Genomic DNA, 55,789 nt, shown 5'->3' with positions numbered 1-55,789 from the left:
GGTGCCGCCGGTGGAGTTCGAGCGGGGCATGGTCGCGGCGGTTGAGACGGTCGGGGGCGAGCAGGAAACGTCACTCACGCACGCCGCGTGAGGTGGCTCACGTGTCTACAGCTTGCGGGTAACCCCAGGACACGCTCTGGGTTACGCTCGCGGTGCGGCACTGAAAGCGACTGACCGGTAGTACTTCGCCCCGGTAGAGTCGCAACCATGACCGAAATCGGCGTCCAGGCGTCCACCTCCGCCCTCGGAGGCCCCTTCCGCAGCTGGTCGGAACCGCGCAGCATCGACGATCACGTGAGTGCCCTCGTCGCAGCGCTGAGCGTGCGCACGATCGGCGCGGAGACCGTGCCCGTCGCGGAGGCGCTCGACCGCGTGCTCGTCGATGACCTGCGGGCGCCCTTCGATCTGCCCCGCTTTGACAATTCGCAGATGGACGGGTTCGCGCTCGATGCGGCGGCGACTCCCGGGTCCTTCGCCGTCGCCGGTATGATCGCCGCCGGCCAGACGGGAGACGCGGTGGAACCGGGCACGGCCGTGCCCATCATGACCGGCGCACCCGTGCCGCCCGGCACCAGCGCGATCATCCCCGTCGAGGAGTCTGACGGCTACGACTCGCCGAGCATCAGCGTCCCCGGGACGCCGGCGGGCCGGTTCGTCCGCCCCCGGGGCAGCGACATCGCCGCCGGGGACGTCGCACTCCCGGCCGGAGCGGTCCTGGGCTCTGCGTCCCTGGGAGTGCTCGCAGCGTTCGGCCTGACGACGATCAGCGTCCGCGCCCGCCCCCGCGTCCTCGTCGTCACCGGCGGGGACGAGGTCGCAGCACCCGGCACGCAGCTGCGCGACGACCAGGTCTTCGACGCGAACGCTGCTCTGCTGGGCGCCGTCATGCGCCGCTGCGGGGCCGACGTCGTCGAGTCGCTCGTCGTCGACGACACGGTCGAGGACTTCCGCGCGTCGCTCGCCGCCCGCGTCCGCGCGATCGAACCGGACCTCGTCATCACGAGCGGCGGCATCAGCGCAGGCCGATTCGAAGTGGTCCAGCAGGGGCTCGGTGGGCAGGAGGGCTCGGGTGCGCAGGGTGCCGGCGTGGACCTCGGCGGCCTGACTGCGCGCGTGGAGTTCGGCTCCGTCGCGATGCAGCCCGGCGGTCCGCAGGGAGTGGGCGTTCTGGACAGCGGCTCCGGCGAACACATCCCGATCGTCTGCTTCCCCGGCAACCCGGTGAGCACCTGGATCAGCGCCCACGTCCTGCTGCGCGACGCCATGGACCGCGCCTGGTCCACCGGGCGGCCCTCGCGCAGAGTGACCGCTGCGCTCGCCGCCCCGGTCAGTCCGCTCCCCGCCAAGACCCAGCTGCGACGATCCGAGATGGACGTGGGCACGATCCGCGACGGGCCCACCGACCCGGACTCCACACGACTGCGCGTGCGCGCGATCCCCGGCACGAGTTCGCACCTGCTGGCCACCGCGGCCCCTGCAGACTCCCTCATCGTGGTCCCGCCGGGGAACGCAGAGCTGCCGGTGGGAGCCGTCGTCGAGGTGGTGGTCCTGTGAGCGCCCACGACGACCCCCACGAGGACGCCCGTGTCTCCGGCCGCCTCACGCATGTGCGCGCTGACGGCACAGCCCACATGGTCGACGTGTCCGCGAAGGCGGTGACGAGTCGGGTCGCTGTCGCGTCCTCACGGCTGACGACCACCGCCGAGGTCGTCGACCAGATGGTCGAGGGCACCCTGCCGAAGGGTGATGCGCTCGCCGTCGCCCGCGTCGCCGGGATCATGGCGGCGAAGCGGACCCCGGACCTCGTGCCGCTGTGCCATCCGCTGCCGCTCACCGGTGTCTCCGTCGACCTGGATCGCGCCGCGGATGACCCCGGCGCGATCGCTGTCCGCGCCCGCGTGAAGACGAAGGGCGTGACGGGGGTGGAGATGGAGGCGCTGACCGCTGCGTCCGTTGCGGCACTCACGCTCTACGACATGGTGAAGGCGCTCGACCGGGACGCCGTCATCGGCCCCACCCGCGTCGAGCAGAAGTCCGGAGGCGCCTCCGGCGACTGGGGCAGGGGACCGGCGGGCAGCCTCGGCGACGGGGGGCCCGGAGACAGCAGTGCCGGGGACTGCAGTGCCGGGGACGGCGGCCCGGATGATGGGCGCCTCGGCGAGTGGAAGGACCACGGATGACACGACACACGCGACCGGATGCGGACAGGCGTCCGCGCAGGGCGACGCGCGGCGGCGACCGGTCGGCGACGTTCGGTGCGGGCAGGCGCGCGGTGGTGCTGGTCGTGTCGACGTCCGGCTACGCGGGCGAGGCCGAGGACGCGACCGGACCGCTGCTGGCCGGCTGGCTGGGCGAGCGCGGTTACCGCGTGGACGCGCCGCAGATCGTCCCGGACGGTCCTGCCGTCGGGAACGCCCTCCGACGGCACGTGCTGGACGGGCCCGAGGAGGAGCGTCCGCGCGTGATCGTCACGACGGGCGGAACGGGTCTGGCACCCGAGGACACGACCCCGGAGGAGACCCGCAGCATCCTCGACAAGGAGGCGACGGGGATCGTCCAGGCACTCGTGGACCACGGGCTGGCGAAGCTGCCGGAGGCGGCGATGAGCCGGGGGACCGCAGGCGCGTGCGACCGCACCTTCGTCGTGAATCTGCCCGGGTCCGTCGGGGGAGTGAAGGACGGGATCACGATCCTCGACCCGATCCTGCACCATATCCAGGCGCAGCTCGAGAACGTCGGCGACGGGGTCCATGCCCCGCGCGGGCGCGCTGCGGAGGCAGACGCGGCGCTGCCGGCGACGGAACCGTTCTCCGTACTGCCGTCGCCTGAACCGGTGGGGGGATCGCCGGCCGCAGTGGAACCGGTGGGGGGATCGCCAGCCGCGGTGGAACCGATGCCGGAGCCGTTCGCCTGGGGACGCGTCACGAACGAGCCCCTGGACCTCACCGCCGCCGAGGCCCGCGTGAAGACTCCGCAGACCGGTGCGCTCGCGGTGTTCCACGGGGTCGTGCGCGACCACGACTCGGGCCGGGACGACGTCGTGGGGCTGGCGTACACAGCGCATCCGCAGGCCCAGTCGGTGCTCGACGAGGTGCTGGCCGAAGCGGTCGCGGACCACCCCGGCGTGCGCATGAGCGTCGAGCACCGGATCGGTGAGCTGCGCGTGGGCGAGGATGCCCTGCTGGTGACGGTGGCATCGGCGCATCGCAGAGAGGCGTTCACCGCCTGCGCGGAGCTCGTCGATCGCGTCAAGGCGCGCGTGCCGATCTGGAAGCGCCAGGACTACTCCGACGGCGGTCACGACTGGGTGGGCGTGGAATGAGCCCTGGAGCGGGCTCTGGAGTGGGCTCTGGAGTGAGCCCGGGAGCGGAACCTGGAGGGGACCTCGCCGGTCGCTATGCCCGGCAGGTCCGCGTCCCCGGCGTGGGGGAGTCGGGCCAGGAGAAGCTCGCGCAGGCACGCGTGCTGCTCGTGGGCGCCGGCGGATTGGGCAGCCCGGCCGGTCAGTACCTCGCGGCGGCCGGGATCGGGACGATCGGGATCGTCGATGACGACCGCGTGGAGGTCAGCAATCTGCATCGGCAGATCGTGCATCGGACGGCGGACATCGGCAGGCCCAAGGTCGACTCCGCCGCAGACGCGCTGCGGGCCCTGAACCCCGAGGTGACGGTTGTGACGCACGCCCTCCGCCTCACTCCCGACACGGTCATGGAGGTCGTGGAGGGGTACGACGTGGTCGTCGACGGGGCGGACTCGTTCGCCGCCCGCTACGTGGTGTCGGATGCCTGCACGCTCCTGGACATCCCGCACGTGTGGGCAGCGGTGCTCACCGATGGCGGTCAGCTGAGCGTCTTCCACGCATCCCACGGGCCGGTCTACCGCGACCTGCTGCCCGTCATGCCGCCCGCCGGCGCGGTGCCCAGCTGCGCGGCGGCCGGTGTGCTGGGAACGGTGCCGGGGGTGCTCGGCACCGCGATGGCCGGTGAGGTGCTGAAGCTCGTGCTGGGGATCGGCCGCCCCGCGATCGGTCGCGTGCTCGTGTACGACATGCTCACCGCGGAGTGGGAGACGGTGCCGCTCGTGCGCTCGCCCCGTGTGACCCGGCCGCAGACCGCAGCGGACGTGGGGCGCGGCGTGCCGCGTCAGGTGAGCGCGACGCAGCTGGGCGCCGCGCCGGCGGACGTGGTGGGGTCGGTGGGCGCGTCCGAGAGTCCTCCGAATCCGCGAGGGACGGGTGAGCGGTTCGAGGGACGGGCGCGTTCACGTGTCCGTCGAACCAGCCACGCGTCCCCCGCGGAGTATGTGGGGCGCGAGCCGGAGGGTCCGGGAACCGGCGGCGCGGTCGGTCCACCGACGCTGATCTCGGACGGTCCACGGACACTGATCGTCGACGTGCGGACCCCCGCCGAGGCCGCGGACGGGATGATCCCCGGAGCTCGCCTGCTGCCGCTGGACCGGATCGCATCGGACCCCGGCGCCGCAGCCGCTCAGATGCGCGCGTGGGCGGTGCAGATCGACGCGGAGTCACTCACCGACACGGTCGACGTCTACATCCACTGCCACGCCGGTGCGCGGTCCGCCCGTGCCCTCGACATGCTGGGCCCCTACGCGGAGGTGGACGACTCGCAGCCCCCGGCGCTGCGACTCCATGACGTGGTGGGCGGTTACGAAGCGTGGGTGCGGGCGTTCCCGGACCAGTGCGCGCGGCCGGAGGGTGGCGCTGGGCCGGAGTGATCGCCCGCCGGGTTGGAGTGATCGCCCGCCGGGCGGACGAGGCGAGACGAACGCGTGTCTCGAGGGGCAGTCACGACGTGGCGCCGTGAATGGGAGACACTGGAGAGGCAGCCGCAGGGCGGAGTGCAGGAGGCTACGATGCGCAGGACAGTGCGGACGCGGGTGCGTCGATTCGATGAGACGGGCCTGATCGACGCCCGGGCGGATTCCCTGGCGGGCGAAGAGCCGCTGGAGGTGCGACTCGACGGCGAGCAGTTCACCGTCACGATGCGGACACCGGGCGACGATGTCGAACTCATCGCGGGGTTCCTGCTGAGCGAAGGCATCGTCACGGACTGGAAGCAGATCCTGCGCGTGGACTTCTCGACGGGCATCGACCCGGACGGGACGCGGAACCTCAACGTCGCGCGGGTCAGCCTGGAGCCGGGGACCTGGGACCGGGAGCGCTACCAGGCGCGGCAGATCTACACCTCGTCCGCGTGCGGCATCTGCGGCACTGCCTCGATCGAGGCCGTCCAGCGCACGTCCACCTACCCGATCGTCCTCGATGCGATGAGTGACGACGGTCCGGTCGCGTCCCCGGCCGTCACCTCACGTGCGGTCCTCACCCTGCCGGACGCCATGCGCGCTGAGCAGAAGCTGTTCGGGTCCACCGGCGGAGTCCATGCTGCCGGTCTCTTCCGGCTGGAGCGGGACGACGCCGGTGGCATCGCGGACACCGCGGAGCTGGTGGCCGTGCGTGAGGACGTCGGGCGCCACAACGCCGTGGACAAGGTCATCGGCTGGGCGCTGCAGGAGGGGATGCTCCCGCTGTCGGACACGATCCTGCAGGTGTCGGGCCGCGCAAGCTTCGAGCTCGTGCAGAAGGCCGCGATGGCGGGGATCCCCGTCCTGTCCGCCGTGAGCGCACCGTCGGGCCTGGCCGTCGACCTGGGGCGCGAGCAGGGCATCACCGTGATCGGCTTCAATCGCGGGACACGACTCAACGCCTACTCCCACCACGAACGCATCGTGTAGTACCCGCGAACGGTCGACGGCACGCGGGCCTGACCGCTGATCGACGGCACTCCGACCGACGGTCCTCTGGCCCACGGCACTCCGACCGACGACACTTCGACCTACGGCACATCAACGTCCGGCCGACCAGCCGACGACCGACCACACAGCAGTGAAGAGGAGAGACATGGATCTGGGAATCGCAGGCAGGCGCGCGGTCGTCTGCGCATCGAGCGCGGGGCTCGGCCGCGCGTGTGCGACGGAGCTCGCACGGGCGGGTGCCATCGTCATCCTCAACGGACGACGAGCAGACGCACTGGAGGCCACGGCGCGGGACATCCGCGACGAGACGGGTGCGGACGTCCGCACCGTCGTGGGCAGCGTCGCGGATCTCGACGTGCAGGAGGCGCTCGTCGCCGCGGCTGACGGCGCCGTCGACATCCTCGTCAACAACAACGGTGGGCCGCCGTTCCGCGCCTTCACCGATGTGGACGACGACGACATCCGCGCCGGCGTGGAGAACAACATGGTCACCCCGATCGCGCTCGCCCGCCGCGTGCTCGGCGGCATGGTGGAGCGCCGCTTCGGCCGCATCGTGAACATCACCTCGGCCTCGGTCAAGATGCCGATCGCCGGGCTCGACGTCTCCTCCGGTGCGCGCGCGGGCCTCACGGGCTTCCTCGCCGGGGTCGCGCGCGACGTCGCCCACGCCAACGTGACGATCAACTTCCTGCTGCCGGGTTCGTTCGACACCGACCGGCTGCAGTCGGGGCAGTCGCTCACCGCCGAGGCCTCGGGCCGGTCGATCGACGAGGTCCGCGGGACCGCCGCCGCCTCCATCCCCACCAAGAGGTTCGGAGAGCCGGATGAGTTCGGCGCGGCGTGCGCCTTCCTCGCCTCCGATCGGGCCGGGTACATCACCGGCCAGAGCCTGCTCATCGACGGCGGCGCCTATCGCGGCATCCTCTGAGGCGGACCACCCGGCGGCCGACTGCTCCCACCCCGGCGCGACCCGGGACTGTCGTTCCGACGGGCCCCCTTCCCCACCTCATCGAACGAACGATAGGTTGGTGTGGCCAGCCGGCTTTCAACGAGGAGAGTGGACATGACCGCTGCTGACCAGCAGGCATCCGACCGCGAGTACACGACGCTCGACTACGAGGTCACCGACCGCATCGCGGTCATCACGATCGACAATCCGCCCAGCAGGAACGGCTTCAACGGCACGATGCGGGACGACCTCATCGCCGCCGCTCAGCGTGCGGACAACGATGACGGCGTCCGGGCGGTGATCCTCACGGGTCGGGGCAAGTTCTTCTGCCCGGGTGCCGACCTGAGCGGTGGGGGGTCGACGTTCGACTTCACGTCAGCCACGCACGCGGAGAGCGACGAGGCCGGTGGCTTTCCGACCGTCGACGGGCACCGTCGCGATGGCGGCGGGCAGGTGACGCTCGCGTTCGCATCGATGCGCAAGCCGATCATCACCGCTGTCAACGGCGCCGCAGTGGGGATCGGCGCCACGATGACGCTTCCGACCGACATCAGGATCGCCTCGACCGAGGCCCGGTTCGGCTTCGTGTTCGCCCACCGCGGGCTGGTGCCCGAGGCGGCCTCCAGCTGGTTCCTGCCGCGCATCGTCGGCATCACCCAGGCACTCGACTGGGTCTACACGGGACGGGTCTTCGACGCCGAGGAGGCGCGCTCGGCGGGCCTCGTGTCCCGCGTCGTCGCACCGGACGAGCTGTTCGAGACCGCGATGGACATGGCGCGGGCGATCGTCGACCGCGCGTCGGCCGTGTCGCTGGGCGCCAGCCGCCAGCTGCTGTGGAGCATGCTCGGGGCCTCATCGCCGTGGGAGGCGCACCGCCGCGATTCGCGGCTCATCTACGAGATGGGCCAGGAGGCCGATGCGCGGGAGGGCGTCCAGTCGTTCCTCGACAAGCGGGCGCCGGAGTTCGCGATGACGGTGCCGAAGGACTTTCCGCAGTACCTGCCGTCGTTCCCCGACGCAGACCGCATCGACTGAGGCGCCGCACCGGGTGGCGCGCGGCGAGGGACAGTTGCGGCTCGCATGGAGGCAAGGGTAGGCTGACCTTACCTGATCGACGGTGCGCTTGATCCGAGGACTGTGAGACGACGTCGGAGAGTGTCGATCGGGGCCGACCCGTGACGGATGACCGGTCGACGTGTCGGCGGCCTCTGTGCCGCTGGCCGGTCGCTGGCGGGTTCGCGACGGATGCGCCTGGGATGCAGCAGGTGCTCCCGTCAGGGCGAAGAGGCGGCGGAGACGATGAGGGAGTCTCCGCCGCCTCGTTCTGTGCTCTGCCGGCGCGCAGTCAGCCGGCGGGCAGCCAGTCTCCGTACAGCCAGCCCCTGCACTGTCAGCGGACGAAGAGTCAGCCGACGAAGAGTGCGGCGGCACGGACGGCGGTCTCGCCCAGGCCGTAGAGCAGGCTGCCGCCCACGAGCACCGCGAGGACGATGGCCACCGTTCTGTGCACGGTGCCGGCGTCTCCGGCGGCGGTCTGCTGGTGGGTGTCAGCGGCCTCGGACGCGGCCTCGCGGTCCTCTTCGTTCTTGGCGGCGACCATCTGGCGGTCGGAGAAGTGCTTCTCCGCCACCGGGCGGATGAGGAGGTTCCCGACCAGGCCCACCACGAGGATCCCGGCCATGATGAAGAGGGACAGGCGGTAGAGCTCGAAGCCCTCTCCGCCGCCGGAGCGAGAGCTCTCCACGATCGAGTTCACCAGCAGCGGCCCTGCGATGCCCGCCGCAGACCACGCGGTGAGCAGACGCCCGTGGATGGCGCCCACCTGGTACACGCCGAAGAGGTCCTTGAGGTAGGCGGGCACCGTGGCGAAGCCGCCGCCGTAGAACGACAGGATGACGAGCGTCGAGACGACGAACAGCGCGAGCGACTGGGAGCCGAAGCTGGCCAGCACGAAGTACAGGCCGGCCCCCACCCCCAGGTAGACGACGTAGATGTTCTTCCGGCCGATGTAGTCCGACACCGTCGACCAGATGAACCGGCCGCCCATGTTCGTGAGCGACAGCAGGCCGACGTACCCGCCCGCTGCCACGGCGGTGATCCCGAACGACGACTGGATCATCGGCGAGGCGCTCTCGAGGATGCCGATGCCGGCCGTCACATTCGTGAACAGCGCGACCCAGAGGAACCAGAACTGCGGGGTCTTCAGCGCCTGGTTCGCAGACACGGAGCCGGTCGTCTGCATGGGCTTCGACGCCGCCGTGTCCGGGTCGTAGCCCTGCGGCTTCCAGTCCGGGTGCGGCAGCCGGATGACGTAGGCGCCCATGGCGATCACGATGAGGTAGAGCACGGCCAGCGTGAGGAACGTCTGCATGATCCCGTCCGCCATGGCGTCCGGGCTGCCGCCGAAGAACACCATGAGCGCGTTCGAGGCCGGGCTCGCGATGAGCGCGCCGCCGCCGAAGCCCATGATGGCCAGGCCCGTCGCCAGGCCGGGGCGGTCGGGGAACCACTTCATGAGGGTGGACACGGGAGAGATGTAGCCGATGCCCAGGCCGATCCCGCCGATCACGCCGTAGCCCAGATAGACGAGCCACAGCTGGTCCATCGCGATGCCCGCGGTGGACACGAAGAAGCCGACGACCCAGAAGGCTCCCGCGACTACCATGGACTTCCGGGGCCCGGCCCGTTCCACCCAGGTGCCGCCGATCGCCGACGAGATGCCGAGCATCGCGATCGCCAGGGAGAAGATCTAGCCGATCGCGACGTCGCCGCCCTCGCCCATGCCGAAGTGCTCGGCCAGCGGATTCTTGAAGACCGAGAAGGCGTACGCCTGGCCGATGCTCAGGTGGATGGCGAGTGCCGCCGGCGGGATGAGCCAGCGGTTGAAGGTCACGGGCGCGATGATCGCCTCGCGGTCGAGGATGGACATGGGAGCTCCTTCGCTCTGCGTGATCGGGATGTGCCCGGTCGAGTGCTGTGTCGGATGTCCCGGACTCGTGCACATCTTTCCCGGCGCCGGCTCCTGTGTCGATGGGTGCGCGGTGATTCTGCCGAGAGAACCCCGGAGAACCCTCCGAAGAACCCCCTGGAGAACCTCGTGTTCGCTGGTATCGTGACCGCATGGCGAGGTTCAGTCCGCTCGAATGGCCGGTCCTGAGGCAGTTCCGATCCGGTGACGTCTCCGGTCGCGGCCCCTCCGTGACGTCGGGCAAGACCCGTGCGACGAAGCCCCGCACGGCCACCTCCGATGCGGTCGTGAAGTCCGTCTGCCCCTACTGCGCCGTGGGCTGCGGGCAGAACGTGTTCGTCCGCGACAACAAGGTCGTCCAGATCGAGGGCGATCCGGACTCACCGATCTCCCGCGGGCGCCTCTGCCCCAAGGGCGCCGCCAGCGAACAGCTCGTCAACTCAGCGGGCCGCGTCACCGACGTCCTCTACCGGGCGCCGCGGGCGAAGGACTGGCAGACGCTCGACCTCGAGACCGCGACGGACATGATCGCCGACCGCTTGCTGGAGGCCCGGCGGAAGCACTGGCAGGACACGGACGAGAACGGCAGCCCGCTGCGGCGGACGATGGGCATCGCCAGCCTGGGCGGCGCGACCATCGACAATGAGGAGAACTACCTCATCAAGAAGCTGTTCACGGCGGCCGGCGCGATACAGATCGAGAACCAGGCGCGCATTTGACACTCCGCCACGGTTCCCAGTCTGGGATCCTCTTTCGGCAGGGGCGGCGCCACTCAGCCCATCCAGGACATGGCGAATGCGGACTGCATCGTCATCCAGGGGTCGAACATGGCCGAATGCCATCCGGTCGGCTACCAGTGGGTCGTCGAAGCGCGCATGCGCGGGGCGAAGGTCATCCACGTCGACCCCCGGTTCACCCGCACGACCGCGAACGCGGACAAGCACGTCCCGATCCGGGCGGGCTCGGACATCGTGCTCCTGGGTGCGCTCATCCGCGGCGTCCTCGAACAGGACCTGTTCTTCGACGAGTACGTCCGTCACTACACCAACGCAGCGAACCTCATCAGTGAGGACTACCAGGGTCCCGAGGACCTCGAGGGGCTGTTCTCCGGCTACGACCCGACGACGCACACGTACGACAGCGCGACGTGGCAGTACGCGCAGGACGAGGACGGCGAACCGCTCGTCGACCCGACGCTCGAGGACCCTCGGACGGTCTTCCAGATCCTCAAGCGGCACTACGCCCGCTACACGCCCGAGGCGGTGGAGACGACCTGCGGCATCTCGCCGGAGGACTTCGGCTACCTCCTGCGCGCCGTCACGGAGAACTCCGGACGCGACCGCACGACGTGCTTCGCCTACGCCGTGGGCTGGACCCAGCACTCGCTGGGGGCCCAGTTCATCCGCACCGCGTCGATCCTCCAGCTGCTGCTGGGCAATATGGGCAGGCCCGGCGGCGGTGTGATGGCGCTGCGCGGGCACGCGACGATCCAGGGATCGACCGACATCCCGACGCTCTTCAACCTGCTGCCCGGCTACCTGCCGATGCCGTCGGCTGCGATCCACGACCGCTTCGACGACTACGTCACGGGGGTCGGCAGGCCGGAGACCCAGAAGGGCTTCTGGTCGAACGGGAACGCCTATGCCGTGAGTCTGCTCAAGGCGTGGTGGGGAGATGCGGCGACGAAGGACAACGACTTCGCGTTCGAGTACCTGCCCCGCATCAACGGTGCCCACGGCACGTACCAGACTGCGGTGCGGATGCTCGAGGACGGCGTGGACGGATTCTTCATCCTCGGCCAGAACCCCGCAGTGGGATCTGCGAACGGTCGCATGCAGCGCATGGCGATGAGCCACCTCAAGTGGCTGGTCGTGCGCGACTTCTCGCTCATCGAATCCGCGACCTGGTGGAAGAACGGCCCGGAGATCGAGTCCGGGGAACTCGCCCCGGAGGACATCGACACGGAGGTCTTCTTCCTGCCTGCGGCCAATCACACGGAGAAGGCCGGCAGCTTCACCCAGACCCAGCGTCTGGTGCAGTGGCGCTTCAAGGCCGTCGACCCGCCGGGCCAGGCGCAGAGCGAGCTCGACTTCTTCCACGCGCTGGGCGTGAAGATCCGCGAGCGGCTCCAGGACTCCGACGACCCGCGCGACCGTCCCCTGCTCGACCTCACGTGGGACTACCCCCTCGATGAGCACGGCGACGTCGACGTGGATGCGGTGATCCGCGAGATCAATGGCTTCCACATCGGCGGGGAGGACGACGGCCGGGCGGTCGACGGCTTCAACGAGCTGCGCGCGGACGGGTCGACGGCCAGTGGCTGCTGGATCTACGCGGGAGTCTTCGCCGGCGACGAGAACCGAGCAGCGCGCAAGAAGCCGCGCTCGGAGCAGGACGAGACCGCGCTGGACTGGGGCTGGGCGTGGCCGGCGAACCGGCGCATCCTCTACAACCGTGCGTCGGCGGACCCGCAGGGCCTTCCCTGGTCGGAGCGCAAGCGGCACGTGTGGTGGGACGCCGATGCGGGCCGCTGGACGGGCAGCGATGTGCCGGACTTCCCCGCGGACCGCGCGCCGGACGCGACCTTCGAATCCGCCTACGGGGGCACCGGCTCCCTGCGCGGCGATGATCCGTTCATCATGCAGGCCGACGGGAAGGGCTGGCTGTTCGCGCCGTCGGGGATGATCGACGGTCCGCTGCCCACGCACTTCGAACCGCAGGAGTCGACCGTCCGCAACCCGCTCTACCGGCAGCAGAACAACCCCACTCGGGTGACCATGCCGCGCGAGGACAACCTGTCCGCACCCGGCGCCGGACTGCCGGGCTCCGAGGTCTACCCGTACGTCTTCACGACCTACCGGCTCACCGAGCACCACACGGCCGGCGGCATGTCGCGGTGGCTGCCGTACCTGTCGGAGCTGCAGCCGGAGATGTTCTGCGAGGTGTCCCCGGAGCTCGCCGCGGAGGTGGGATTGGAGCCCTACGGCTGGGCGACCATCGTGTCGCCGCGCGCGGCGATCGAGACGCGCGTGCTCGTCACCAAGCGCATGCGGCCGCTCACCATCGCCGGGCAGACGATCCACCAGATCGGTCTGCCGTACCACTGGGGCTCCGGCGGCGACGGGGCTGTGGTCGAAGGAGACTCTGCGAACGATCTTCTGGGCGTCACGATGGATCCGAACGTCTTCATCCAGGCGTCGAAGTCGCTGGCGGGTGCGATTCTGCCGGGCCGCCGCCCGCGCGGCCCGGAGCGGCAGGACCTCGTCGAGAAGTTCCGCAGCGAGGCGGGCCTCACCCAGGAGTCCGGCAATCAGCACCTGAGCGTGCCCGTCGAGGACGTCGCGGCATCCGCCGGGGCCGGCCGCCTCACGGAGCCGCTGTCGCAGGAGGACCTCGAGGTCGCCTACGGTCCGCACGGCACCGGCTGCACGTGCGACACTCCGATGGTGGAGGGTGCGGACTTCCGCAGGGCCGAGCAGCCGTCGCCCACGACTCACCGCCGCACGGACGACCGCACCGGACGGGTCGACATCCTGCCCGGCGCCGAAGCCGTGGCCGAAGGCCCGTCCGGCGAATCCGCGGAGGGTCCGGCGGGCGAGACGGACGACGGCGGCCGCGACGAGGCCGCGGACGGTTCGGCGGACGAATCGGGCGAGGAGGCCCCGGCGGAGACCCCGAATGATGAGCCCGACCCGACGAAGGGCGAGCACAGCGGGCCGGGACAGCAGGCGCACGGCACTGACCAGCAGCGACGCAGCGAGGAGGACGACTGATGACGACGCAGGTCCGACGCGAGACCCTCGCAGAGGGGTCCGCGGTGGGCGAGGCCTCGATGGAGGAGTCCCTCACCACGGATCGTCTGGGCGAGCCCACCGAGCACCGCAGCTGGGGCGCGCAGGCGCACGAGCGCAAGGGCTTCTTCACGGACACCTCGATCTGCATCGGCTGCAAGGCGTGCGAGGTCGCGTGCAAGGAGTGGAACAGCAACCCGCAGGACGGGACCTACGAGCTGCTCGAGTCCTCCTACGACAACACCGGCGGACTGGGTGCCAACACCTGGCGCCACGTCGCGTTCATCGAGCAGGACGGCGACCGCATCGAGAAGGCGCGCGAATCGGGCCGGAAGCTCGTGGGTCTGGGGATGCCGACGGTGGGTCCGCCCACAGGGGCGGCGACGACCCCGGGCGCGGCGGCATCGAACGAGGACGCGGCGGCCTCGGGCGGGGGCTGCTCCGGCTGCGGACCGTCGGGATGCGGACCCTCCGGCGGCGGCTGCGGGTCCGGTGGGGGCGCACAGGCCGGCACGACCATCGAGGCCGACCTGCTGAGCGGTCTGCTCGACGGCGACGGAACCACCGCGGATCTGTCGAACGTGGACACCACTCCGCCGGACACCGCCGATTTCCGCTGGCTCATGTCCTCCGACGTCTGCAAGCACTGCACGCACGCCGGCTGCCTCGACGTGTGTCCCACGGGTGCGCTGTTCCGCACGGAGTTCGGCACCGTCGTCGTGCAGAACGACGTGTGCAACGGGTGCGGCACGTGCGTGGCCGGCTGCCCGTTCGGGGTGATCGAGCGCCGCGACGACGGCACGATCAACACACCCACGGACCGCGATGACCGCAGTGCGTCGGAGATGGACGTCCACGACGAGGGCACCGCGAACAAGTGCACACTCTGCTACGACCGGCTGCTCGAGGGACAGGAGCCGGCCTGCTCGCAGACCTGCCCCACGCAGTCCATCAAGTTCGGCGACCGTGAGGACATGGTCGAGCAGGCGGAGGTCCGCGTGCGTGACCTGCATGCGAAGGGTCTGACGGAGGCTCGGCTGTACGGCGCCAACCCCCATGACGGCGTGGGCGGCACCGGGTCGGTGTTCCTCCTCCTCGACGAGCCCGAGGTCTACGGCCTGCCGCCGGACCCCCGCGTCCCGACGAAGGACCTGCCGGGCATGTGGGCCAGCGCCGGGGCCGCAGCGCTGGGCATGATCGGGGTCGCTGCCCTGTCGTTCCTGGGAGGTCGCCGATGACGACCTCGCCCTACGATTCGTACCGTCCCCCGGACGGAGACCGGAAGCGCCGCCGCCGAGGCGGTGGTCGGGGCCCCGCCGGCGGTCGGGGCGGTCGTGGTGGACCGGGCGCTCGTGGTGGATCGGGCGGCCGCGGCTGGCTGAACCGCGGCGCCGACGGCGGGCGCGAGATGCCCATGGTCGAGGACGTCGAGTTCACCTCCTATTACGGTCGTCCCATCGTGAAGGCCCCGCCGTGGGGCGACGAGATCAGCCTCTACCTCTTCCTGGGCGGACTGGCCGGCGGATCCGCACTGCTGGGGCTGGGCGCACAGATCACCGGCCGGCCCGCGCTGCGATCGACGACGCGTCTCGTGTCCCTGGGCGCCCTGGGCGCGGGTGCGCTCGCACTCGTCGAGGATCTGGGGCGTCCCGAGCGCTTCCTCAACATGATGCGCACCGTGAAGATCACATCGCCCATGAGCCTGGGCTCGTGGATCCTGGGCGGGTTCGGATCGGGCGCCGGGGTGGTCGCCGTGATCGAGGTCGATCGGCTGACGGGTGAGCGGATCCCCCTGGGACCGCTGAAGCCGCTGCGGCACGTCCTCCACGCGCTGGAGACCCCCGCGGCGATCGCATCGGTCCTGCTCGCCGCCCCGCTGGCCTCCTACACCGGCGTGCTGCTGGGTGCCACGGCCGTGCCGACCTGGAACGCCGCGGGGCGGAACGGTCTGCCGGTGGTGTTCGCGGCCTCGGCGAGTGCGGCGGCAGGCGGCACCGCGATGGTGACGACCCCGCTCGACCAGGCCGGGCCCGCGCGGATCTTCGCGCTCGCCGGCACGGCGGCGGAGCTCGTCGCGATGAAGGTCATGAAGGACCGGATGCACCCGGTCGAGGTCGAGCCCATGGAGACCGGCGAGCCCGGCGCCAAACTGCACCGCGCTGAGATGCTCGCGGTCGCGGGCGGCGTCGCCACGGCCGCACTCGAGGTCGGGGTGCGACTGCTGGACCGGCGGGCGGCGCGCGCGTCCGGCGGGTCCGCGACGGTGCGCGGCGGCCGCACTGCTCTGCGTGTGGGTCTGCAGGTCGCGTCGGCGGCGGCGGGAGCGGCACTGGCCGGGGCCTCGGCGTACACGCGGTTCGGGATGCTGGAGGCCGGCATCGCATCCACGAAGGACCCGCGCCACGTGGTGGAGCCCCAGCGGGACCGGCTCGAGGCCCGCCAGGCCGCCGGCATCACGCACGACTCGATCACGACGATCGGATGAGCCCCCGCGGCGCAGGCTGACCCTCGACCCACGACGAAGGAGACGGACGATGTCGACATGGCTGATCACGGGATGCTCCACGGGGCTGGGGCGGGCGCTCGCCATCGCAGTCCTCGAGGCGGGACACGACGCGGTGATCACGGCGCGCGATCCGCAGGTGCTCGCGGAGCTCGGTGATTCGTACCCGGAGACTGCGGCCGTCGTGCCGCTGGACGTGCGCGACCACGAGCAGGTCGTCGCGGCGGTGGAGGTCGCGAAGGACCGGTTCGGCGGGATCGACGTGCTCGTGAACAATGCGGGCTACGGCTACCGGTCCGCGCTCGAGGAGGGCGATCCCGCAGAGGTCGAGCAGCTCTTCGCGACGAACTTCTTCGGTGCCGTCGACGTCATGAAGCAGGTGCTGCCGGGCATGCGGGAGAGCGGCGCGGGCACGATCGTGAACGTCTCCTCCATCGCCGGACGGACCTCGCAGCCGGGATCGGGCTACTACTCGGCGACGAAGTTCGCGCTCGAGGGCGCCTCCGATGCGCTGTCGAAGGAGGTCCGACCGCTGGGCGTGCGGGTGGTCATCGTGGAGCCCGGCGGGTTCCGGACGGACTTCGCCGGGCGGTCGCTCACGCAGTCCGCTGAGCCGATCGGGGACTACGCGGACACCGCTGGGCTGCGGCGCAAGGAGAACGCCACGACCGATGGCCGGCAGCCGGGCGATCCGGCGCGTGCTGCACAGGCGATCCTGCAGGTGGTGGCCTCAGACGATCCGCCGCTGCGCCTGCTCCTGGGGTCGGACGCACTGCGACGGGCGGAGGGCGAGCTCGTCGGGCAGCGTGCGGACATCGACGCGTGGGTCGACGTCACGCGCAGCACGGAGTTCTCGGACTGACGGCCGCAGCGCACTCAGTCGTCATGCCTGCACGTTTTCCGGCCGATCTGCGTGCTGGAGTGACGGGTCAGCGCGGAATCGTGCGGGAGTGACCGGTCGACGAGAAAGGGTGGTGGATCGGCGTCCTCACCGCACGTCGATGCCTTCTCCGGCGACCGTTTCGCCGATGACGGGATAGCCCGGGACCTCGCCGACGACCAGCAGTCCTCCCGACGTCTGCGCGTCCGCGAGCACCAGCAGGTCGTCCTCCGTGATGCCGGCACCGGCGCGCACGTGGGATCGCACCCAGTCGAGGTTCCGCCGGCTGCCGCCGGACACGAACCCGTCCCGCAGCGCCTCCGCGGCACCCTCGATGAGCGGCACGGACTTCCGGTCGATCACCGCGCCCACGCCCGAGGCCCGCACCATCTTGTGCAGATGCCCCAGCAGTCCGAAGCCGGTGACGTCCGTGGCGGCCCTCGCCCCGGACTCGAGCGCTGCGGTCGCCGCATCGCGGTTGAGCTCCGTCATCGATGCGATCGCCGCATCGAACACCTCGCCGGTCGCCTTGTGGCGGTTGTTGAGCAGGCCCACGCCGATCGGCTTCGTGAGGGTCAGCGGCAGTCCCGCGACGGCGGCGTCGTTGCGGAGCAGGCGATCCGGGTGCGCGGTGCCGGTGACCGCCATGCCGTACTTGGGCTCCGGATCGTCGACCGAATGGCCGCCGATCACCGGAGTGCCCGCAGCGTTCGCGACTGCGAGCCCGCCGCGCAGCACCTCACTCATGAGCTCCATCGGGAGGACCTCGCGCGGCCAGCCGACCAGGTTGATTGCGACGACCGGAGTGCCGCCCATCGCATAGATGTCCGACAGGGCGTTCGCTGCGGCGATGCGCCCCCAGTCGTAGGCGTCGTCGACGACCGGGGTGAAGAAGTCCGCGGTGGACAGGACCGCCAGCCCGTCCTGGACGCGGACGGCCGCGGCATCGTCTCCGTCGTCCAGACCGACGAGCACGTGCTCGAACTCCTGGCCGGAGAGCGACGCGAGGGCCGTTTCGAGTTCGCCGGGTGGGATCTTGCAGGCGCAGCCCCCGCCGTGCGCCAGGGACGTGAGTCGGATCGGGGGTGTCTGGATCTGTGGTGTCTGCCGGTCAGCGTCCTCGGTGCCCATACCCGCGAGTGTACGGACGATCCAGGCTCCGCGCGCGGGTGACGGGGACCGCGGATGCTTCGAGCTCACCTGCGCTCATCCTCACTCCCACCGGAACAGCGCGGCTGCGACGGCGGTGCCCAGGACGGAGGTCGCGGCAAGGCTCAGCAGGTTCTCCGCAGGGACGTCCGCCCCGACCCATACCGCTCCCAGCGCTTCGACGGAGGCACCGAACGGCAGCCACGGGGCGATGCCGGAGAGGAAGTCGGGCAGCGCCGCCATGCCCCCGAACAGTCCGCCCAGCGCTCCGAGCGCGAAGAAGAGGACGAGCCCGATCGCGACGGCGGAATTGGGGGTGGGGGCGATGGACGCGACGACCATGCCCAGCGCGTACATCGCCAGGGTCGCGAGGAGGAAGACTCCGATGGCGGCAGCGATGCGCTCGGGTGGATTCGCCCCGAAGAAGACCAGCGCGACGGTGAGCGCGAGGACGAGGCCCAGCAGGGCCTGCAGAACGCTCACGACCCCCTGCGCGACGAGCACCATGCTCGGTGATGCGGGCGTGACGGCCAGCCGGCGGAGGATGCCCGAGCGTCTGTAGTAGGCGAGGAAGCTGGGCATGTTCACGATGCCGATGGTGGCGATGACGAGAGTGATGACGAGGGGCAGGACGAAGACCTCGAGTGCCGTGTGCGTCCCGACCAGGACCTCGGATCCCGCGGCGGCGGCGCTCATGATGAGGATGAGCAGCGGCAGGCCCAGGGGGACGATGAGTCCTGCGGTGTCGCGGGAGACCATCTTGGCCTCGCTCACCGTGAGGGTCAGCCACGCATCGGGGCCGGGCCTGTGCTGGGGTGCGGGGGAGCGGGTTGCGGTGGTCATCCGTCGATCTCCAGTTCTCGTCCGGTGAGGGTGACGAAGGCGTCCTCGAGGGAGTCGGCTCCGCCCTGTGCGGCCAGTCCTGCGGGGGTGTCCAGTGCGACGACCCTGCCCGCGTCGATGAGGGCGACGCGGTCGCAGAGGCGCTCCACCTCGTCCATCGCGTGGCTCACGAGGACGATGGTGACGTCCTCCTTGCGGAGGCCCTCCAGCGTCGACCACATGCGGCGGCGAGCGTGCGGGTCGAGGCCCGTGGTGAGTTCGTCGAGGATGACCAGCCGCGGGCGGCCGACGAGTGCCAGAGCGATGGACAATCGCTGCTGCTGACCTCCCGACAGCTTCTCGAACCTCACCCTGCGCTGGTCCTCCAGACCGACCAGCGCGCGCAGGTCCGCAGCGGGCCGCGGATCCGGATAGAAGCTGCGGTAGAGATCGATGAGCTCGTCGACGCTGAGAGCGTGGTGCATGTACGCCTGCTGCAGCTGTACGCCCAGGATCTGCCGGACCGCTCCGCGGTCCCGGTGCGGGTCGAGTCCGAAGATCCGCACCTCCCCGCTGTCGGGCCTCCGCAGGCCGGCGATCATCTCCACCGTGGTGGTCTTCCCCGCGCCGTTCGTGCCGAGGATTCCGAACACCTCTCCGGGCTCGATCCGCAGTGTGATGCCGTCGACCGCGGTCCCGCCGCGATAGGCCTTCGTGAGGCTGTCGGCCATGACGGCCGCTGTCGTCGTAGTCATGACGGCAACGTTAGGAACGGGGGAGTCTCCGGCACAGGTGCCGATAGTCGGGCCTTCGACCCATGACTTCCGGCACCCCCGGTGCGGTGCACCGCACCTCTAGAATCGGAGCATGCGACGCATCGGGACCGATCAGTGGGCCGGGCTGGCGATGCTCGTGCTGGCCGTCGCGGTCGGAGCGCCCGTCGTGCTGGGGATCGCGGATCCCTCCATCGCACGTGCGTGGTGGGTCGTGCTGTACTGCGTCTTCCTCGCCGCGCTGGTCGTCGTGAGCTCCACGGAATCGCAGGGGTGGCGCAGCCGGGCGGCCTTCGGGGTCGCCCTCCTCGCGTCATGGGCGGTGGTGCTCACGTCGCCGGGCCTGGGACTCGTCCAGATCGTCCTCGTCATCACGGCCGCGATCAGCGTGTACATCATGCCGCTGTGGGCATCGTCGGCGGTGATCGGCCTCAACACAGCCGCGCTCGCCGTCGTCCTGCTCATCCAGTCGGCGACTGTCGCCGACACGATCGCGCTGCTGGGCTTCTACCTCCTCATCCAGTGCGCGACAGTGCTGAGCTCTGCGACGCTTCTGCGGGAGATGCGTCTGCGTCGAGAGCTGACGGAGGCGCACACCGATCTGCGGGCCGCGTCGGTCCTGCTGTCCGCGTCGTCGCGGAACGCTGAACGACTGCGCATCTCGCGAGAGCTGCACGACCTGATCGGCCACCAGCTCACGGTCCTCACGCTCGAACTCGAAGCGGCCAGGCATCGACCCGGTGAGCGCGCCCTCGAGCACATCATCCGGGCGGACGGTGTGGCCCGGGACCTGCTCGCGGACGTGCGGTCGACCGTGGGCGAGCTGAGGCAGGGCACAGCGGACCTCGCCGAGGCGCTGCGCGGCGTCGTCCACGGCCTGCCGGACCTCACGGTCTCCGTCGACGTCGATCCGGCCGTGGAGGTCGGCGAGCACCAGCAGGTGGCCTTCGTCCGAGGCGTCCAGGAGATCGTCACCAACACGCTTCGGCATTCCGGGGCGGATCGTCTGCGGATCGACGTGACCGCTGAGGACGAGCACACGGTCCTGCACGCAGTCGACGACGGGAGGGGACACCCCGCGCCGGTGCCGGGCAACGGCCTGTGCGGGCTGCACGAGCGATTCGCCGAGCTCGGCGGCGACGTGACCGTCGACGGGAGCGACGGGTTCCGTGTCACCGCGCGGGTGCCGGGGCCATGACCCGCGTGATCGTGGTCGATGACCAGACACTCGTCCGCGAGGGCATCCGCACGCTGCTCGACATCGCGGACGTCGAGGTGGTCGGTGAGGCGAGCGACGGACTCGCCGCGCTCGACGTCATCGCGGACACGTCACCGGACGTCGTGCTGCTGGACCTGAGGATGCCGGAGTACGACGGACTGTGGACGCTCGCGCAGCTGGCGCAGAGCGATGATCCGCCGCCGGTGCTGGTCCTCACGACGTTCGACGACGACACGCTCGTCCTGGACGCGCTGCGCGCCGGAGCGCACGGCTACATGCTCAAGGACGTCACCGTCGAGCAGCTGACCCGCGCGGTGGGGATCCTGGCGGACGGCGGCACCTTCATCGCGCCGTCGATCACCGACCGGATGCTGCGGGCGATCCGGACGCTGCCGCACCCCGACGACTCCGCCGGGCCGGTCCAGGATCTCACCGCACGCGAGGGAGAGGTGCTGCGGCTCATGGCGGAGGGATACGGCAATCGCGACATCTCGCAGGTGCTGTTCCTCGCGGAGGGGACCGTGAAGAACCACGTGTCGACGATCCTCCTCAAGCTGGGAGCTCGTGACCGGACGAACGCGGTGCTCCGTGCCCTGCATCTGGGACTGCTGCGCTGACCTGCGCGGCGTGCGCGGTCTCCAGGGCGGCGCTCAGCCGCTGCGGGAGTCCATGAGTCGTTCGATCCCGTCGAGGATCCGATGCAGGCCGAAGTCGAGCATGAACGAGTCGCCGTCGGCGGTCGTATCGTTCGGCGGTGGGGTGAAGAGGCCCTCGTCCAGGACAGCGCTGAGGGCAGGCAGTCGCGCGGGATCGACGAGGTGCCGCAGCGCCGCTTCGTAGTCGACGCCCTCGTTCGCATCGGGCTCGTGGCCACCCCGGCCGGTGCGCAGGGCGGCCTCCCTGGACACCTCGTTCTGCGCGTAGCCGCTCAGCAGCAGGACGGCGGACAGCTTCTCCAGCGGTGCCAGCGGCGTCCCCTCGAGGTACCCCAGGCACCAGTCGAGCCATTCGATGTTCCGCGGCATGAGCGGCGGTCCCGCCACCGGGATGTCCACGCTCCACGGGTGGAGGCGGAACTGATGGAGCACCGCCTGGGTCCAGGCGGCCAGCCCGGACCGCCAGTCCGAGTGGGCCGTCTGATCCGCTGCCGCTGACAAGCGGTCTGCTGACACGCGACCCGCTGACACGCGATCGGCCGGAAGCGGGCCGAGGGCAGCGTCCTGCATGTGTGCGAGCAGCTCCTCCTTCGAGGCCACGTAGCGGTAGAGCGACATCGTCGTGAACCCCAGGGACTTCGCGACCCGCGCCATGGAGACGGCCTCGAGCCCTTCGTCGTCCGCGATGCTCACCGCGGAGTCGACGATATCGGCGAGGCTCAACGACGGCTTGGGGCCCCGGCGCCCACCGTCGGCCAGCCCCCATGCCAGAGCGACGGCGGGGTTGATCGGAGGTGGAGTGGTCATGGAGTCAGCTTACGCAGGACGACATCGAGCCGACGACGCCGTCCGGGAGGGCATTGCGCGCCAGAAGAACTGTGTCTACCATAAACAGTATGCGATATACACAGATGACACCCAGACCGTCAGCTCGCCGTCCGTCACCCCCCGAACACCCGGTCGTCGACGTGTCCGGACTGCGCAAGTCGTTCGGAGACCACGAGGTCCTGAAGGGGATCGACCTGAGCGTCGAGGAGGGCGAGGTGTTCGCCCTCATCGGACCCAACGGCGCCGGGAAGACCACGACCGTGCACATCCTCTCCACGCTGGTGCGCCCCGATGCCGGCCGCGCACGCGTGGGTGGGTTCGACCTGCTCCGAGAAGCCGACGGAGTCCGCGACGTCATCAGTCTCACCGGGCAGTATGCGGCCGTCGACGGCCTGCTCACCGGCCGCGAGAACCTCGAGATGATGAGCCGCCTGGGCGGTCTGAGCCGGAGCGAGTCGCGCCGACGGACGGCACAGCTGCTGGAGCGGTTCGACCTGGGGCAGGCCTCGGGGCGCCGAGTCCGCACCTACTCCGGCGGCATGCGCAGGCGCCTCGACATCGCCATCTCCCTCGTCACGCGCCCGCGGGTGCTGTTCCTCGACGAGCCGACCACCGGGCTTGACCCCTGCAGCCGGAGCGCTGTGTGGGATTTCGTGCGCGAGCTCGCCGATGACGGAGTGACGATCCTGCTGACCACCCAGTACCTCGAGGAGGCCGACCGGCTCGCCGATCGGGTGGCCGTCGTGGACGACGGCGTGATCGCGGCCTCGGGAACGTCCGAGCAGCTGAAGGCGCAGATCGGGTCGTCCCGGCTGGATGTGGGCTTCCACGACGGCGAGGTCGAGTCCTACCCGACCGACGGCAGTGTCGCCGGAGTCCACGGCGCACTCACCCGGGTCCTCAGCGACCCTCGCGAGGCGCAGTCGGTCGACCTCCGCTCGCCCTCGCTCGACGACGTCTTCCTCGCCCTCATCGGCCACGCGTCCGCCCAGCACACGTCCGATCACACCTCCGCCCAGCAGAGCACGACACGGAAGGCGCACACCTCATGAGCATCGCAGCCCCCGCACCTCCTGCCCCCTCCCCGAGTGATCCGCCTCCAGGGGGCCGGTCCGCCTCGGCGACCCGCACCTCGGGCGCCCATCTCTGGCGCGACGCAGTCGTCATGAGCCACCGCAGCATCCGGCATTCGCTGCGCAACATCGACGCGCTGCTCATCGGGATCATCCTGCCCGTCGCCCTCATGCTCATGTTCACGTACGTGTTCGGCGGCGCGATCAGCCCGGAGGGCGGGTACATCGACTTCGTGGTGCCGAGCATCATCCTGCTGTGCGCCGGCTACGGCGCGGGCACCACCGCGGTCTCCGTGACGACGGACATGACGGAGGGGATCATCGACCGCTTCCGCACCATGCGGGTCGTGAGCTCCGCGGTGCTGCTGGGCCATGTCGTCGCGAGCATGGCACGCAATCTCGTGTCGACGGCCGTCGTCCTGACCACCGCGCTGCTGCTGGGCTTCCGGCCGAGCGCGGGTCCCCTCGAGTGGTTCGCCGCGATCGGCCTGATCATGCTGTTCATCCTCGCGCTGTCGTGGATGTCGGCGGCCTGGGGGCTCGTGGCCCGCACGGTGGACGCGGCGGCATCACTGAGCTTCTTCATCCTCTTCGTGCCCTACGTGTCGAGCGCGTTCGTCCCGATCGACACCCTTCCCACGTGGCTGCAGGGATTCGCGCAGCACCAGCCGATGTCACCCATCATCGATACTCTGCGCGCGCTCCTGCTGGACGGCGATGCGGGCGGTGCCGGGTGGGTCGCCTGCGTGTGGCTGGTCGGGATCCTCGCGGTGTCCGTGGTGGCGTCGGCGCTGCTGTGGAGACGCACGCGTCGCTGACCCGGGCGTGCGGGGTCGGTCGGTCCGGGTGCCGGGCAGACTGACCGGACGTCGGGCCGCTGCGCCGCTGCGCCGCCGCGTGTGGAGCACCCGCCGCTATCGAGGTCCCAGCTCCTCGTCGAGGCAGGCGCCGAGGTCCGGGTGGGCGAAGTCGAACCCCGCCCGTTCCAGCGCGGTCGGCACCGCGTGCTGGCCGGCGAGTGCGAGCTCATCGGCTCCGTCCTCGCCCAGGAGGAGGGCGGGTCCGATCCGGGGGACCGGGACGATCGTGGGGCGGTGGACGTGGGAGCCCACCGCCTTCGCGAACTGCTTCTGCCGCACGATCCCGGGGGCCACGGCGTTGACCGGTCCTGCGAGCGAGGAATCGACGATCGCCCGGGCGTAGACCCGCACCAGGTCGTCGTGGCTGATCCAGGGGAACCACTGCTCGCCGGATCCCAGGCGGCCGCCCCCACCGGCGAGGTACAGCGGGAGCTGGAGTGCGAGCAGTCCGCCCAGGCCGCTCATGACGAGACCGGTGCGAACGGACACGCGGCGGACGCCTGCGGATTCGACGGCGGCGGCCTCGGCCTCCCAGGCACGGCAGACCTCGGCGAGGAGACCGTCACCGGCCGGAGCGGCCTCGTCGGCGGGAGTGCGGCGGTCCGTGCCGTAGTAGCCGACGGCCGATGCGCAGACGAAGGCTTCGGGGCGATCCTGCTCGGGCAGTGCGGCGATCGTCGCCGCGAGGAGGCGCGTGGTGTCGATGCGGGAGGTGAGGATCTCCTGCTTCGCGCGGTCGGTCAGGCGACCGCCGATGCTGCGGCCGGACAGGCAGACGACGACGTCGGCCCACGCGAGGTCCTCACGCAGCAGGTAGCCGGCCTGCGGGTCCCAGCGCGATTCCTGGTCGGGGCGCTCCCCGCCGCCGGACGAGGAGGACATGCCGCTCTCAGGTTCGTGCCGGACCAGCCGACGCACGGTGTGGCCCGCGGTCGTGAGCAGAGCGCACAGCTGCGTGCCGACGAGCCCCGACGCGCCGGACACGAGGATCCGCAGCGACCGCCCGTCGCCCACGAGCGGGGCCTCGATCGTGCGGAGGAAGGCGAACTCCCTGGTCAGCCGGGCGGTGCGCGCATCGAAGGTGTCGCGCAGGGTGCTGAGGAGCGCGGTCTCCGGCATGCGCGCGCCGGGCAGGCGGGAGAGGCCCGATCCGATGCGGGAGCCCAGCTCCGTGCGCGAGAGCAGGGAGGCGCGGGGCAACTCGACGGTGACATCGTCCTCGACCGAGGTGGCAGTGTCCCCGGCGGAGCGGAAGACGTGCCGGTGCTCCCATGAGCGCAGGAGGGCCAGAGGCGAATCGACCATGAGGTCGCCGAACCCGAAGGCGCTCCCACCGGTCTGGGTGAGCGGCGTGATGTCGGAGTCGTCCAGCTCGAAGTGCTCCGCCTTCCAGGGGACGCGGACGGATCCCCGCGTCCCGGGCACCGCGATCTTCATCGACGTGCGGGTGCCGGGGACCTTCGGGTCGCCTTCGTCCACGACGGTCTGCGCCCAGTGGGGTGAGAGTCGGGTGACGGCGCCGGGCAGGGAGTGCCAGCGGACCACCTGATCGAGCGGTGCGGCGATCGTCTCGTGGGAGTGGAAGCGGGTCATGGGCGGTCCTCTCGAGAGGGGAGGCTGGATCGACGATCGGTCTGCGCGGTGACGTCCTCCGCCGTTTCTGCGAGCACCTCCAGCAGCCTGCTGAAGCCGGGTTCCTCGACGGGGAAGTGGCCGCTGCCCTCCAACAGGTGCGCGGCGTGCGCGTCCCCCGGGAGGCGGGAGTGGAAGGCGAGGGACACCTCGGCGGGCGTCCAGCGGTCCTCAGCCGGGTGGACGAGGGTGACGGGCGGGCCGGAGTACCGCTCCGGCGCGATGACCGGGCCGCCTGCCACGAGCGTGCGGAACCAGCCCAGGGGCATCGCACCGGCGCCGCCCCGCGGGTCCGCGGCGACGGCCTCCGTGAGGCCAGGGTCGTTGGCGATGAGCTCCATCGGGGCGATCGCGGTGAGGGGGAGGAACGTGGAGGCGAGCGGGCCTCGGGCGAGGGCGAGTGACGCGGGGACCGCGGGGGCGAGCAGCGGCCACCGGGACACGCGGCGGAGGACGGCGACGTCGGAGAGGTCGAGCAGGCACGTGGCGACCACCGCATCGACGTGCGGGGACACTGCCCCCGTGTCATAGGCGAGCATCCCGCCCATGCTCGCGCCGATGACGATGAGCGGTCGGTCCGCGATCCGCGCGGTGAGGTCGACGAGCAGCTCCTGCCAGTCGCCGTACGTCACGTCCGGGTCCCGAGCCGGGGCAGTGCGGCCGTAGCCCGGCATGTCGGCGATGAGCACCTGCATGCGCGCAGCCGCGATGTGAGCGGCGAACGGACGCATGGCCGCGGCATTGCCCCCGGCGCCGTGGATGAGCAGGGCCCGGACGGGCGCGTCGTCGTCACCGATCGCCTCGACGTGGACGTCCCACCGTCGATGCCGCCACGTGGCGCTCCGGACCCGCGTCCCCGCGGGGACGCGACGGACGAAGGGTTCGTAGCGGCGTGCCTCGGAGGGGAGGGCCGAGAGGGGCACGGCGGGGAGGGGCGATGGTCCGGGGGCCATGACCCGATGCTACGGGCAGGCGGGGATGTGTCACAGTCCGCTTGCTCCTTGCCGTCACCCCGCTCCTGATAGATTCGCGGGCGGAGGCGTCCGCGTCCTGGTGGTCGTCCCGGTCTTCAAAACCGGCGAAGCTCAGTATCTGGGCTTGGCGGGTTCGATTCCCGTCCGCCTCCGCCAAGCTTCTGTCGTCCGAAGGAGGGCCCGTGGCGCAGGATCCCCGTCCGCATACCGGCAGTCCCGTCCGCCAGGATCCTGCTCGCGACGCGGACGATCCCCGCCGCCGCATCCCTCGCACCGATGCGCTGCTGGCGCTGCCGCAGGTGGCGGCCGCCGCGGCCTCCCTGGGAGAGGGCGTCATCAAGGGGCTCATCCGCGCCACGCAGGATCGTGCCCGCACCGGTGCCATCGCGCCCGAGGCCGTCGAGACGGAGCTGCTCATCGCCCTCGGCACCCAGCGCACCTCGTCGTTGACCCCGGTCCTCAACGCCACGGGGGTGCTCGTCCACACGAACCTGGGCAGGGCGCCCCTGTCCGAGGCCGCGCGTGCTGCGCTCGCCGATGCGGCCGGGTACACGGACCTCGAGTTCGACCTGGTCTCCGGCGCTCGCTCCCGCCGGGGTGCCGGTGCCCGGGCATCCCTGCTCGCAGCCTGTCCCGCCGCCGAGGACGCCCTCGTCGTCAACAACGGCGCCGCCGCGCTCATGCTCGCGACCACCGCCTACGCGCAGGACGCGTCCGTCCTCATCAGCCGGGGCGAGTTCGTCGAGATCGGCGCGGGCTTCCGCCTGTCCGACCTCATCGAGTCCGCGGGGGTGGTCCTCACCGAGGTCGGTACGACGAACCGGACGCATCTGGCCGACTACTCACGAGAGTTCGAGCGGTCGGACGCGTCCGCGGACGCGGGCGGTGTCGCCTACCTGCGCGCCGTCGCGTCGCCACCCATCGGTGCGGTGCTCAAGGTCCACCGCTCCAACTTCCGCATCGACGGATTCACCGCGGAGTCGTCGATCGCGGACCTGGCGGCGCTGTGTCATGAGCGGGACGTGCCGCTCATCGTGGACCTCGGCAGCGGGCTGCTGGAGCCGGAGTCGCTGCTGCCGGACGAGCCGGACGCCGCCACGGCGCTCGCCGCCGGCGCGGACGTCGTCATCGCATCCGGCGACAAGCTGCTGGGAGGCCCCCAGGCCGGGATCCTGCTGGGCCGGGCGGACGTCATCGCGACACTGTCCCGGCATCCGATGGCGAGGGCGGTGCGTGCCGACAAGCTCACCCTCGCCGCTCTCGAGGCCACGCTCGCTGCGGGTGAGCCGCCGGTCCACGAGGCACTCCACCTCGCTCCCGAGGTCCTGCGACTCCGCACGGAACGGCTCGCCGCCGTGGTCGATGCGCAGATGGCTGCGCGCAGGGAGCGGATGCGGTCCGGGACGGGCGCGCCCGAGCGGGAGGCCGACGGCGCGACCGCGCACGTCGTGCAGCACGCCGGCCGCGTGGGCGGGGGCGGCGGCACCGGAGTCGATCTGCCCGGTTGGGCACTCGCCGTCCCCGAGGCCGCGGCGGCGCCCCTGCGCACCGGTGTCCCCGCGATCGTGGGCCGAGTGCACGAGGGCCGCTGTCTCATCGACCTGCGCTGCGTGCCGGAGGGCCGCGACGGCGACATCGCACTCGCCGTCGTCGACGTGCTCGCGGCGCTGACCCCGGAGCAAGACCCGCGATGACGCGGACGGGGTCGTTCGTCGTCGCGACGGCCGGGCACGTGGACCACGGCAAGTCGACGCTGGTGCGCGCGCTCACCGGCATCGAGCCGGACCGGTGGGACGAGGAGAGGCGCCGCGGCCTCACCATCGACCTGGGCTTCGCCTGGACGACGCTGCCCAGCGGCCGCGAGGTCTCCTTCGTCGACGTGCCGGGACACGAGCGATTCCTCGGCAACATGCTGGCCGGGGTGGGGCCCGCCCCGATCGTCCTCTTCGTCGTCGCCGCCGACGAAGGCTGGATGCCGCAGTCGGACGACCACCGCGACGCGATCGCGGCGCTGGGCATCCGGCGGGGCCTGCTCGTCGTGACCCGGGCGGATCTCGCTCCGGACGCCGTCGCCGAGGTCGTCGCGCGGTCCCGCACCGAACTGGCTGCTACGGGCATCGCCGATGCGGAGGCGGTCGCGGTGTCCGGCAGGACGGGAGAGGGGCTCGACGCATTGCGGGAGGCGCTCGATCGCGTGCTCGCGGAGGCCCCGTCGCCCGACCCCGGCGCCCGCGTGCGGATGTGGATCGACCGGGCCTTCAGCATCGCCGGTGCGGGGACCGTCGTGACCGGCACCCTCGGGGCCGGGATGCTGCGACCCGACGACATGTTCGTCCTGGCGGGTGAGAGGGCGCAGGGGACGGTGACGATCAGGGGTCTGCAGAGCCATGACGCCGCGGTCGCCGAGGTCGGACCCGTGACCCGAGCGGCGGTGAACCTGCGCGGGATCGCTGCGGACGAGCTCGGGCGCGGTGACGTGCTGCTCACGCAGGGCGCGTGGGCGCTCAGCGACACCGTCGACGTGCGCAGGAGCACCGGCGGGGGCTTCGACGACGCGCCGCGGGAACTCGCGGTGCACGTGGGCACCGCCGCCGTGCAGGCGAGGCTGCGACCGCTGGGCGCCGAGCACGCCCGCCTCACACTGAGCCGTCCCCTGCCGCTCACGGTGGGCGATCGGATGCTGCTGCGGTCGACGGGCAGCCGGGCGGTGCGCGCGGGAGTGCAGGTGCTGGACGTCGATCCGCCCGATCTGGCGCGGCGCGGCGACGGTCGCCGCCGGGCGGAGACGCTCGCTGCGATGAGTGCCGGCGGGGACCTCCTCCACGAAGTCCGCCGCCGAGGCGCCGTGCCGGTCGCCGTCCTCACCTCCCTGGGCATTCCCGTGCCGGACGAGTCGGGTGACGGATCGGGGCGGAGCGGTTCTCACGACCGTGACCCGGACCCGGCCGGGCTGCCCGACGGGATCGTGCGGGTGCGGGATCTGCTGGTCGATGCTGAGCGCGTGGACTCGTGGGCGCGCAGACTGCGGGACGCGGTCGTCGCCGATCACGCCGAGGATCCCCTGTCGGCTGGGCTCACGGGGAAGGCGGCCGTCGACCGCGTGGCGCTCCCGGGCCTCGGCGGTGTCGAGGGGGACAAACAGCAGGCGGCGCGGGCGACCTCGGCGCTGTTGTCTGTCATCGTGCGGAAGGCCGGACTCCTCGTCGAGGACGGGCGGATCCGCTCTGCGGATGCGGTGCGCGGCATGGGAGCGGCCGAACCGGCGATCCAGGTTCTCGAGAAGGAATGGGCGGGGTCTCCGTTCCGAGCGCCGGAGTCCCGTGATCTGGACCGCCTGAAGCTGGGGCAGCGGGAGCTCGCGGCGGCGGAGAAGCAGGGGCGGCTCATCCGCCTGGGTGGGCTGGACGCGCGCGGGGGAGCGGGTGTGCGCGGGGGAACCGCAGGTCAGGGCGACAGTATTCTGCTGGGGCCGACGGCGCCCGCACAGGCGATGCGGGTTCTGTCGGGACTCACGCAGCCGTTCACGACGAGCGAGGCGAGGCGAGCGCTGGACACGACGCGGCGGACCGTGATCCCGCTGCTGGAGCACCTGGATGCGCGCGGCTGGACGCGGCGTCTGGACGCCGGGCACCGGGAAGTCGTCCGGGGGACGGAGAGCGGGCGCCGCGGATGACGAGCGGCGAACGGTGACGGCGATCGCCGCTCACGCCTGCGTGAACCGCCTCCGGTAGGACGTGGGCGTCGTGCCGTACTGCGCGACGAAGCGCTGGCGGAACGTGACCGGATGTGCGAAGCCGCACTCGCCCGCGATGCGGGCGATCGACCACGACGTGGTCTCCAGCAGCGAGCGGGACTGATCGAGTCGCCTCGACCGGACCCATGACGCGGGGCTGGTGCCCGTCACCTCCTGGAACCGGCGCGTGAAGTTCCGGCGGCTCATGTGGGCCCGATCCGCCAGGTCGTCGACGACGAGGGGCCGGTCGAGGTGCGCGAGTGCCCACTCGATCACCTCGCCGAGCATGCCGTGCCCGTCCTCCGAGGGCAGCGGGCGTTCGACGTACTGCGCCTGTCCGCCCTCGCGGTGCGGGGCGATGACGAGCTGGCGGGCGATGCGCGACGCCGCAGAAGCCCCCAGATGCTCGCGGACGATATGCAGGCAGGCGTCGAGGGCCGAGGCCGTGCCGGCAGACGTGAGGACGTCTCCGTGGTCGATGTACAGAGCGGACTGCTCCACGATCACTCCGGGGAAGCGGTCGGCGAAGGCATCGGTCGCCGACCAGTGGGTGACCGCTGCACGGCCGTCGAGAGTGCCCGTCTCCGCCAGTGGGAACGCACCCAGGCAGAGCCCCACCACTGAGGTGCTCCGGCTGTGCGCCCTGCGGACGAGGTCCGTGAGGGCGACGGGTGCGGGGCGCAGGTCCTCGTGCCAGGACGGGAGGACCAGGAGATCTGCGTCCCGCGCCGCGCTCGGATCCTCGACGGGTGAGAGCTCGATCCCCTCTGCCGTGCGGATGGTGCCGCCGGTCTCGCTCCACAGCACGACCTCCCACCCATCGGCGAGACCCAGCCTCGTCACCTCCCTGAAGACCGTGACGGGGGCGGTCGTGTGGAAGAGGGAGATCCCGTCGAAGACGTGGACTGCGATCTTCACGTGGCCCGATTCCATCGATACTGCGCATTCATGCCACTCACGGTACCCGCCCCGGCAGGGGGATGCTGGATGCGGCAGCAGCACACCACAGCACACACCACAGCAGGAGGAACCACCATGGCCGCACCCCGCCGCGCCCTCATCGTCGTCGACGTGCAGAACGACTACTTCGATGCCGAGGGCCCTCTCGCCATCCAGTACCCGCCGCGCGACGAGTCGCTCGCGAACATCGTGCGCGTCCTCGAAGCGGCCCAGCCGGCCGGAGTGCCGACCGCGGTCGTGGCGCACCAGTACCCGGAGGGCTTCCCCGTGTTCGCCGAGGGATCGGAGGGGCAGAAGGTCCACGCGGATGTGGAGGCGCGCGCGCACGACGGGTGGAAGCGTGCCACGAAGTCGCTCGCGAGCGTCTTCCCGGAGACCGACCTCGAAGCCTGGCTGCGTCAGACCGGCGCCGACACGATCACGCTCGTCGGCTACATGACCAACAACTGCATCCTGGGAACGGCGGCGGATGCCGAGCGCCTGGGCGTGGACGTCGAGGTCCTGTCCGACGCCACCGGCGCGGTCAACCTCACGAACGCGCAGGGGAGTGTTCCGGCCCAGCAGGTCCACGAGACCCTCATGACCCTGCTGAACTCCAACTTCGCCGCTGTCGCCGACACGAAGACATGGCTGCAGGCACTGGAATCGGGTGAGGCCATCGAGGGCAGCAGTCTGCCCGCCTCCGCCTCTGCCTCCGCCACGGGGGCCTGAGCCCGCAGAGTGCGATGCCCCCGACCCTGCGGTCGGGGGCATCGCGCGTCCTGGACGACGAGGTCCGGGCGCGGACAGGCGACCGGGACCTCGGCGCCGGTCTTCTCAGCCGTCCTGGTCCACGGCGACAGCCGAGGACGACTGCGCGGGCAGCCAGCCGGCGATGATCGCACCGACCACCAGGCCCGCGCCGGCCAGCGCCGCTGCGACGACGAACGGGTCGCCGGAGTGGAGCGACGGCGAGAAGCCGATGCCCACGCAGACGGCGACGCCTGCGGAGCCGCCCAGCTGATCGGCCGCGCGCTGCACGCCTGAGGCGGTCCCCGCGTCGTCATCGGTGACTCCACTCACCGCGACGTACTGCAGGCCGACGATGCCCAGGCACATGCCGGCGGCGATGAGCAGCATCGGCAGGAGCATGGCCATCGGACCCGCCTCGGCCGATGCGAGCACGCCGATGAGGGCCATCGCCGCTGCTGTCGACCCCAGGCCGATGAACACGCACATGCGCGCACCCCAGCGATTCAGCAGCCGGGGCACGACGAGCGACAGGGCGATGAGTCCGATCGCCAGCGGCAGCATGGTCAGGCCCGCCCGCAGCGGCCCCAGCCCCAGCCGATCCTGCAGATGGAACGTGAACAGCAGGAACGAGGTCGACAGCGCGCCGCTGAGCAGCATGGTGGTGAGATTCGCGGTGACGCGGCCTCGGTGTGCGAGCAGTCGGAGCGGCAGCAGCGGGTTCCGTGCGCGCGATTCGACGCGGACGAAGCCGATCCCCGCGAGCAAGGAGGCGCCCAGCGCGGCCGGCGTCACCCAGGCCGGGACGGTCGGCTCGCCCGCCTCCACCACGCCGAAGGTGAAGAGCAGGGGGCAGGCGGTGAGCAGGAGAGCGCCGACCAGGTCGATCGGCTCCCTGCCGCGGGCGCTCGGACGGTCCCGGTCCACGAGCAGCGGAGCGGCCGCGATGACGACGGCGATGAACGGCACGGAGACGAGGAAGATCCACCGCCACCCGAGCAGGGAGGTGAGGACGCCGGACAGGACGAATCCGAGCACGAGGCCGCAGCTGGCGACCGCGGCCCAGACGGCGAGCGCGCGTGACCGGCGCGGGCCCTCGGGGAATGCCAGGACGATGGTGGACATCGCTGCGGGCAGCGCGATCGCTTCGCCCGCGCCCTGGAGGAGGCGCGCGACGACGAGGGTCGTGAACGTCGGCGCCAGTCCGGCCAGCAGCGATGCGGCGCCGAACAGGGACGTGCCGATGAGCAGGGTGCGACGGCGTCCCAGCAGATCACTCAGTCTGCCGCCGAGCATCATGAGGCCGCCGCCGGTGAGCGTGTAGCCGATCACCACCCACGTGAGTGATCCGCTGCTGACGCCGAAGTCGTCGCCGATCGTCGGCAGCGCGATGGTCACGACGGTGACGTCGACGGCGATGAAGAACTGGAGGAGGGACATCGCGCACAGCAGCAGGAGGGCACGCGTGGGGGAGGGGGTCTGGGGGACAGGTGTACGAGGTGAGGAATGGTGTCTGAAGGACACGGAGTGCTCCGGAATGACGAGGGGTCACCGAGCAGCATGGGACAGCCGCTTCGGTCTGATCACGAAGCGGCCGGACGCCTCAGGTGGCGTGGATCCTCAGGAGAGTCGAATCCTCAGCGGATCGACTGGTCGCGCGGTCGCACCGCGCGGACTGGAGGACGACGTCAGTGAGAGCGTCCCGCCGCGGGGCGGGACGTCCGGGTGACGGCGCAGGAGGCTGCGGAAGCTGCACACATGGGGGTGACGCTATCACCGCCCCTCCTGCTCGAGGAAGCCGCGGAGGATCGTCTCCGTCCCGCGTGCGTGGTCTGCGGCCAGTGCCGCTGCTGCCTCCGCGTCACCGTTCAGGATCGAGTCCACGAGGGCGTGGTGCTGGTCGTTCGCGTGGTCGAGGTTCGCCGCCATCATCGGGATCCGGTCGAGCATCGCGTTCACCTGCGCTCTGTTCTCCGTGATCGCCCTGGTGAGGCTGGGGATGCCCGCCAGTTCTGCGATCGCGATGTGGAAGCGGGAGTCATAGGCCCGATATTGATCCAATGGGGCATCTGCGCAGGTCCGCCGCAGTTCGTCGATGCGCCTCCGCTGCTCGGCGCTCATGTCCGCCTCTGCGGCCAGCCGCGCGGCCTCGCGCTCCAGCAGTTCGCGGAACCGCAGGGCGTCGTCCAGCTCCTCGTCGCTCACCGGTGCCGCGCCCGGTGCGTGCTCGGAGGGGAGGCGCACGACCTCCGTGCCGCCGTAGCGCCCACGTGAGACCTTGACGATTCCGGCTTCGCGGAGCTCCTGCAGGGCGACGCGCAGTGTCGCCCGGGAAACCCGCAGCGCGGTCGCCAGGTCGCGTTCCGGCGGCAGCTTGTCGCCCACCAGGTAGGTGCCGATGCTCAGTGCGCGCAGCAGCTTCGCGAGCGTCTCCTCGAACGCATTCGTCGCCACCGCCGAATCCGGCGAGAACTCTTGACGGGTCATGTGCGCCACATTACAGTCTTCTCCAGTAATGGTTCACTGCCGAACCATTAACCTTCATCCTCCCGAGGAGCGCGCATGGCACGCGACCTGTCGAACCGCAGCACGAAGAACATCGGATACAGCGAGGTGGGCTCCGACTATCTCGCCCACCGCCAACTGAAGAAGGGTGCTGCGGGCTGGATCCTGCTCGCGGGCCTCGGCGTCGCCTATGTGATCAGCGGCGACTTCTCCGGCTGGAACCTGGGGCTCGCGCAGGGCGGGTGGGGAGGGCTCCTCATCGCCTTCCTCCTCATGGGTCTCATGTACGTCTGCATGACACTGGGCCTGGCGGAGATGTCCTCCACCCTCCCGACCGCCGGTGCGGGCTACGGCTTCGCTCGGCGTGCCCTCGGCCCACTGGGCGGGTTCACGACCGGCATGGCGATCCTCATCGAGTATTCGATGGCACCGGCCGCGATCTCCACGTTCATCGCGGGCTACGTCCAGGCGCTCGGCATCCTCCCGGAGTCGGTGCCCGCATGGACCATCTATCTGGTCGCCTACCTCGTCTTCGTCGGCATCCACATCTGGGGCGTCGGCGAAGCGCTGCGGCTCATGTTCGTCATCACTGCCGTCGCGGTCGTCGCCCTCCTCGCCTTCGTGTTCGGCATGATCGGCCACATCGACACGGCGAACCTCTTCGACATCGCCCCGACGGACGCGGCGGGCGCATCGTCCTTCCTGCCGTTCGGGATCCCCGGCCTGCTGGGCAGCCTGGTGTTCGGCATCTGGTTCTTCCTCGCCATCGAGGGCGTTCCGCTCGCCGCAGAGGAATCCGCCAACCCCAAGCGGGACATGCCCCGCGGCATCATGACGGCGATGGGCATCCTCGTGGTGTTCGGCGCACTCATGCTCCTCATCGTCCCCGGCACCGCTGGTGCGGCTGCGATGGGCGAATCCGACAATCCGCTGCCGGAGGCCATCCGCCACGTCTACGGCGAGAACTCCGCACTGGCGACGTTCGTGAACTGGGCGGGTCTCGCCGGCCTGGTCGCCAGCTTCTTCTCGATCATCTTCGCCTACTCCCGCCAGCTGTTCGCCCTGTCGAGGGCGGGCTACCTGCCGCGCTTCCTGTCGCTGACCGGCAAGCGCAAGACGCCGTACATCGCACTGATCGTCCCCGGAACGATCGGCTTCATCCTGGCCGTCGCCACCGGCGGCAACGGCGGGATCCTGCTGAACGTCGCCGTGTTCGGCGCGACCGTCTCCTACGTGCTCCTCAACCTGTCGCACATCATGCTGCGGATCAGGGAGCCCAGGCTGGAGCGCGGGTACCGCACCCCCGGCGGCATCGCCACGACGTCCATCGCGCTGGTGCTCGCCGCCATCGCCGTCGTCGCCACGTTCGTCGTCGATGTGCTGGCCGCCGGCATCGCAGCGGGCGTGCTCGTCCTGGCGATCGCGTACTTCTGGTTCTACTCCCGCCACCGCCTCATCGCGAGCGCACCGGAGGAGGAGTTCGCCCAGCTCGCAGCCGCCGAGGACGAGCTGTCCTGATGCCCGCAGTCCCCCATCCGATCCCCGCACCGCGACGAAGGGCCCACACCATGCATTCCCACCATGCCGCTCGCTCATCGGACGGCTATCTGCCGATCCCCACCGGATACACGGATCGCCAGCGAGTGGCGACGGGCTCGAATCCCGTGCCCTTCCTCACCGTCGAGGAGCTCAGCGATCTCGTCGACACGGGCGAGATCGATACGGTCGTCGTCGCGGCGACGGACATCCAGGGCAGGCTCCAGGGGAAGAGGCTGGGAGCCCGCTTCTTCCTCGAGGATGCGCTGGACCACGGGACGGAGGGCTGCAACTACCTGCTCGCCGTCGACGTCGACATGAACACGGTCGACGGCTACGAGATGTCCTCGTGGGAGACGGGCTACGGGGACCTCGTCTTCAAGCCGGACCTCGCGACGATCAGGCGGATCCCGTGGCAGCCGGGCACGGTGCTCGTCACCGCGGACATCACGTGGACGGACGGCGCCCCCGTGGTCGCGTCTCCGCGCCAGATCCTCGCCCGTCAGGTCGAGCGCCTGCGTGCGATGGGCCTGGAGGCGTTCGCGGGCACGGAGCTCGAGTTCATCACCTTCGACACGAGCTACGAGGACGCCCAGCGGGCCGACTACCGCGACGTCGTCCCCGCGAATCTCTACAACGTCGACTACTCACTGCTGGGCACCGCCCGGGTCGAGCCGCTGCTGCGCGACATCCGCAATTCGATGTCCGGTGCCGGCATGTACGTGGAAGGTGCGAAGGGCGAGTGCAACCCCGGTCAGCACGAGATCACCTTCCGGTACGCGGACGCGCTCCGCACGTGCGACAACCACTCCGTCTACAAGAACGGGGCGAAGGAGATCGCAGCCCAGCACGGGAAGTCGATCACCTTCATGGCGAAGTACAACCAGCTGGAGGGCAGCTCCTGCCACGTCCACCTGAGCCTGCGCGACACCGAAGGGGAGTTCGTCCTCGCCGGCGACCGGCCCCACGGCTTCTCGCAGCTGATGGAGCACTTCATCGCGGGTCAGCTCGCTGCGATGAAGGAGTTCACGTACTTCTTCGCGCCCAACATCAACTCCTACAAGCGCTTCGTGGAGGGGTCGTTCGCCCCCACCGCCGTCGCGTGGGGCTTCGACAACCGCACGTGCGCCTTCCGCGTCGTGGGCCACGGCCCGTCGCTGCGCGTCGAAGCCCGCGTGGGCGGTGCGGACCTCAACCCGTACCTCGCGACGGCTGCACTCATCGCGGCCGGCATCCACGGCATCGAGAACGAGCTGGAGCTCTCTCCCATCACAGAGGGCAACGCGTACACGGGCGACGCGGAGCGCCTGCCGACGACCCTGCGCGGAGCCCGCGACCTGCTGGCGGACTCGCAGCTGGCGAAGGACGCGTTCGGCGACGACGTCGTCCGCCACTACGTGAATGCCGCGGACGTCGAGCTGCAGTCGTTCGAGTCGACCGTCACCGACTGGGAGCTGCGCCGTGGCTTCGAGCGCCTCTGACCCCGCTGCTGCGGCCGCTGCGGTCACTGCGGATGCCGCGGTCAGTGCGGCCGCTGCGCACCGCCGCCCGCTCGTGGGCGTCACGACCTATATGCAGGACGCCGCCTGGGGCGTGTGGAGCACGGAGGCCGTCGTCCTTCCCGCCGAGTACGTCCGCATGGTCGTCACCGCGGGAGCCGTGCCGGTCCTGCTGCCCCCGCACGGCACGGACACGTCCGTCCTGGACGCGCTCGACGGCCTCATCCTCACCGGCGGGGCGGACGTGGGGCCGGACCGCTACGGTGCGCAGCCCCATCCCCGCACACAGGCCCAGCCCTGGCGGGATGACCACGAGTTCGCCCTCTTCGCCGCGGCCCGCGACAGGGGCCTCCCGGTACTGGGAATCTGCCGCGGCCTCCAGGTCGTCAATGCCGCCCTGGGCGGCACGCTCCATCAGCACGTGCCCGAGGTCCTGGGCACCGACCGCTACCAGCCCGCCCCCGGTGAGTACGGACAGATGATCGCTCGCACGACGCCGGGCTCCCGGATCGCGGCAGTGGTCGGGGAGTCGATCACCGCCCCGTGCTATCACCACCAGTCCGTCGATCGGGTGGGCGACGGACTCACCGTCACCGCCCACTCGGACGACGGAGTCATCGAGGTGCTCGAGGGCGCGACGGATGAGCCGTGGCTGCTCGCCGTCCAGTGGCATCCCGAGCACAACCCCGTGGACGTCCGCGTCGTCGCCGCCTTCGTCGACGCTGCGCGGACGCATGCTGCGCGGGGCAACGCCACCTCAGGCCACGCCACCTCAGGCCACGCCACCGCGAGCCGCGACTCCTCGGGCCACGACACCTCGGGCCACGGCACGGCGTCCGCCGCCGAGGTGCCCGCTGGCACCCCGTCCCGCTCACCCCGCGTCGATCCTCAGGAGGGAACCTCCGCATGACCACGACCACTGTCCTCAATCCCGCCACAGCAGAGCCGATCGCCGAGCTCGAGCGCACCGACCTCGCAGGGACGGACGCCGCGATCGAGCGCGCGCAGCGCGCCTTCGCGACGTGGCGTCGTGTCGCTCCGAGCGACCGCGCGCGCCTCCTGCGTCGGTTCGCCGCCGTCCTGGACGACCACGTCGACGAACTCGCGCAGCTCGAAGTGAAGAACGCGGGCCACACGATCGGCAACGCCACGTGGGAGGCGGGCAACGTCCGCGACGTCGTCGAGTACTACGCGGCGGCGCCGGAGCGGTTGTCGGGTCGCCAGATCCCCGTGGACGGCGGCGTCGACCTCACGTTCAAGGAGCCGCTGGGCGTCGTCGGCGTCATCGTGCCCTGGAACTTCCCCATGCCGATCGCCGGCTGGGGGTTCGCACCCGCGCTGGCCGCTGGCAACACCGTCGTCCTGAAGCCCGCCGAACTCACGCCGCTCACTGCGGTGCGGATCGGGGAGCTGGCGCTGGAGGCCGGCCTGCCGGAGGGAGTCCTCACCGTGGTCCCCGGGAAGGGATCCGTCGTGGGGGAGCGGTTCGTCACCCACCCCGCCGTGCGGAAGGTCGTCTTCACGGGGTCCACAGAGGTGGGTCGCGGGATCATGCGCGGCTGCTCGGACCAGATCAAGAACCTCACGCTGGAGCTCGGCGGCAAGAACGCGAACATCGTGTTCGGTGACGCAGACCTCGAAGCCGCTGCGGCCTCGGCGCCGGGCGGGGTGTTCGACAATGCGGGGCAGGACTGCTGTTCGCGGTCGCGGCTGCTCGTCCAGTCGCACGTGTACGACGCGTTCATGGAGCGTCTCGAGGCGGCGGTCCGGGCCTACACGGTCACCGATCCGTCGGATCCGGCGGCGGACATGGGTCCGCTGATCTCTGTGGGGCACCGGGATTCGGTCGCGGCGTACGTGGAGTCGGGCGAGGTGGCGTTCACCGGCACCGCACCGGACGGGCCCGGGTTCTGGTTCCCACCGACCGTCCTCACCCCCGGCTCGACCACAGCCCGGGACTTCACGGAGGAGATCTTCGGCCCCGTGCTCTCCGTCGTGCGGTTCGAGACGGAGGAGGAGGCCCTGCGGATCGTCAACGACACGGACTACGGGCTGTCGGGCTCGATCTGGACCCGGGACCTGGACCGGGCGATGAGGGTGTCCCGGGCGGTGGAGGCCGGCAATCTGTCGGTGAACTCGCACGCGTCCGTGCGGTACTGGACGCCCTTCGGCGGCTACAAGCAGTCCGGTCTGGGCCGCGAGCTGGGACCGGACGCCGTGGATGCGTTCACGGAGACGAAGAACGTGTTCTTCGCGATCGGCGACTCGCCGGCTCGGTGACACGCGGAGACTGACCAGCGCACTGTGCACGACTCAGGCCGACAGCGCACACCGCACACCGCACAGTGCGACGAGACGACTGCAGAGACTCAGAAGGAGTGGACATGGTGGAGAAGACGATCGTGTCGGAACGATTCGCGGGGAAGACCGCCGTCATCACGGGTGGGGCATCCGGGATCGGATTGGCGACCGCACGGAGACTCACGGCGGAAGGCGCGAAGGTCGTGATCGGCGACCTCGATGAGGAGAAGGGGCCGCAGATCGCGGATGAGCTGGACGGCCTGTTCGTCTCCGTGGACGTCACGGAGGAGGAGCAGGTGAAGAACCTGTTCCAGCGGGCGAAGGACGCTTTCGGCAGCGTCGATGTCGCCTTCAACAACGCTGGGATCAATCCGACGGATGACTCGTCGATCCTGGACACCGGCATCGATGCGTGGTCACGCGTCCAGACGGTCAACCTCACCTCCGTCTACCTGTGCAGCAAGTACGCACTGACCCACATGGTCGAGCAGAAGTCCGGTTCGATCATCAACACGGCATCGTTCGTCGCGCTTGTGGGGGCGGCGACCTCGCAGATCTCCTATTCGGCGTCGAAGGGCGGGGTGCTGTCGATGAGCCGTGAGCTGGGCGTCCAGTTCGCGAAGGACGGCATCCGCGTCAACGCCCTGTGTCCCGGCCCGGTGAACACTCCGCTGCTGCAGGAACTCTTCGCGTCCGACCCCGTCGCGGCGCAGCGGAGGCTCGTCCACGTGCCCGGCGGTCGGTTCGCAGAGCCGGAGGAGATCGCCTCCGCCGTCGCGTTCCTCGCCAGCGACGATGCCTCGTTCGTCAACGCGACGTCCTTCACGGTCGATGGAGGGATCACGGGCGCCTACGTCACGGCGGAGTGAGGCCGGCCCGGCGGAGTGCGGTCGGCCCGGCGGAGTGCGGTCGGCCCGGGAGTATCGGTCTCGTGATCGAGCGCTGTCGGCGACGTGTACCGTGCAGGTAGCCGCCCGAGATCGTGTGTTCCCCGGTCCTGTGCGTGCACGTCGAACCCCTTCTTCGGAAAGGACCTCTCCATGCCAGTCCGCATCATCGTCATCCAGCACGAGGACGGCACGGATGCCCGCCGTTTCGGGCGCTGGCTGGAGGCGGCGGGCGCCACTCTGGACGTGCGGCGCCCCTACCGCGAGGCGAAGTCCTGCGGCGCTGTCGATCGGGACGCGGCGCTCGCCCATCTGCCCACGCTCGCGGAGCTTCGGGAGCCGGGGGTCGGCCTCGTCGTGCTGGGCGGCCAGGACGGGCCCATGGACGATGAGCGGAATCCGTGGTTCCCGGCGGTCCGGGAGCTCCTTCTCGCCTCGGTCGCAGGGCAGTTCACGAGTGTGAACGTGTGCCTGGGAGCAGAGATGCTCGCCGAGGCCCTGGGCCACCCCGTCATCACGCGCGACCTGCCGCAGGTGGGACTCATGACCGGCCGCCTCCGTGCGGAGGCGGCGGACGACCCGCTCTTCTCGCACGCTCCGGCAGAATTCCCCGTCGTCCTGTGGCACGGGCTGCAGATGGAGCTGCCGGACGCGGCGACACACCTGGCCGACGGGACGGACGCGCCGATCCAGGCGTTCCGCATCGGTGCCGCATGGGGAACGCAGTTCCACCTGGAGGCCGACGCGGCGCTGCTGCGCGGGTGGGCCGACGACGGCTCGTCGCTGCCGGATGGCCTCACGGTCGATGAGGTCGTCGCCCCGGTCGCGGACGCGGAGCCCGGGCTCCAGGAGGCGATGGAGCCGGTCGCCCGCGCGTTCGTGGAGCTCCTCGCAGCGGAGCGGTGACGCGGACCCGGTCCGGGCGGACGGCCGCGGCGCGTGCGTCCTCCGGCAGGTGGTGGCGCGAGGGACGGGCGCACAGTTCGAGGGGCGGGCGTACACGGGCGGCCGTCGGACTGCTGACCCGTCCCTCGCGTGGGGGAGGGCGCCTCAGCCCAGGGACAGCCAGTTCTCGCGTGTGAGGGAGGCGGCTCGATGCCCGTCGCAGGCGAGCAGGGTCTCGATGATCGCCTCGTGCTGTCGCGCAGACGCGGCGACCGTCTCCGCATCGAAGTGCAGGAATTCCGCCCGCAGGAGGACGGGGACGAGGGTGTCCAGCTGGCCGGGCAGCAGGGGATTGCCGGATAGGCCGACCACGACGTCGTGGAAGTCGGTGTCGGCGGTGATCGCGGCCTCGGGATCGGCGGCGGAATCCAGCCGAGCGTTCGCCGCGCGCAGGCGTGCGATCGCGGACTCGTCACCCGCGGCGTGCGGTGCCGCCAGTCGCGCCGCCAGTCCGTGCAGCTCGGCGGCGATGGTGCGCGCGTGGGCCAGGGCGACCGGGTCCTCGGGCGCAACGATCGTCTCTCTGCCGGGCTTCGCTGTGACGAGACCGGCCTCCGCGAGCTTCAGCAGAGCCTCGCGCACCGGAGTGCGCGATACCCCCAACCAGGCGCCGAGCTCACCGTCACGCAGCTTCTCGCCGGGCTGCAGCTCGCCGCGAACGATCGTGTCGCGGATCCGCCGGTACACGTCATCGCGCAGAAGGGTGCGCGGGGTGAGGCCGGGACCGGTGGGGATGGGCACAGCAGCTCCTCGATCATCGTGTTCCGGGCGTGGACAGCGCTCCCGGTGTGTGCCAGTGTATGACGTGCAGCATGCGATATATTACATAACGCCAGCCGAGTGGTCGGCAGTGGAGCCGACTCACCCACTCACGCACCTGAGGAGACGTCATGGCCACCGCAGATCTGCCCCGATACCCACTCACCTTCGGCCCCAGCCCCGTCCACGAACTCCCGCGCCTCGCCGCGCATGTGGGAGGGGAGAACGCGCCGCGGATCTTCGCGAAGCGCGAGGACGTGAACTCGGGCCTGGCGTTCGGCGGAAACAAGACGCGGAAGCTGGAGTACATCGTCCCGGACATCGTGGAATCCGGCGCGGATACGCTCGTGTCGATCGGTGGATACCAGTCGAACCACACGCGTCAGGTCGCTGCCGTCGCCTCTCACCTGGGCCTCAAGGCACGGCTCGTGCAGGAGCGGTGGGTCGACTGGGATGATCCGGTCAACGACAAGGTGGGCAACATCGAGCTGTCCCGGATCATGGGCGCGGATGTGCGTCTGGATGATGCCGGCTTCGATATCGGGATCCGCGATTCGTGGCAGCAGGCGCTCCGCGAGGTCGAAGAAGGCGGCGGCAAGCCGTACCCGATCCCCGCAGGCGCTTCCGAGCACCCACTGGGCGGCGTGGGATTCGCGAACTGGGCGCACGAGCTCGTCGCCCAGGAGCAGGAGATGGGCCTCTTCTTCGACACGATCGTCGTCTGCGTCGTGACCGGCTCGACCCAGGCGGGCATGATCGCAGGCTTCGCGGAGATCCAGGATGCCGGCGGACGTCCCCGCAGGGTCATCGGCATCGACGCCTCCGCCACTCTGGACAAGACGGTCGACCAGGTCACGCGCATCGCGAACACGACTGCGGAGAAGATCGGGCTGGGTCGTGCGATCCGCGAGGACGAAGTCGTCATCCGCTCCGGATGGGAGGGTCCTGCCTACGGCATCCCCGACGAGTCGACGATCGAAGCGATCCGCACGACCGGCGAGCAGGAGGGGGTCATCCTCGACCCCGTGTACGAGGGGAAGTCGATGGCGGGCCTCTTCGGGCTGATCCGTGCGGGCGAGCTCACGGCGGACAACACAGTCCTCTACGCGCACCTGGGCGGCCAGTTGGCGCTGAACGCGTACAGCAGCATCCTGGAGGGGTGAGGCGCCCCCGCGGTCGCTGCGCAGGTGCCTGGCTGCGCAGCTGCCTGGCTGCGCACCGTGAGGGACGGGTCAACGGTTCGAAGGACAGTCGTCTGCAGGTGTCCCTCGAACCAGCCGGCCGTCCCTCGCGGTTCGCGCGGGGTGTGAGGGCGTAAGGATCCGAGGGGCGTCGAACGCCCGGATCGCGCCCGGATCGCGCTGGTGTCAGGAGCTGTCACGTGGTGGAGCGCACGAACTGTCACGTGGTGGAGCGCACCGCGCGCTTGATCTCATGGAACATGGTGGGCGAGAACAGGTCGGCCCAGGTGAGCTGATAGACCCGGTAACCGAGGTTGCGCAGCTGATAGTCCTGCCGACGTTCGCGACGGGCTCGTGCAGCACCGGCCTCCCCGTCGGTGTACTTGATCTCCCGGTTCACCTCGACGATGACTCTGGCCTCCCGATGGAGGAAGTCGACGCGAGCGATGAATCCCTCCTCGTTCGTGCCGAAGCCGACCTGCGGCACGAAACCGACGATGTCGTACTCGTGGAAGCGGACTGCGCAGATGGACTCCGCGGGGGATTCTCGCAGAGGATCTGCCAGGGCGAATGCAGTGCGCGCTCGCACCGAACCGCGGCGGCGACGAGTCGACGCGCGCATGTCGTCCAGCTCGTCCGACGTCAGCAGGCCGGCTCGGAGCGCGTGGTCGATCATCGCCAGGGAGACGTCGAGCGGATAGTCGCGCGCGACATCGAGGAGGGTCTGGCGCACTGTCGTGACGCGCGCGCCATCGAGCTCGGTCACCGCGTCAGGCCCCAGCGCTCTCTTCCGCACGATGAGCTGTCGGTACCTGCATGCTCGTGAGGGGCGGGCCGCCTCGGCTCGCCTCTGGACCGAGCGCGTGATCGGCATGTCCCAGAGCAGCGCCGCAGACAGGTGAGAGAGTGCGCAGTCGTCAGGAAGCGAATCGCCGTACGAGTGGGCGAGGAAGCGCAGTCGCGCGATGTCCCCGCGCAGACCCGCGGTGTCCATGTCCGTGAAGCGGGCCGCCGTGGTCCCATCGGCGAGCCGACGCAGCTCGACGTGTGCGGCGGCACTGCAGTGCGACCGGAGCACGTACACGCCTCGACGCACTCTGGTGAGGCAGCAGCGGAGTGCTCCCTCGAGCTCTGAGCGCGAAAGCCCTGCACGATCGATGTCTCTGCGGGTGACGGCGGGGTCCATCTGTCGACGGTCGCCGTCCGGCGCTGCGGGGGCAAGGCCCCGGTCACGTCTGTGGAAAGCGAGCGCCTCAGCCGCGTGGCTGTGACCGCGAGTCGACGCCGAGCACGAGCGCCCACGGGGAGCGCCCACCAGGAGCACCCACGGGGAGCGCCCACCAGGAGCGCCCACGGGGAGCGCCCTCCCGGAGCGCCCACGGGAAGCGCCCACCGCGAGGGACGGGTCGGCGGTTCGGGGGACCCCGGAGCGCGGACGGCCCTCGAACCGCCGACCCGTCCCTCGCGGGGTGAGCCCGGCGGGAGGGGCTGCGATCCCGTGAGGGGCCGGACCTCTCGCCCCCAGAAGAAGCCGCTCGTGATCTCCTCCGGCTCCTTGGCCAGCCCATTGTCCGTTCGTTCCCTCTGACGTCGCCCTGTCGCTGTCACCAGCAGGGCGGGGTGGTCGACACGCTTCGTCGACCACCCCGCGCACCACTCGTCGCAGACCGATGAGCACCGTCTTCGTCGCCGTGCACTCGTCGAGCGATTTCTGGCACTACTCGCATCTGCCCGCCCGTCGTAAGGCGTATGCGTGCCCGGAACGCCTGTCGAAGGGCGGCGACGCCATGAGCGGAAGCGGCGGCCCCTGGGCGAACTCAATCGTCAATACATCATTGACCTATCGCGATCGAGTGAGTAGCTTGAGGCGAGGTTGAAGTTACGACCGGTATAATATGGGAAGTGTTCACCGTGCGAACGATGCACTGCGCGAAGGAGCGGTAGGTCCTCGGTTCACAAGGTGAATGCTCAATTCTGTTGAAGATCAAAGGAGATTTTCATGTTCACTTCTGTGAAAAAGCTCGGTGGACTCGCCGCCGTCTCGGGGCTCGCGTTGTCTGTCACTGCATGCCAGGGAGTTTCGAGTACGGAGGCGGAGTCGGGGGCCTCGTCGTGGCAGGGTGCGAACTACATGCCGGAGCAGAACTCATTCAGCAGGGCGATCGATAACGTCGCGGACTATCTGGATGAGACTGGAGTCGCCGAAGTCGAGATGTTCCATCAGGAGGCGCTTCTGGGGGCCGCTGACATATTGCCGGGTGTCGCGGACGGCAGAGCCGACATCGGCATGATCAACCCGTTCTACTACCCAGGGGAGCTTCCCCTCACCAATGTGGCGAGTGTTCCGTTCGTCTCACAGGACCCCTGGGCGCACACGACTGCTCTCAATGGGATGTATGAGTCAAACGAGTCCCTGCAGGCTGAATATGAGAATGCGGGCATCGAGCTCATCACGTTCGCGCCAGTCTCCACGACCATCCTCGGAGCTGGCGAACCGATCGACACGTTCGAAGATCTGGACGGTATGAAGATCCGTTCGGTGGGCCTCATGTCGGATGCGCTATCCGCGGCGGGTGCGAACCCGATCTCCATGCCTGCGGGCGAGATCTACCAGTCGATGGAGCAGGGAGTCGTCGACGGATACACCTCGTATCCCTTCGACATCTCGGTCCAGAACAGTTATCAGGAAGTCGCGCCGAACGTGCTCGACCCCGGCACTGGTGTTTACAGCGTGGGTGCGATTCTCATGAACAAGAGCACGTGGGATTCGCTTTCCGATGAGCAGCGCGCGGACATCGAGTCGAACCGTCGGGCGTTCGCGGACGCAGCCGGAGAAATGGTTGCAGACGATCTGAAGACCGAATGCGATGCATTCCTCGAGACGGACGGGACGCTCACCAAGCTGCCCGACGAGGAGATCGACAAGCTCAAGGAGGCCTCGGGTGACTCCCTCATCGAGGCCTGGAAGAACGACGCGGTCGCGACTGGCCTGGACCAGGCGGAAGTTGATGCGTACTTCGACGAGTTCACTGCAGCTCTCGATACACATGAATCGGCCTCGGAAATGGACCTCTCGGTTCAGCCCTGCATCGACAAGGCGGCGTGAGCGTCCACGCTATGGGAGACCAGCAGCCCATAGCTGGAGGGAGGCAGAATGTTCGTACTTGATCGAACAGCCAAATACGTGTCGCTCGTCCTCGCAGTGACCGCTGCGAGCGTGATCGCCGTCATCATGGTCATGACGACGGCTGACGTGATCAAGCGTTTCCTGACGGGGGCGTCGATACCTGGGACCACGGAGTTCAGTGGGGTCTTCCTGGTCGCAGCGGTCTACTTCGGATTGGCATACGCGATGCGGACAGGTGCTCATGTGGGTGTCGACCTGGTCGTCATGCGGCTTAGGGGCGGGGCCGCGAAGGCGGTCAAGCTCGTCGGGCTCATCGTGGGCACCGGGATCCTCGCATGGATGCTGGTCGAAACGACCGGTGCCGCAGTCCATTCGATCTCCGTGAATGAGTATCGCTACGGCATCGTCAAGATTCCGATCTGGCCAGCCAAACTCGCGATTCCGATCGGACTTGCGGCGCTGATCTTGGAATGCATCGTGACATTGCTCAAGGTCGTGCGTGGAGAACGTGCGGCTAGCGGTGACGAGCCCTCGATCGATGGCGCTCCGCGGAACGTGACGGGGGTCTGACGATGGAACCGATCATCCTCATGGTTGTGCTCGGAGCAGTTGTCGTCCTCCTGGCGCTTTTGGCAACCGGAATACCCGTTGCGTTCGCGCTCGCCGCGGCGGGCTCGCTCGGACTGCTCGTCCTGTCCGGTACGGACATCCTCTCCTCGACGCTGGGCAACCTGCCATATCAAGCGACAGCCCAGGTCACCCTCGTCGTCATTCCGATGTTCGTTCTCATGGGTGTATTGGCAGAGAAGGCGCGCATTGCGGAAGACGTCTTCATCCTGGGTCATCGCATGCTCAGGCGGCTTCCCGGAGGTCTCGCACTCGCTTCCTTGTTCGCGTGTGCGGCATTCGGTGCGGTATCCGGATCCAGCGTTGCGACGACAGCGACCATAGGTCGTATGTCGATCGGGCAGATGCAGAAGTATGGGTACAGCACGGCGTTCGCCGCAGGAGTGGTCGCAGCCGGTGGCACCCTCAGCTTCCTCATCCCACCCAGCATTGTGCTGGTCGTCTACGCGCTGATGACGGGCGAGTCGGTGGGGCGCATGCTCACGGCGGGGATTGTCCCTGGCATCGTCACGGTCCTGGTGTTCGGTACCCTCATCATCACGAGGTCTATCCTCAACCCTGAGAGCGTCGGTGGTGCGAGCCGAAGGGTCAGGGCGGCTGCGGCTGAGATCCAGACTCCGGTGATGGTGGGCCGCTCGGCCAGTGCGGTGGGCGAGAATGCAGGGGGATCGTCGTCCAGTACTCCGCGTACTGCTGATGATGCTGACGCTCTGTTCGACGAGATGGCCGAGAAGCGTCGAGGCTATTCGGGTGCGGTGAAGATCGCCATTCTCTTCACCGTCGTCATCGGCGGGATCTACACGGGGATCCTTACCGCCACCGAATCAGCCGCAGCGGGCGCAACCGTTGCATTCATTATTATACTCCTCGAGGTATCCCGTGTGGGATTCTCTGGCCTCATGGCGCTTATCAGGGATTCGTTCTCTGAAGCCGCATCGGTGTCGAGCTTCATTTTCGCGATACTCATCGGCGCCAGCATCTTCACGTATTTCCTTGTGAGTGCTGGTGTGCCGCGGGAGTTTGCGAACTGGGTGATCGGCATGGATCCGCCACCGTATCTCATCATTATCCTGTTGCTCGCGCTCATGATCCCGCTGGGGATGTTCCTCGACTCGCTTTCGATCCTGCTGATCGTCATTCCGCTTGCGTACCCGGTCGTGACGGGCCTGGGATTCGACGGGGTCTGGTTCGGGATACTCATGATCAAGCTGATTGAGCTGGGTCTTATCACGCCGCCCGTGGGAATGAATGTGTTCGTTCTCGCAGGCACGAAGGGTGTGACACTCGAAGATGCGTTCAAGGGGGTTATGTGGTTCATTCCAATGGATGTAGCGGTAGTCGCCATATTGTTTGTTTTCCCTGATCTGGTCACGTGGCTGCCAGATATGATCCAGAATTGACTGCCAGATAGCCCTCATGTTGCGCGCCAAATTTTTCTAGAAGGAGATTAACTCGTATGTTACGCCGAGAGATTCTGCGCCCTGACGGAAGTATTTCCGGTGATTCGGGGCCAGTATTGAGTATCCAGGAGACCCTCGACGCACTCGAACGGATGCTGCTGTCGAAGAGGATCGACGAAAGAGCTTTCAGCTTGCAGCGGCAGGGGCGGATGGGAACGTACTCCGCGGTTCGCGGACAGGAGGCGTCCGTCGTCGGGAGCAGTCTGGCGCTGGATCCGTCCGTCGACTGGATCGTTCCCCAGTACCGCGAGTTGCCTGCACTGCTGCGCCACGGTCTGTCGATCGAGGGATTCCTGTCGTACTGGAAGGGCAACTCAGAGGCTGCGCGGATTCCGGACGGAGTGAAAGTGCTCCCTCCGCAGATCGGTCTCGCCGCGCAACTCCCGCACGCAGTGGGCCTGGCCTGGGGCCTACAGCTGCAGGGAGATCCGGGTGCTGTCATGACGTTCATCGGCGATGGCGGGTCGTCCGAAGGTGACTTTCACGAATCGCTCAACCTCGCCGGCGTCATGAAGGCCCCGGTGGTCTTCCTCCTGCAGAACAATGGCTGGGCGATCTCGACCCCCCGCTCGAAGCAGTCTGCGGCGGATACGTTCGCATCGAGGGGGGAGGGCTACGGGGTCCCGTCGATCCTGGTGGATGGGAACGACCTTTTCGCGGTCAGCGCCGCCGCTCGTGAAGCTGTTGGGCGCGCGAAGTCCGGCGAAGGTCCAACTCTCATCGAATCGCAGACGTATCGCCTTGGTGCGCACAACACTGCGGACGACCCGTCGAAGTACGTGGATTCTGGCGAGAAGCTCCAGTGGGAGGAACTCGATCCGATACCCCGAGTCATCTCGTATCTCAGAGCCCGGGATGCGATCACCGATGCTGAGATCGACGACATTGAAGCTCGCAACGAGGCGGAGGTCGCGCGGGCGGTCGACGTGCTCGACACGATCGGACCGGCGTCGGCGGAGACTCTTTTCGACCATGTGAGCTCGACGATGAGCATCCGGCTGCGCAGGCAGCGGGACCAGATTCTGAAAGGTGCGTCCCGATGACAACCATGACCATGATCGAGGCAATTCGGTCGACGATCCGACAGGAGATTCTCCGCGACGAGAAGGTGATGGTCCTCGGGCAGGACATCGGCAAGCTCGGAGGTGTCTTCCGGGCCACCGAGGGTCTGCAGGCGGAGTTCGGCGAGGACCGCATCGTCGACATGCCGCTCGCGGAGGCGTCCATCGTCGGTTCAGCCGTCGGCCTCTCGCTCTCCGGACTCAACCCGATCGCGGAGATCCAGTTCCTGGGGTTCGCCCAACAGGCATATCACCAGATCGTGCCGCAGCTGGCTCGCTTCAGATTCCGGTCGCAAGGGCGGTACTCGACGGGAGTGACCATCCGCGCGCCGTTCGGTGGGGGAGTCCGCGCTCCAGAGCTGCATTCGGACGCGATCGAATCGCAGTTCACCAGTGTGCCGGGACTTCAGGTCGTCCTTCCTTCCACGCCCGCGGACGCGAAGGGGCTCCTCACCACGGCGATCCGCAGCGAAGATCCTGTGCTGTTCTGCGAACCCCTCAAGGGGTATCGCCTGGTCAAGGGGGATGTGCCAGACGACGACTACTCGATCCCCTTCGGAGAGCTCCGGATTGCGCGAGAAGGGACCGACGTCACGCTCTTTGCGTGGAGTGCCGCTGTTCAGCTGGCGGAAAAAGCTGCCGAATCATTGGCGAGTGAGGGGATCTCCGCACAGGTGGTGGACCTGCGCACGCTGGTGCCGCTCGACGTCGACGGAATCCGTGAGGTCGTCTCCGCCACTGGTCGCGCCGTCGTCATTCACGAAGCACCTCTCACGTCTGGGTACGGCGCCGAGGTCGTGTCGACGATTCAGGAGGAGGCCTTCTATTCGCTGGAGGCACCTGTTGCGCGAGTTGCGGCTCCGGACGTCCCGTACCCGAACATCGGGATCGAAGAGGTTTTCATTCCGAATGTGGACCGCGTCGTATCTGCGGTCCGTGAGGTGGTGAGTGCAGAATGAGTTCGTTCGAGTACAGGCTCCCAGACGTCGGGGAAGGACTGGACGCTGCTGAGATCATCACATGGCACGTGTCTGTGGGAGACGCGATCGTGCCGGACCAAGTGCTCGCCGACGTGGAGACGGACAAATCGGTGGTGGAGGTCCCGTCTCCCGTGGAGGGGACCGTCGCGGAGCTGACCGGTGCGCCCGGGGATCTCATTGATGTAGGCGCGGTGTTCGCAATCATCACCGTGTCCGACGAAGCCACGCATGAACCTGCGCCTGCGTCCCCGCCGTCACCGGACGAGGGGGACCCCTACGCGACGATGGCGGCGCCGGAAGCGGAGACCGCGGCGACAGCACAGGACGGCGTCGGTGAGGGTCCCTCGGCAGCAGGAGCCGGCGAGAGCGATGCGCTGGTGACTCCTCGGCGAGTTCTCGCGTCGCCCGCGACGCGCAGAGTGGCACTCGGCCTTGGTGTTGATCTGGCCTCGGTCCGGGGAAGCGGGCCGGGTGGACGGGTGACGAAGGACGACGTCCATCGGCACATTGACGATGCAGGGTCCTCGTCCGCCGGGTCGGAGCCGGCGGTGGCAGACGATCCACCATCCGCCGCGACACGGCCGGCGCCGCCCGAATCCCGCGATACCACGGTGACTCCGCTGCGCGGACTGCGACGCCAGATCGCGAAGAACATGGTGGCCTCGTGGACATCGGTGCCGCACATCACGGACTTTCGTGAGGTCGACGCCACTGCGCTCGTGGCAGCCCGCCGTACAGTGAATGCGCACCTGGCGGACTCCGGACGTGACGAGAAGATCACGTTCCTGCCGTTCCTGGTGCGCGCGGTGTCGATCGCTCTCGCAACGTCGCCGAAGTTCAATGCGAGCCTCGATATGGAGGGCGAGGAGATCTCGTACTTCGGGCCGCGCAATATCGGCCTGGCGGTGTCGACAGACGCAGGGTTGTTCGTCCCGGTCCTCAAGAACTCCCAGGCGATGTCGCTGGTGGGGATCTCGCAAGCGTCCGAAGCGCTGGCGGATCGGGCACGGAACAGGACCATCTCCAGCGAGGAGATGTCCGACGGAACGTTCACCATCACCAACTACGGCTCGTACGGTGGATGGTTGGGAACTCCCATCATCCGACCTCCAGAGTCGGCGATCGCCGGCTTCGGGAAGATCGAGGATCGCGTAGTCGCGGTGAACAGTGCTCCTGCAGTGAAGCCGATCCTGCCCCTTGCAGTCTCTGCTGACCACAGACTGATCGACGGTGCTGATATGGGCGTCTTCCTTCGGACACTGACCAATCTGCTCGAAGACCCGGTGCGGATGATGGCGGAGGACTTCTGATGGTAGTCGGAGAAATGCCGGAGGGCCTGGACTTCCTCGTGATCGGTGGGGGGCCTGGTGGGTACACAGCAGCGCTCGAGGCCGCCGCACGGGGACGATCGGTCACACTCGTCGACCGGGCAGGTGCAGACGGAATCGGTGGGACATGCTTGCTGGAGGGGTGCATCCCCAGCAAGGCGCTCATAGAGGTGGCGGACCTGCGACACCGGTCGCTCGACTTCGCCGGCGGCGCTCTGGGATTCGACAGCGCGGTGCCACCGGATCTGACTCGCTTCCAGGAGTGGAAGAACGGCATGGTCGCGCGGCTGTCCTCGGGCGTCCGCAGCCGTCTGACCAAAGCCGGAGTGACCATTGTCGCCGGGAGTTTCACCTTCACTGGGCCGCAGCGCGGCGTCATCGAGTTGGACGGTGATGCGCCCCCACAGCACGTGGAGTTCGAGGGCGCAGTCATCGCCGTGGGATCGACCGTCACACAGATCCCGCCCCTGCCGTTCGATGGCGAGACCGTCTTCGACGCGGCTGGGATCCTCGACGTCTCGGAGCTGCCGGAACGACTCGTTGTCGTCGGTGGTGGGTACATCGGGATGGAGATCGGGACGGCGCATCGGAAGCTCGGCAGTGACGTCACCGTCGTCGAGGCCGCAGAGACGATCCTGCCGGAGATGCCGCAGGCCGCGCAGAAGCATGTGGCTCGGAGGGCCTCGAAGCTGGGCATCGAGGTACTCACGGGACACACGGCGCAGGGTCGCGATGCGGACGGTATCGTCATCGCTGATGACAGCGGTGCCACACGGACACTCCCCGCTGATGCGGTGCTCGTAGCCGTTGGGCGCAGACCGGCCACGCGAGACCTGGGTCTAGCGGCGGTCGGGATCACAGCAGATCCTGCGGGACTGATCCCTGTTGGCCCGGACGGTCTCGCCGCGCCGGGCATCGCAGCCGTGGGTGACGTGGTGGCCGGCCCGGCACTCGCCCACAAAGCGATCGCAGAGGCGCGCGTGGCCGTGGATGCGCTCTGCGGCCGTCCTGCAGCGATGGTGTCCACTGCGATCCCGTTGGTGGTCTTCAGCGATCCTGAGGTCGCTGTGGTCGGGGTGACGGAGTCTGCGGCGCAACAGGAAGGTATGTCGGTGTCCGTTCTGCGCATGCCTATCGGAGCATCCGGACGAGCGGCGACGATGGGGTCGACTGACGGGGTGGCAGAGATCGTCGTCGACGTTGACACAGACGCCGTAGTGGGGGGTGTCCTGGTGGGCCCCCACGCGTCAGAGCTGATCGGCGAACTGACACTCGCCGTCGAGATGGCTGCTGCTCCGGCGGACCTCGCGCTCACCATCCATCCGCATCCGACACTGTCGGAGATGCTCCAGGACACCGCCGGACTGGCGTCTGACCCCACTATCTGAATCTCGTACTAGGGTGCGAGTCACCGCGTGAGCAGTGAGTGCACCAGGAAGCAGGAACGAACATGACGAAGATGGCCGTATTGCGCGAAGTCGGAGCTCCGCTCGAGATCCTCGACCTCGATCTGCCGGAAGTCGGTCCGACCGATGTCCGGGTGCGCATCGCCGCAGCAGGTGTGTGCCACTCCGACCTCTCGTACATCAACGGGACCGTTGCGTCACAGTTGCCCGTCGTCCTCGGGCACGAGGCCTCGGGCTACGTGTCCGAAGTGGGCTCGGACGTCGAGGGCCTTTCCGAGGGGCAGCCCGTGGTGCTCAATTGGGCACCACCATGCCGCGAATGCTGGTTCTGTCAGAACGACGAACCGTGGCTGTGCTCGGCGGTGGAGAAGGCCGGGACCTCGGCTCCGTATACGACGATGGATGGTGGTTCCACCCTGCACAAAGCGCTGGGAGTCGGGGCCTTCGCGGAAGAGGTCGTGCTCCCCGCGAACGCAGTCGTCCCCATCCCCGACGGGATAGACATGGCACACGCGGCGCTCTTGGGATGTGCAGTACTGACCGGCGTGGGTGCGGCGATCAACACCGCGGGGGTACAGGAGGGGCAATCCGTTCTGGTCCTCGGACTGGGCGGCATCGGCCTGTCAGTCGTGACGGGTGCGCGACTGGCCGGTGCGTCGCAGATCATCGCAGCCGACGTGTCTGAGGCCAAGCGGGACTTTGCCATGCAGATGGGTGCCACAGACTTCGTCCTGTCCAGCGATTCGCTGCACAAGGATGTACGCGGGCTCACCGACGGCAGGGGAGTCGACCACGCTTTCGAATGCGTCGGTCGGTCCATAACGATGAAGGCCGCCTACAAGTCGACTCGACGCGGGGGCGCGTGCACCGTCGTGGGTGTCGGTCGGAAGGACGACGAGCTCAGCCTCAACGCGATGGAGATCTTCCACTTCAACAGAAGCTTGCGGTCATCGGTGTTCGGTTCGAGCGACCCGGCGAAGGATATACCGTCCATGGTGACGAAGATGAGCGACGGAGACCTCGACCTCGAGTCGATGATCTCGCACCGTATCCGACTAGACGAGCTGATAGCCGGGTTCGAACGAATGGGCCAGGCTGAAGGTGCCAGATCCGTCGTGGTGATGGACGACTGAGAGGTGTGCATTGGACGGAAGACGACCGGAATCGAAGAAGCGGCGGACTGCGCGACGGGAATTCGACCGGATCGACCTTGAACTGATCAAACTTCTCATCGACGATCCGCGGCGCTCTCAGCGTGCGCTCGCGAAAGAAGTGCGCCTGTCGCCCCCTGCAGTGGCGGAACGCATCACCCATCTCGAATCGTCCGGTGCCATCACGGGGTACTCGGCTCAGGTCGACCTTGCTGTGCTGGGATATGGGTTGACTGTCTATGCGGACGTCTCCCGTGAGTTGGGTCCCGATCACCGCGAACAGTCTCTGAAACTGACGGAGATCGACGAGGTCGAGAGCGTGATCCTTACGACAGGCCCGCACGATCTGATGCTGAAGATCAATGTGAAGGACCGCGATCACCTGAATGAAGTCCTCTTCGAGAAGCTGATTGAGGGAACCGTCAGGATCCGCCAGTCCAACACGCGCGTCAGTCTCGCCGAATTCAGCAACAGTGACTTCCGAGAGAAGATCCTCGATCGTCTGATCGAGGATTTGAACGAATGTGACGACGAGTGAAATTCAGGGGTAGGCACTCGCCGTCAATGAATACTGCAATACAGCCATCTGTCTGACAGAGAAAGAGGAGCAGTCAATGTCGATCTATCAGGTCCTCAACCCGGCGACCGGCGAAGTCGTGGAAACGTATCCGACTGCCACTGACGAGCAGATCGTCGAGGCGCAGGATCGGAGTGCGGCGGCGTTCACCGGTTGGTCGGAGACCACGGTGGCGGAGCGTGCCGCGA

Annotated in this window: 44 protein-coding genes, 1 tRNA gene and 3 pseudogenes; 36 read left to right on the top strand and 12 right to left on the bottom strand. The window is 69.1% G+C overall.

Features of this window, described 5'->3' with window-relative positions:
• The first annotated feature begins 207 nt into the window (after positions 1 to 207).
• The 7 genes and pseudogenes from BJEO58_RS13625 (at position 208) to BJEO58_RS13595 (ending at position 7,756) form a co-directional block, all read left to right on the top strand.
• Positions 208 to 1,554 (top strand): molybdopterin molybdotransferase MoeA, encoded by a 1,347-nt coding sequence (locus tag BJEO58_RS13625; protein ID WP_101590013.1) that lies wholly within the window; start codon positions 208 to 210, stop codon positions 1,552 to 1,554.
• Positions 1,551 to 2,057: pseudogene (gene moaC, locus BJEO58_RS13620) on the top strand (cyclic pyranopterin monophosphate synthase MoaC); the annotation flags it as partial. The gene BJEO58_RS13625 and the pseudogene moaC, both read left to right, overlap by 4 nt.
• Before the next feature lie 119 nt (positions 2,058 to 2,176).
• Positions 2,177 to 3,322, top strand: a complete 1,146-nt coding sequence (locus BJEO58_RS13615) for a molybdenum cofactor biosynthesis protein MoaE (protein WP_101590012.1) — start codon at positions 2,177 to 2,179, stop codon at positions 3,320 to 3,322.
• Between the two features lie 32 nt (positions 3,323 to 3,354).
• Positions 3,355 to 4,734 carry a HesA/MoeB/ThiF family protein gene (locus BJEO58_RS13610; RefSeq protein ID WP_180951967.1) on the top strand — a complete coding sequence of 460 codons (1,380 nt, stop codon included), beginning with the start codon at positions 3,355 to 3,357 and terminating at the stop codon, positions 4,732 to 4,734.
• A gap of 138 nt (positions 4,735 to 4,872) precedes the next feature.
• Complete coding sequence (fdhD, locus tag BJEO58_RS13605) at positions 4,873 to 5,751, top strand: formate dehydrogenase accessory sulfurtransferase FdhD (RefSeq protein WP_101590010.1); 879 nt, start codon at positions 4,873 to 4,875, stop codon at positions 5,749 to 5,751.
• Positions 5,752 to 5,917: 166 nt separating this feature from the next.
• On the top strand, positions 5,918 to 6,700 hold the full coding sequence (locus BJEO58_RS13600; RefSeq protein ID WP_101590009.1) for an SDR family oxidoreductase: 783 nt from the start codon (positions 5,918 to 5,920) through the stop codon (positions 6,698 to 6,700).
• Positions 6,701 to 6,835: 135 nt separating this feature from the next.
• Positions 6,836 to 7,756, top strand: coding sequence for an enoyl-CoA hydratase-related protein (locus BJEO58_RS13595; protein WP_101590008.1), 921 nt, complete (start codon positions 6,836 to 6,838; stop codon positions 7,754 to 7,756).
• A 370-nt stretch (positions 7,757 to 8,126) separates the two neighbouring features.
• Here BJEO58_RS13595 and BJEO58_RS13590 read toward each other — a convergent pair.
• Positions 8,127 to 9,650: pseudogene (locus BJEO58_RS13590) on the bottom strand (L-lactate MFS transporter).
• A 191-nt stretch (positions 9,651 to 9,841) separates the two neighbouring features.
• On the opposite strand from BJEO58_RS13590, the pseudogene fdnG reads away from it, so the two are divergent.
• The 4 genes and pseudogenes from fdnG to BJEO58_RS13565 all read left to right on the top strand — a co-directional run.
• Positions 9,842 to 13,003 (top strand): annotated as a pseudogene (fdnG, locus tag BJEO58_RS13580) (formate dehydrogenase-N subunit alpha); the annotation flags it as partial.
• Between the two features lie 518 nt (positions 13,004 to 13,521).
• Positions 13,522 to 14,718, top strand: coding sequence for a 4Fe-4S dicluster domain-containing protein (locus BJEO58_RS13575; RefSeq protein WP_101590016.1), 1,197 nt, complete (start codon positions 13,522 to 13,524; stop codon positions 14,716 to 14,718).
• Entirely contained in the window at positions 14,715 to 15,965 is a 1,251-nt protein-coding gene (gene nrfD, locus BJEO58_RS13570; RefSeq protein WP_101590005.1) for an NrfD/PsrC family molybdoenzyme membrane anchor subunit, read from the top strand. Before BJEO58_RS13575 ends, nrfD begins: the two co-directional genes overlap by 4 nt.
• A 49-nt stretch (positions 15,966 to 16,014) precedes the next feature.
• On the top strand, positions 16,015 to 16,845 hold the full coding sequence (locus BJEO58_RS13565) for an oxidoreductase (RefSeq protein WP_101590004.1): 831 nt from the start codon (positions 16,015 to 16,017) through the stop codon (positions 16,843 to 16,845).
• 126 nt (positions 16,846 to 16,971) lie between these two features.
• On the opposite strand, the gene selD is transcribed toward BJEO58_RS13565, so the two are convergent.
• The 3 genes from selD to BJEO58_RS13550 form a co-directional block, all read right to left on the bottom strand.
• Positions 16,972 to 17,994 (bottom strand): selenide, water dikinase SelD, encoded by a 1,023-nt coding sequence (gene selD, locus BJEO58_RS13560; RefSeq protein WP_101590003.1) that lies wholly within the window; start codon positions 17,992 to 17,994, stop codon positions 16,972 to 16,974.
• Positions 17,995 to 18,075: 81 nt separating this feature from the next.
• Entirely contained in the window at positions 18,076 to 18,855 is a 780-nt protein-coding gene (locus BJEO58_RS13555; protein ID WP_101590002.1) for an ABC transporter permease, read from the bottom strand.
• Positions 18,852 to 19,589: an ABC transporter ATP-binding protein gene (locus BJEO58_RS13550; protein ID WP_101590001.1), complete on the bottom strand. Its 738-nt coding sequence runs from the start codon at positions 19,587 to 19,589 to the stop codon at positions 18,852 to 18,854. Before BJEO58_RS13550 ends, BJEO58_RS13555 begins: the two co-directional genes overlap by 4 nt.
• A 112-nt stretch (positions 19,590 to 19,701) precedes the next feature.
• Here BJEO58_RS13550 and BJEO58_RS13545 point away from each other — a divergent pair, with 112 nt between their 5' ends.
• Together BJEO58_RS13545 and BJEO58_RS13540 are read left to right on the top strand one after the other, a co-directional pair.
• Positions 19,702 to 20,805: a sensor histidine kinase gene (locus tag BJEO58_RS13545; protein WP_246075899.1), complete on the top strand. Its 1,104-nt coding sequence runs from the start codon at positions 19,702 to 19,704 to the stop codon at positions 20,803 to 20,805.
• Positions 20,802 to 21,443, top strand: coding sequence for a response regulator (locus BJEO58_RS13540; RefSeq protein WP_101590000.1), 642 nt, complete (start codon positions 20,802 to 20,804; stop codon positions 21,441 to 21,443). Before BJEO58_RS13545 ends, BJEO58_RS13540 begins: the two co-directional genes overlap by 4 nt.
• A gap of 33 nt (positions 21,444 to 21,476) precedes the next feature.
• Here BJEO58_RS13540 and BJEO58_RS13535 read toward each other — a convergent pair whose 3' ends face one another.
• Positions 21,477 to 22,289: a TetR/AcrR family transcriptional regulator gene (locus BJEO58_RS13535; protein WP_101589999.1), complete on the bottom strand. Its 813-nt coding sequence runs from the start codon at positions 22,287 to 22,289 to the stop codon at positions 21,477 to 21,479.
• An 89-nt stretch (positions 22,290 to 22,378) separates the two neighbouring features.
• On the opposite strand from BJEO58_RS13535, the gene BJEO58_RS13530 reads away from it, so the two are divergent.
• Positions 22,379 to 23,362 (top strand): ATP-binding cassette domain-containing protein, encoded by a 984-nt coding sequence (locus BJEO58_RS13530; protein WP_246075900.1) that lies wholly within the window; start codon positions 22,379 to 22,381, stop codon positions 23,360 to 23,362.
• On the top strand, positions 23,359 to 24,201 hold the full coding sequence (locus BJEO58_RS13525) for an ABC transporter permease (protein ID WP_101589997.1): 843 nt from the start codon (positions 23,359 to 23,361) through the stop codon (positions 24,199 to 24,201). The genes BJEO58_RS13530 and BJEO58_RS13525 overlap by 4 nt, the downstream gene beginning before the upstream one ends.
• Before the next feature lie 96 nt (positions 24,202 to 24,297).
• Here the strand turns inward: BJEO58_RS13525 and BJEO58_RS13520 are convergent, their stop codons facing one another.
• Complete coding sequence (locus tag BJEO58_RS13520; RefSeq protein WP_101589996.1) at positions 24,298 to 25,836, bottom strand: TIGR01777 family oxidoreductase; 1,539 nt, start codon at positions 25,834 to 25,836, stop codon at positions 24,298 to 24,300.
• Positions 25,833 to 26,828, bottom strand: coding sequence for an alpha/beta fold hydrolase (locus tag BJEO58_RS13515; RefSeq protein WP_101589995.1), 996 nt, complete (start codon positions 26,826 to 26,828; stop codon positions 25,833 to 25,835). Before BJEO58_RS13515 ends, BJEO58_RS13520 begins: the two co-directional genes overlap by 4 nt.
• A gap of 82 nt (positions 26,829 to 26,910) precedes the next feature.
• On the opposite strand from BJEO58_RS13515, the gene BJEO58_RS13510 reads away from it, so the two are divergent.
• From BJEO58_RS13510 to selB, 3 genes are all read left to right on the top strand, one after another.
• Positions 26,911 to 27,005 (top strand) — tRNA-Sec (locus BJEO58_RS13510).
• A gap of 26 nt (positions 27,006 to 27,031) precedes the next feature.
• A complete protein-coding gene (locus BJEO58_RS13505) occupies positions 27,032 to 28,543 on the top strand; it encodes an L-seryl-tRNA(Sec) selenium transferase (RefSeq protein WP_101589994.1) in 1,512 nt (503 codons plus the stop codon).
• Positions 28,540 to 30,522, top strand: a complete 1,983-nt coding sequence (selB, locus tag BJEO58_RS13500; RefSeq protein ID WP_101589993.1) for a selenocysteine-specific translation elongation factor — start codon at positions 28,540 to 28,542, stop codon at positions 30,520 to 30,522. The genes BJEO58_RS13505 and selB overlap by 4 nt, the downstream gene beginning before the upstream one ends.
• A gap of 30 nt (positions 30,523 to 30,552) precedes the next feature.
• On the opposite strand, the gene BJEO58_RS13495 is transcribed toward selB, so the two are convergent.
• Positions 30,553 to 31,500, bottom strand: coding sequence for a GlxA family transcriptional regulator (locus BJEO58_RS13495; protein ID WP_101590014.1), 948 nt, complete (start codon positions 31,498 to 31,500; stop codon positions 30,553 to 30,555).
• Positions 31,501 to 31,617: 117 nt separating this feature from the next.
• Here BJEO58_RS13495 and BJEO58_RS13490 point away from each other — a divergent pair, with 117 nt between their 5' ends.
• Complete coding sequence (locus BJEO58_RS13490; protein WP_101589992.1) at positions 31,618 to 32,253, top strand: isochorismatase family protein; 636 nt, start codon at positions 31,618 to 31,620, stop codon at positions 32,251 to 32,253.
• A 105-nt stretch (positions 32,254 to 32,358) separates the two neighbouring features.
• Here the strand turns inward: BJEO58_RS13490 and BJEO58_RS13485 are convergent, their stop codons facing one another.
• Together BJEO58_RS13485 and BJEO58_RS13475 are read right to left on the bottom strand one after the other, a co-directional pair.
• Positions 32,359 to 33,711, bottom strand: coding sequence for an MFS transporter (locus BJEO58_RS13485; RefSeq protein ID WP_101589991.1), 1,353 nt, complete (start codon positions 33,709 to 33,711; stop codon positions 32,359 to 32,361).
• 333 nt (positions 33,712 to 34,044) lie between these two features.
• Positions 34,045 to 34,758 (bottom strand): FadR/GntR family transcriptional regulator, encoded by a 714-nt coding sequence (locus BJEO58_RS13475; protein ID WP_101589989.1) that lies wholly within the window; start codon positions 34,756 to 34,758, stop codon positions 34,045 to 34,047.
• Positions 34,759 to 34,833: 75 nt separating this feature from the next.
• Between BJEO58_RS13475 and eat the strand changes: the two genes are divergently transcribed.
• The 6 genes from eat to BJEO58_RS13445 all read left to right on the top strand — a co-directional run bounded on the left by eat (position 34,834) and on the right by BJEO58_RS13445 (position 41,905).
• On the top strand, positions 34,834 to 36,294 hold the full coding sequence (gene eat, locus BJEO58_RS13470; protein WP_101589988.1) for an ethanolamine permease: 1,461 nt from the start codon (positions 34,834 to 34,836) through the stop codon (positions 36,292 to 36,294).
• A gap of 50 nt (positions 36,295 to 36,344) precedes the next feature.
• On the top strand, positions 36,345 to 37,793 hold the full coding sequence (locus tag BJEO58_RS13465) for a glutamine synthetase family protein (protein WP_101589987.1): 1,449 nt from the start codon (positions 36,345 to 36,347) through the stop codon (positions 37,791 to 37,793).
• Positions 37,774 to 38,721, top strand: a complete 948-nt coding sequence (locus tag BJEO58_RS13460; protein ID WP_246075901.1) for a gamma-glutamyl-gamma-aminobutyrate hydrolase family protein — start codon at positions 37,774 to 37,776, stop codon at positions 38,719 to 38,721. Before BJEO58_RS13465 ends, BJEO58_RS13460 begins: the two co-directional genes overlap by 20 nt.
• Positions 38,718 to 40,091, top strand: a complete 1,374-nt coding sequence (locus BJEO58_RS13455) for an aldehyde dehydrogenase family protein (RefSeq protein WP_101589985.1) — start codon at positions 38,718 to 38,720, stop codon at positions 40,089 to 40,091. Before BJEO58_RS13460 ends, BJEO58_RS13455 begins: the two co-directional genes overlap by 4 nt.
• A 104-nt stretch (positions 40,092 to 40,195) precedes the next feature.
• Positions 40,196 to 40,981 carry a 3-oxoacyl-ACP reductase gene (locus tag BJEO58_RS13450; RefSeq protein WP_101589984.1) on the top strand — a complete coding sequence of 262 codons (786 nt, stop codon included), beginning with the start codon at positions 40,196 to 40,198 and terminating at the stop codon, positions 40,979 to 40,981.
• 171 nt (positions 40,982 to 41,152) lie between these two features.
• On the top strand, positions 41,153 to 41,905 hold the full coding sequence (locus BJEO58_RS13445; protein ID WP_101589983.1) for a type 1 glutamine amidotransferase: 753 nt from the start codon (positions 41,153 to 41,155) through the stop codon (positions 41,903 to 41,905).
• 144 nt (positions 41,906 to 42,049) lie between these two features.
• On the opposite strand, the gene BJEO58_RS13440 is transcribed toward BJEO58_RS13445, so the two are convergent.
• Positions 42,050 to 42,685, bottom strand: a complete 636-nt coding sequence (locus BJEO58_RS13440; RefSeq protein WP_101589982.1) for a GntR family transcriptional regulator — start codon at positions 42,683 to 42,685, stop codon at positions 42,050 to 42,052.
• 149 nt (positions 42,686 to 42,834) lie between these two features.
• On the opposite strand from BJEO58_RS13440, the gene BJEO58_RS13435 reads away from it, so the two are divergent.
• Positions 42,835 to 43,866, top strand: coding sequence for a 1-aminocyclopropane-1-carboxylate deaminase (locus BJEO58_RS13435; RefSeq protein WP_101589981.1), 1,032 nt, complete (start codon positions 42,835 to 42,837; stop codon positions 43,864 to 43,866).
• Between the two features lie 238 nt (positions 43,867 to 44,104).
• Here BJEO58_RS13435 and BJEO58_RS13430 read toward each other — a convergent pair whose 3' ends face one another.
• Positions 44,105 to 44,962 (bottom strand): type IV toxin-antitoxin system AbiEi family antitoxin, encoded by an 858-nt coding sequence (locus BJEO58_RS13430; protein ID WP_144573781.1) that lies wholly within the window; start codon positions 44,960 to 44,962, stop codon positions 44,105 to 44,107.
• Positions 44,963 to 45,883: 921 nt separating this feature from the next.
• Here BJEO58_RS13430 and dctP point away from each other — a divergent pair.
• The 10 genes from dctP to BJEO58_RS13380 all read left to right on the top strand — a co-directional run.
• Positions 45,884 to 46,990, top strand: a complete 1,107-nt coding sequence (dctP, locus tag BJEO58_RS13425; RefSeq protein WP_101589979.1) for a TRAP transporter substrate-binding protein DctP — start codon at positions 45,884 to 45,886, stop codon at positions 46,988 to 46,990.
• A gap of 48 nt (positions 46,991 to 47,038) precedes the next feature.
• Positions 47,039 to 47,581: a TRAP transporter small permease gene (locus tag BJEO58_RS13420; RefSeq protein WP_101589978.1), complete on the top strand. Its 543-nt coding sequence runs from the start codon at positions 47,039 to 47,041 to the stop codon at positions 47,579 to 47,581.
• Positions 47,582 to 47,583: 2 nt separating this feature from the next.
• The gene (locus BJEO58_RS13415; protein WP_101589977.1) at positions 47,584 to 49,038 is read left to right on the top strand and encodes a TRAP transporter large permease; all 1,455 of its coding nucleotides are present in this window, start codon (positions 47,584 to 47,586) and stop codon (positions 49,036 to 49,038) included.
• A 116-nt stretch (positions 49,039 to 49,154) separates the two neighbouring features.
• Positions 49,155 to 50,141 (top strand): thiamine pyrophosphate-dependent enzyme, encoded by a 987-nt coding sequence (locus tag BJEO58_RS13410; protein WP_219617119.1) that lies wholly within the window; start codon positions 49,155 to 49,157, stop codon positions 50,139 to 50,141.
• Positions 50,138 to 51,118: an alpha-ketoacid dehydrogenase subunit beta gene (locus BJEO58_RS13405; protein WP_101589975.1), complete on the top strand. Its 981-nt coding sequence runs from the start codon at positions 50,138 to 50,140 to the stop codon at positions 51,116 to 51,118. Before BJEO58_RS13410 ends, BJEO58_RS13405 begins: the two co-directional genes overlap by 4 nt.
• Positions 51,115 to 52,449, top strand: a complete 1,335-nt coding sequence (locus BJEO58_RS13400; protein WP_101589974.1) for a dihydrolipoamide acetyltransferase family protein — start codon at positions 51,115 to 51,117, stop codon at positions 52,447 to 52,449. Before BJEO58_RS13405 ends, BJEO58_RS13400 begins: the two co-directional genes overlap by 4 nt.
• Positions 52,449 to 53,855, top strand: coding sequence for a dihydrolipoyl dehydrogenase family protein (locus BJEO58_RS13395; RefSeq protein WP_101589973.1), 1,407 nt, complete (start codon positions 52,449 to 52,451; stop codon positions 53,853 to 53,855). Before BJEO58_RS13400 ends, BJEO58_RS13395 begins: the two co-directional genes overlap by 1 nt.
• A gap of 62 nt (positions 53,856 to 53,917) precedes the next feature.
• Positions 53,918 to 55,006 carry a zinc-binding dehydrogenase gene (locus tag BJEO58_RS13390; RefSeq protein ID WP_101589972.1) on the top strand — a complete coding sequence of 363 codons (1,089 nt, stop codon included), beginning with the start codon at positions 53,918 to 53,920 and terminating at the stop codon, positions 55,004 to 55,006.
• Between the two features lie 10 nt (positions 55,007 to 55,016).
• A complete protein-coding gene (locus tag BJEO58_RS13385) occupies positions 55,017 to 55,562 on the top strand; it encodes an Lrp/AsnC family transcriptional regulator (RefSeq protein ID WP_101589971.1) in 546 nt (181 codons plus the stop codon).
• Between the two features lie 76 nt (positions 55,563 to 55,638).
• Positions 55,639 to 55,789, top strand: a 151-nt coding sequence (locus BJEO58_RS13380; protein ID WP_145997553.1) for an aldehyde dehydrogenase family protein, incomplete at its 3' end; no start/stop codon positions are given.

The organism is Brevibacterium jeotgali, from assembly GCF_900169175.1.
Classification (GTDB): Bacteria; Actinomycetota; Actinomycetes; order Actinomycetales; family Brevibacteriaceae; genus Brevibacterium; species Brevibacterium jeotgali.
Note: the sequence above shows the minus strand (reverse complement) of the source record. Positions and strands in the feature narration are given on the sequence as shown.

Excerpts from the sequence above, each read along its gene's own strand:
- BJEO58_RS13545 (WP_246075899.1), top strand. The coding sequence starts at position 19,702 with ATGCGACGCATCGGGACCGATCAGTGGGCCGGGCTGGCGATGCTCGTG.
- BJEO58_RS13535 (WP_101589999.1), bottom strand. The coding sequence starts at position 22,289 with ATGACCACTCCACCTCCGATCAACCCCGCCGTCGCTCTGGCATGGGGG.
- BJEO58_RS13420 (WP_101589978.1), top strand. The coding sequence starts at position 47,039 with ATGTTCGTACTTGATCGAACAGCCAAATACGTGTCGCTCGTCCTCGCA.
- BJEO58_RS13400 (WP_101589974.1), top strand. The coding sequence starts at position 51,115 with ATGAGTTCGTTCGAGTACAGGCTCCCAGACGTCGGGGAAGGACTGGAC.
- fdhD (WP_101590010.1), top strand. The coding sequence starts at position 4,873 with ATGCGCAGGACAGTGCGGACGCGGGTGCGTCGATTCGATGAGACGGGC.
- BJEO58_RS13475 (WP_101589989.1), bottom strand. The coding sequence starts at position 34,758 with ATGACCCGTCAAGAGTTCTCGCCGGATTCGGCGGTGGCGACGAATGCG.
- nrfD (WP_101590005.1), top strand. The coding sequence starts at position 14,715 with ATGACGACCTCGCCCTACGATTCGTACCGTCCCCCGGACGGAGACCGG.
- BJEO58_RS13415 (WP_101589977.1), top strand. The coding sequence starts at position 47,584 with ATGGAACCGATCATCCTCATGGTTGTGCTCGGAGCAGTTGTCGTCCTC.
- selB (WP_101589993.1), top strand. The coding sequence starts at position 28,540 with ATGACGCGGACGGGGTCGTTCGTCGTCGCGACGGCCGGGCACGTGGAC.
- BJEO58_RS13595 (WP_101590008.1), top strand. The coding sequence starts at position 6,836 with ATGACCGCTGCTGACCAGCAGGCATCCGACCGCGAGTACACGACGCTC.
- eat (WP_101589988.1), top strand. The coding sequence starts at position 34,834 with ATGGCACGCGACCTGTCGAACCGCAGCACGAAGAACATCGGATACAGC.
- BJEO58_RS13455 (WP_101589985.1), top strand. The coding sequence starts at position 38,718 with ATGACCACGACCACTGTCCTCAATCCCGCCACAGCAGAGCCGATCGCC.
- BJEO58_RS13490 (WP_101589992.1), top strand. The coding sequence starts at position 31,618 with ATGGCCGCACCCCGCCGCGCCCTCATCGTCGTCGACGTGCAGAACGAC.
- BJEO58_RS13565 (WP_101590004.1), top strand. The coding sequence starts at position 16,015 with ATGTCGACATGGCTGATCACGGGATGCTCCACGGGGCTGGGGCGGGCG.
- BJEO58_RS13520 (WP_101589996.1), bottom strand. The coding sequence starts at position 25,836 with ATGACCCGCTTCCACTCCCACGAGACGATCGCCGCACCGCTCGATCAG.
- BJEO58_RS13465 (WP_101589987.1), top strand. The coding sequence starts at position 36,345 with ATGCATTCCCACCATGCCGCTCGCTCATCGGACGGCTATCTGCCGATC.
- BJEO58_RS13485 (WP_101589991.1), bottom strand. The coding sequence starts at position 33,711 with ATGTCCCTCCTCCAGTTCTTCATCGCCGTCGACGTCACCGTCGTGACC.
- BJEO58_RS13405 (WP_101589975.1), top strand. The coding sequence starts at position 50,138 with ATGACAACCATGACCATGATCGAGGCAATTCGGTCGACGATCCGACAG.
- BJEO58_RS13445 (WP_101589983.1), top strand. The coding sequence starts at position 41,153 with ATGCCAGTCCGCATCATCGTCATCCAGCACGAGGACGGCACGGATGCC.
- BJEO58_RS13435 (WP_101589981.1), top strand. The coding sequence starts at position 42,835 with ATGGCCACCGCAGATCTGCCCCGATACCCACTCACCTTCGGCCCCAGC.
- BJEO58_RS13625 (WP_101590013.1), top strand. The coding sequence starts at position 208 with ATGACCGAAATCGGCGTCCAGGCGTCCACCTCCGCCCTCGGAGGCCCC.
- BJEO58_RS13395 (WP_101589973.1), top strand. The coding sequence starts at position 52,449 with ATGGTAGTCGGAGAAATGCCGGAGGGCCTGGACTTCCTCGTGATCGGT.
- BJEO58_RS13575 (WP_101590016.1), top strand. The coding sequence starts at position 13,522 with ATGGAGGAGTCCCTCACCACGGATCGTCTGGGCGAGCCCACCGAGCAC.
- dctP (WP_101589979.1), top strand. The coding sequence starts at position 45,884 with ATGTTCACTTCTGTGAAAAAGCTCGGTGGACTCGCCGCCGTCTCGGGG.
- BJEO58_RS13555 (WP_101590002.1), bottom strand. The coding sequence starts at position 18,855 with ATGACCACCGCAACCCGCTCCCCCGCACCCCAGCACAGGCCCGGCCCC.
- selD (WP_101590003.1), bottom strand. The coding sequence starts at position 17,994 with ATGGGCACCGAGGACGCTGACCGGCAGACACCACAGATCCAGACACCC.
- BJEO58_RS13615 (WP_101590012.1), top strand. The coding sequence starts at position 2,177 with ATGACACGACACACGCGACCGGATGCGGACAGGCGTCCGCGCAGGGCG.
- BJEO58_RS13550 (WP_101590001.1), bottom strand. The coding sequence starts at position 19,589 with ATGACTACGACGACAGCGGCCGTCATGGCCGACAGCCTCACGAAGGCC.
- BJEO58_RS13530 (WP_246075900.1), top strand. The coding sequence starts at position 22,379 with ATGCGATATACACAGATGACACCCAGACCGTCAGCTCGCCGTCCGTCA.
- BJEO58_RS13390 (WP_101589972.1), top strand. The coding sequence starts at position 53,918 with ATGACGAAGATGGCCGTATTGCGCGAAGTCGGAGCTCCGCTCGAGATC.
- BJEO58_RS13450 (WP_101589984.1), top strand. The coding sequence starts at position 40,196 with ATGGTGGAGAAGACGATCGTGTCGGAACGATTCGCGGGGAAGACCGCC.
- BJEO58_RS13515 (WP_101589995.1), bottom strand. The coding sequence starts at position 26,828 with ATGGCCCCCGGACCATCGCCCCTCCCCGCCGTGCCCCTCTCGGCCCTC.
- BJEO58_RS13600 (WP_101590009.1), top strand. The coding sequence starts at position 5,918 with ATGGATCTGGGAATCGCAGGCAGGCGCGCGGTCGTCTGCGCATCGAGC.
- BJEO58_RS13525 (WP_101589997.1), top strand. The coding sequence starts at position 23,359 with ATGAGCATCGCAGCCCCCGCACCTCCTGCCCCCTCCCCGAGTGATCCG.
- BJEO58_RS13540 (WP_101590000.1), top strand. The coding sequence starts at position 20,802 with ATGACCCGCGTGATCGTGGTCGATGACCAGACACTCGTCCGCGAGGGC.